A 57,671-nucleotide genomic window follows, 5' to 3' on the forward strand; every position below is an offset into this window, starting at 1 on the left:
CGGTATCTCCCGTAGGTCCAGCAGGTCCCATATCTCCAGTATCTCCCGTAGGTCCAGCAGGTCCCATGTCTCCGGTATCTCCCTTAGGTCCCGCAGGTCCCATGTCTGCGGTATCTCCCGTAGGTTCGATTACACAGGCCGTGTCAATAGCACTGAATGGTCCCAAATTACACCTGATCTGACCTGTACTGACCGGTTGGCAACGAAATTTGCCGTGATTACATCCACCACATCCGCGATTTCGAGAATTATTAAAATACACTATAACACATCCTTTCTCTGTTATTCTATTCAGGGAATAACAGAGTGGACGGGGTATCAACTATGTCTATTAAATAATTGTTAATCGAATCAAATTCATAATTGCCGCTTTAAAAAATGTGTATAGTTGTCCTTTGAAGATTTTTAAGTTTTTTAAAAGTTGAATTTCTCTTTAGTTAAGCTGCTTATTAAATTTCAGGTACCTTATAACCTTCGATAATCGCGTCCTTTAATCGTATAAAACTTCTGTAATTATTCCTCACTTTTTAAAAAATTGGCTTATCGAAGTTCGATAAGCCAATTTCATACATACTATATTATTTTGATAATGCGATTTTTATATGGGCTAAGTGGTGCTCCTCATGCCAAGCTAATTTTGCAACTTTTGTCGCAACTGTTATTTTACCGTTTTTCTGGTGAGTAAAAGCTCGCTCTAATTGCGATTCAGTTAAGTTATTTCCTAAAGATACGATGCGCTCATTTATACCTTCAAGCATTTTAATAGAACTTTCTACAGGGAGTTTTGTATCCGGTTGAATAGCCCACTTTTCTTGATCAAAATCTGGCACTGTTGGGTTCTCATCTGTTAAAGCCATCTTCAAACGTTGATACATGTTCAACTGAGAATCTGCAATGTGGTGAACAAGTTGACGAACTGTCCAGCTACCCTCACGATAGGTTCTGCTTAACTCCTCATCACTTAATGAGTCAACAGTTTCTCTTAACCGATTCGTGTAAGTTGCAGTTTCCTTTAGCCATTCTTGAATGTTTTCTAACGTTACCTTTTCTGGAACTTGTAACTCCCCAATTGGAAATCTTACATTCATTTTCATTCCCCTTTTCCCTATTTGTTATTTTCTCCACATTTTTATGACCACATGAATTATTTCATAATTCTCATTATAGTTTAACATACATATCTACTTTATTTTATTAAGTGTTAATCAAGAATTTAGCCCCATTGTGGAAGTTTAGCATTGTACGCTGGTTTGCTTTAGAACTGGTTATTTTTATGTATGTCTTTCAATCTCCATGTTCTTCAATTATCCGCATTGCAATACCCGCCAACTCGCCATGTTCAGTAAATCGTTCACTCAGCATATCCGTAAGAATATGTTCTAGGAAGTATTTTACACAGTTCATATCTTGAAACAGCAGTATTGTCCTTAATGCTTCTTCGTATATCTCTATGAACAATGGCTCTGGATTATCCTTTTGAATCTCACCAAATGCTTCATAAAGCAAATCTATTTTATCAGCAACAGATAATATGCGCCCTTCCAATGTCTCATCTTTACCTTCTTTAAGTCGCTCCAAATAAATGGCTTGAAACTCATATGGTAATTCCTTTTCTACAAACTTTCTTGTCATTTCTTCCTCTACTTCACTGAATAGTTGCTTCAACTCTTTCGAAGCATATTTTACAGGCGTCTTTATATCTCCTGTAAAAAGTTCCGCGTAATCATGGTTCAATGCCTTTTCATATAGGATTCTCCAATCCACTTTCTGTCCAGATTCCTCTTCGACTGTTCCAAGAAATTGAGCAATTTTCGTAACTTTAAATGAATGACTGGCGACAGAATGCTCTTGAAATTTAAACTTTCCTGGACAACGAATAATTTGTTCTAAATCAGATAAGCTTTTAAAATATTGATGTACACCCATCTTATTCATCACCTTTCTATACTTTTTGGGGCTATCGTATTAAAAACTAATCATACACACGATTATTTATGCCTTTTTAACAGTGCTATGTTTACTTTAAGCCTCGTCTATCATTACTTTCCCTTATTCTCACTAAGTTATGCAGGAAAAGGATTAACATCATACAACCAAGAATTTAATCGGTCAATTTAGTTACATTCACATGCTTCTATAGTCTTTTCTGCTACTTCTTAATAATAGGATGAACTGGGGCATCTGGGCTTTTTTTATGTTTATTGAGATGGAGTTGTTTGTCTTTGTGCGACGCAAGGATGCCAAAAATAAAATAGCCACAAAGTTATATAAAATAACCCTATGGCTCAAATACAATTATTATTAATCCTTTACCTTCTTAGCCGTATATCACATTCTGGCTTGTTTCTGACACAAAATCATTTCAATCATGCTCGTTTGTGAAATATCTTACATATCATTTGCAACCAGATTACTCTGGTAAGTTCAACTGCCAGGATATGCCAAACTGATCATTCAGCCATCCGAATTTTTTACTGAACCCATAGTTATTGAGAGGCATGAGTGCTGTGCCATTTTGCATCATTTTATCATAAAGGCTGTCAATTTCCTCTTCGGTATCACACGTAAGAAAGATAGAAAAAGATGGGGTAAACGTAAATTCATGGTCAACATGGCTGTCGATACACATGAACTCCTGCCCCTTTAACGAGAATACAGCTTGTACAACTGTACCTTCTTTTCCAGGTCCATCAGCCCCGTATCGAGTAATGCTTTTAATTTCTGAATCCTCGATGAGTGATATGTAGTAATTCATAGCCTCTTCTGCAATACCGCCTTGAAACATTATAAAAGGTGTTACCTTTTTCATATTTAACTTTCCCTTCTTCACATAGACTTTATTGTTGTTACCTTGTTTCAACTACCTGTTTACACCCCAAAATATAAGAGCGAATGTTAATGAAAACTCGAGTAACTTCTCATCTTGAATCAAACGACACCCGTTTGTTCATTAAACACGTTCGTTGACACAACTTTTAAGGTCTAAAATGTTTCTTAACCTGTATAGCTAATTTTTCCTGTCTCCAATAATTCCTGAAGCCCCATAAACATATAATTCCAACCATGTTCAGTGCTATCATGCGTTTCACCAAGAGCTTTTTCGATATCGGACTCTGTCCAATTCTCTTCTTGAGGCACATGGATCACTTGTGTGAACGTCATCTCACAGCCTTGCTGGAGTTCTTTTAGCTCAACTGTAATCGTATCTTCTAATTCGCTGAATTGTGGCATCTTAAAAGTGAACACGATTTTTTTCGGAGGATCAATTTCAAGGTACTCCCCAATCGCACGGTAATCTTGTCCTTCCCGATGGTCAACAATCTCCCAAGTACCGCCTACTTGAGGATTATTTTGCGTCACCTTATTCGTGCCTTCCAATGTAAAAAACCATTTTCTCATCATTTCTGGATTCAGCCATGCGTCAAAAACTCTTTCAGGTTTTACATTAAATTCTCTTTTCATTACTAATGATGTAGTTGAGATGTTGTTCATAAAATTCCCCTTCCGATGATTTAGTGCTCCTTCTTCTTGGCTTTCAATAACTCACTTTCCAGAATATCAAAACGATTACTCCAAAAACTCTCATAAAAACGGAGCCATTCAGTAGCCTGAGACAATGACTCTGCATTTAAGCTACAGATATGCGTCCTTCCCGTTACACTCCTCTCTACTAAATTTGCTCGTTCCAGAACCTTTATATGTTTAGATATAGCTGCTAAAGACATATCAAAAGGCTCTGCTAACTCTGAAACTGTCCTTGCTTTTTGAGCCATCATATGAACGATTTCTCTTCTTGTTGGATCAGCTAAAGCTTGAAATATTACATTTAATTGATTTTCATTATGGTTAACCATGTAGTTAAATATAACAAACTTCTCATTTATATTCAACCTTTTGGTTAAATGATAAATATAAAACATTCTACCTTATTCTATATTATTGCCCTTTTACTAAAGTGATATGCATTTCGGATCCCCCACAAATCTGAACCGTTTGTGAAATACAGGTTAAAACCCACACATCAACTGATATATTCAGCAAGATCGATGTAGCTCATTATAATTAGGATAACTTGAATACATCGGTCCTGTTTAATTTAACTATTTAGAAGCACCTCTTAAAAAGGCTAGTTGTTCGTGCAATAGAGTCCTACCCTACTTAGTATTTTTTTAATTAGCATGTCCGGCAAACTGTAACACCATTTGAAAATGACTTCTCTTTTGGATTCATTTTCGAGAAGTGTATCAGTGCATCCAACTACAAGAAATGATAATATGTATGATGAGTAAAAGATCTTGCAATAGATAAATATTGTTTTTTTTGTTGCAACAGGAGGATATAAAATGAGTAACGAAGATAATTTTTGGCTTGATTTACCGAAGCCGTTTTTTATATTAGCACCAATGGAAGATGTCACAGACGTTGTGTTTCGCCACGTCATTAGTGAAGCGGCAGCACCCGATGTATTTTTCACAGAATTCACTAATACAGAAAGTTATTGTCACCCTCAAGGAAGAGACAGTGTACGTGGGCGGTTAACGTTCACAGAAGATGAACAACCGATTGTCGCTCATATTTGGGGCAATAAACCTGAGTTTTTTAAACAGATGAGTATTGATATGAAAAAACTCGGGTTTAGAGGTATCGATTTAAACATGGGATGTCCAGTACAAAACGTCGCAGCCAATGGCAAAGGTTCTGGGTTAATACGGCATCCTGAAGTTGCAGCAGAAATTATTCAAGCAGCAAAAGCAGGTGGCTTACCAGTTAGTGTTAAAACAAGATTGGGTTACACATTTGTGGACGAGTGGCGCGAGTGGTTAGGACATATATTGAAACAAGATATTGCGAATCTTTCCATTCACCTTCGTACAAAAAAAGAGATGAGTAAAGTAGATGCACACTGGGAACTAATCCCTGAAATCAAAAAACTGCGAGATGAAATCGCTCCAAATACGTTACTAACCATTAACGGAGATATTCCTGACCGTGCAACAGGGTTAAAATTAGTAGAACAATACGGCGTTGACGGTGTCATGATTGGCCGCGGCGTTTTCACCAATCCATTTGCTTTTGAAAAAGAACCTAAAGAGCATAGTGTGAAAGAGTTTCTCAATTTATTACTTTTACAATTAGAACTTCACGATAAATATTCAACAGAAATCGAACCGCGTTCATTCAAGCAACTTCATCGTTTTTTCAAAATCTATGTTCGAGGATTTAGTGGCGCAGGCGAACTGAGAAACCAATTAATGAATACAAAATCAACGGATGAAGTCCGTCTTTTATTACAACCAGTTTTAGAATCAGAATTAGACTAAATACAGCACGGGACACGGAGATAGGTTCCGCGTCTCCCCCAAAATACTGGAGATCATAGAAATCTTCGCTAAAATCACTGCAATCATTTCAGAGCGTTCCCTCCGGAAGTACGGAGAAAGAGTCCGCCAACGATATTGAGAGGTAGGTGGATGACCACGACGATGCAAAAACTCTATTTTGAACCTGCATGGGACAAAACAATTGCCCCTACTGATCGCGAAAAGATTATGCATCATTTCCTACAACAAACGAAACAGCTACAAGACGGCGTCCTTCTGTCATTCTTATGGAATGCTCGCAATCATAAAGGTGAACAGCTGATTACGGTACTCATTCACAATTTTGAGGAAATAAATTTCCGCTTAGACAATACAGTCATTTCCTATAATGAACAAGGCAAACAACAAGCCAATGCTATGTTTAGCTTACCTTGTGAAATTGCCGGAAATACTTCTATGCCGTGGACGTTTATATTTTCAGAAACGAATGAAACAAATGGTTGTCCGCAGTATAAAATTGGGAATTAAGGTGAAAATAAAGAGTCCCTGCCAATCATACAGATGAAAATCGTATGGCCGGCAGGCACTCTTTTATTTACATTGAAGTTATTCTCATGCTCAGGTATAGAAAAGTAGATTAGACAAGCACCTTGTCTTGTTTAATTTGACGCGCAATTTTCTCTGTTAAGCGTGATGTTACTTTCGGTAATACCATTTTAAGAACAGGTGACAACACTGCACCTGATAAGCCACCCGCATTTACCTCAATTGTCCCCGTCATCGTTGTTTGCTCTGCTGTTTCCTCCGCAGTAAACTGTCCACTCCCAGTGAATTTATCCGTTAACCCTTTTATTTCAAAACGAATCGTCGATGGCGCGTGAAATTCAGTAATGTCTAATTCCATTTTTACCGTCTTTTTTAGGCCCTTGAAGTTCCCTTCAAATGTCCAAACCGACTTTTGTTCATCAATTTGTTCATGCTCCTTATAAGCTGGAACCATCGTTGCCCAGTTTTCAATGTGACTAACATATTCCCATACGTTTTCTACCGATGCTGAAATGTTTACGGAATGCGATGCGATTGCCATACGTTTCACTACTTTCGTTTCTATTTTCAATGTGGTTTACATTTAAGCCTCAAGGAATTTTGCTATCATTCTCGTAGACTTATTGTATATATTTGCCAACTTTTATTATACCGCAACTGCCCATTATGTACATGAGTGAAGGGTTTCACCACTACTCAAAAACGTAACCAGGCAAAACTAAAAGGCCTGAATCCGGTGCAATACCGAATCCAGACCTTACAAGCTGCCTAACAAAATAGCTGTTTATTTTATAAAATCGTGATGAATCAGTTGAATACCCTCTCTCTCAGGATCCTTCCCCTATCGACTTCTTTTCGCAAAAAGTTTTTTCTTTATGTTTAAGTAGTTTTTCATTTCAAAAATCAAATAAAACAGATTCGCCCGTATTTCAAATTCTTCTCTTGTCTTCGGCAACTCCATCTCGCCGATCAAGGCATTTAATTCCTCTAACTCATTTAATGAAATCTCTGTTGTATCTCCCGAATGAACGTTTCGACTTAAATTCTCCAAGAAGTCTGCAAACATTTCTTTCTGTTTGACGTCTAGGCTGAATGAAGAGAAAATAGCAACGATTTTCATCATATGCTTTAGGAGTTCCAGTTGATCCTCTCGCATTTCCAGATAATAATAATCTATGTTTCGTTTTTGCAACAAACGATTTTCTACATCTTGAATGGCAATGCTTTTCGATTGATTAATCAAATCTTCTACCTCAAGTATCTCTTTCCCATCCCAGTTTCGCATATTATCCCTTAAATGGGCAGAGAATTCAAAGAGAATAATTTCAAACTTTTGTTCAATCTCCTTCTTAAAGTTTTCAATATCTTGCTTGAAATTTGGCATGAAACTATTGACGAGAAGAGCAATTCCCATACCGATGAAAATAATATAGACCTCGTTCAGAAACAGGGACCAGGTAGCATCCTGTACCGTATAAACATGTAATACGACAACCATACTTGTGACAAAACCAGCCTGGATGTGAACTCTTACAAGGATTGGAATAAATAATAAAATAAATAAGGAAAAGACAATGGGATGATAACCTAATACTTCAAAAAACAAAGCACCAATCATCAAGGATAAGAGAGAGGCAAAGAATTTATCCTTCATTGTAATTAATGTCTTTTTCTTCGTTTTCTCGATACACATAATAACAATAATTCCTGCAAACGTTGCAAATTCCAAATCCAATAAACTCGCGATCCAAATTGCCAGCCCTGCTCCTACAGCAGTTTTTATCGTCCGATAGCCCATGCCAATCATGGAAGCACCACCTATTATTTTCTCAGTAAACCCTTACAGGTTACCTTTTTTAAAAATTCGCGTTCATTCACATATGTGTACAATCACTGAAACTATAACCGGTTGGCATCAGCTTCGATGTATATCAATAAACTTGTTGTGTATTCTAAAAATAGTTCGCCTATTCCTCGAAATTCATCTGCCTCTAGTTTACCATGTAGATAATGAATCGTGACATATATCCGACGCATTAAGATGGATACCCACACCTTCTGTCGTCTCGATGTAGAGGTCTTATCAAGAATGTCCGGGCGTAGGTATTTCCAATTTTACATAGTGCCTGCTTCTAAAAAAATCTAAATTATTTCGGAAAAATGAACTGCACTCCACTTATTAGACACCTTCTAGCAAGTGGAGTGCAGTTCATTTACGGTCCTTTTTTCAGTATTCTTCATACCTAACGCACTTCCCTTAGCTGAATTATACTACTCTCATAATTCCCTTGTTTTTTCTCCTGACTTAATAATAATTGTGACAGAATTTGCTTGACCACCTTCTATGTGATTTTCCATCTGCGACACATCGATATCTGTCTCAATAATCACTCGTTTACGTTCTTTCCCTTTTAACCTGACCTCATATGGAGCATCGTTATTCATAAGTGATACCATTCGTACATCCTCCTCGAATGGATAGCTTTCATAGAATTCAATATTGAATTGAGTATTTTTTCCACTATAATTTTTAAAAGGAAGTTCACATACTCCATGAAGGATTGTTTCATTTTTCATTTCAAAATTACAAACGCTATTATCACTTTGATAGGATATTGCGTAAATGCCAGTTGCAATCGTTTTTTGAAAAGTACTGGCTACCAAAAGAGGTGCAAAAACCGCTACGATAATAGCAATCAATACGAATCCAACATGATACTTCTTTAATGATTTCACTAGTAAAACGAGGCTTGCAATTAGTAACAATAACGAGATGATTCCAACATAATGGAATCCATTTACTGTTGTAATAGGTATATTTAAAGCCGAAACAACTGCTTCACCGTAAGGATTTTTATGTGGAAAGGGGAAGTTTAATGCCAATGAAATAAAAAAAGGAATAAATGCAATATATATGAGTTTCTTGTCTTTTATCAAAATAACCACTCCCAACTATGCTAAATTTCAATGCAAATGTAAAATGCCCTCTCTTTCAATAATATGATATCACACTCTTCAGTATATTTATAACACCCCTTTACCTCCAGTGAACTCTCAATTCTCAAGGAAGTTCCCTAAAAGCCAAGTACCCTGAAATATATGGTACATCTATTTATCCTAAGTTCGAGAATTTGCATATGGCTTCCGTCAGATACCTCCTCACTAAGGACACCCTTGCATTCTGCTAACAGTTCCTACTGCCAAGCCTGTAATGGACCAGCGTTTCCCCATGCCTATCACACAGAAAAACCTTGAAAGGCACTTTGCCAATCAAGGTTTTAAGCAATCACATTATATTGTAGGAATATCAACCACTTCGCCTGGGGATTTACTAATAAGTATATCAGGTAGGTTTGGGTTATTTTTTTTCAACTTATACTTTTGAATTTTTGTTAAATCAGGGTCAAAGGAAATATTCTGCGATTTAAATTCTAATTTTTTAAGTTTGTTATAAATCTTACTCAAGAAATCTTTCCATTTCTCTAATGGAGAACTTGAAACTTCATCTGAATTATCTAACAAACGGTAGCCGTCTGCATAATGAAACATTAGTAAACCCGTCCCTAAATCACAAGCCTCATTTTCTAAAATAACTGTTGGTACATCAAATCCACTATTCCAATTATAATTTACTACAAAAAAATGGAGTATTAGTGGGTTATCTACCTTGCTTAACTGACTGATTAAATTATTTTTATCCGTATTATAAAGCAACTCTTCAAGAAAATTAATATCTTTCTTATCCATGATATTATCCCTCCCACTATGCTTTTAGAAATTTAATTTTCCAATTGCTTTAGCTTTCTTTCCCAAAGTTCTATTGTTGCGCCTTGACTAGGATAAAGCGGTAATCCTTTCTCCTGTAATTTCTTTAGATTTTGTTGTAAATCATATACTTGTTTTTGTAGACTATCAACACTTTGATCAATATCCATTCTATTTAATGCTTTTTCTACCACTTGGTTATAGACAGAATGATATCCACTATGCCTAGACATTGTGCTTATATCATTATTAGGTATTCTTAGAATAGTGATCGGTACCTGTGCAACAAACAACAACGGACAATTCACGAGATTGTACGGAAACTCAAATTACATTAGATATTGAAGTAAATACCTAGTCCATGCTTATAAATATGTAATTGTAGTGAGTTGACGGAATAGTGTCATGCACAGGTACCTGAAATTAAAGATGAATTTATTGTAACGCTGTTAATGCCCCACTCTAAAATAAAAAATTGTTTATTCGGCACCCCACCCCATAAAAGAACCTTGAAAGGCGTATAGCCAATCAAGGTTCTTTTCACAAAATATAGCTTAAATATTAATGACTCTCTCTACTTGTATCCCCCTACTAACAACTGATAACCATGGCATCACTTGATCGGTAGTGAATATTTGGAAATGGATTAACTCTTTTTGGTTGTACTGTTTGAGTAGTTCACTATCTTTTAATAACTCATAGTTTTGAATTGTGTACCAACTCAAACTGTAAGAGCGTTTTTCTTCTTCTCGTACACTTAATAGATTTGTTGTTAAAGAAAAGTCTGCTTTTAAACAGTCCCTAAACCTTAATTTCAACAGTTCCTCTTCATCACTATTATTGTAATAATCAACGGTTAAAACTAAGTCTAACAAATCATTTTCCCAATTAATACACTCGACAATACTATCAGTAAAATCTAAAGTATTGTAAATTTCTTCAAATCCATTTGCTATCAACATTTGAGCACCTCTATTTCCTAAAATAAAAATGAGTCAACTCTCTTAATTCTTGTTTTTTTGCATTAGATGGGAAGTTTCCAGATTCATCAAGCCATCCCCCACCTTTATTTTGCACTTTAAAATATGGTTTTCCATCTGCTGGGTTCGGCATAATACGAAATATGTCACCATTCTCTGGATTGGTAAATTTTATTGCTTCTTCACTTTTAACGCTTCTTGGTGGGTCAACTACTTTTGACCATCCATTACTCTCTAAATTATTAATTAAATCTTCCGCATTATTTTTTTTGCCAAATCCTTATAACTTGTACTATCCTTTATTAGATTACCAGCACCCTTAGACTTGCTTTCAACTGTGGGAGTCTTCTTTACAGAAAGATCTCCTTTATATTTAGATGGCTTGGCTCCGGAGATGAAAGCGAGCTTGAAACCTTTTTGGACAATCGCATTCGGTTTTAGATAATCCACAAATGCAAGTTTTGTACCTTCAAAGTACCTATCTAGCTCGCGGACACCACCATCATCGAATTCATCCTCCACTTTGTTGACCACTACATATTGAATTGGCTTGCTTGTACCCAGCTGGTATTTTTTGACGATCAGACCATTTTCGTACACGTGGAATGTTAACAGGTTATAGTTTCCATAAGCATCTCTTTTAATTGTCTTGGTCTTTTTACCCTCGAGTGCCCGAAAGGTTCCCGGCGTGATCTCCGTGCCTATCAGATTTTCCTGATTGTTGGTCTCTACGCCTCCATTAACCGGAGAGGCCTGTTGTTCGATGGCCGTTTTCAATCTACTGTTCATTGATATCGCGGCCCACTGGTTCGCCGTGACAGAGGCAATTTCTTTTCCATTAACCCCTTTACTTCCAGTACCGTTTTCTTCATTGCCTTTTTGACGACCTTAGTAGCCTGTCAACTTTCCTTTTTAATGGTCGCCTTGGCTTTCTTGATGATTTTTTTATGGCCAGTATTGTTTTCTTCATTGTCTTTTTCAGTTTCTTGACCTGTTGACTATTTGTTAGATTATTCTTGAGTTTTAGTGTGCAAATATAAATCGAATGGTTATTAAAAAACCTTGAATGGCATATAGCCGTTCAAGGAATAAGTAGTATGTCCGTTAAATTTTTAATCAACTAATAAATCAAGATAATACATATCATTTTCTTCTATTTTCCTTAAAAATTCTGCAAGAGAAGTTGCAATTTGAATATCATAATAGTAAATTGGATTTTTATTATTATCATCCAATTCCATTGACATTAAAGCTGATTCACTACCTTCAAAAAATACTAATTTGTTATCCTCAAATTCATCATATATTTCTATGTCTGGAAAAAATTCAAAATCATTCATTCTCAATCGAAAGTCTTTCCTGAATATGGGTCCATAATACGATTAACATTATACTCTGATCCTTTAATAAACCCATAGCCAACTTCTAAATAAAAACTAACTAATTCATTCGGTAATTTTAAATGTAGTTTTTTTTCAACCTCACCTATTTCACTTTCAGTCACTGGATAAAAACTATTTTCTATGTTTACTTTAATAAAATCATAGCTCATCATTTTTTCCCTCCTTTAAACAATTCACTTCCTATTGAACCTTTTCCATGAATACCAGCTTGGTGCTCATTTGGAAATTTTGTTGGATGCATATTTCACCATCCATATTACCCACCCAAAAAATCCCAATTTATATGTATCTCATTTTGCTAGGCAAGTTCAATCTAAATCAAAGTTTTATTGTTTATGAATTAATCCAAAAGCGATTCAGAGAATTCATGTTTTAATTTACTTATTATCTTATTATCATTACTCAAGATAAAAAATAAGTCTCCATCTAAAATTCTAATTTCTAAATATGCTAATGGATGTTGCATATTATTGATTTCTTTGACTTCCACCCTTGGGCGAAAGTTATAATCATAGAGATTATTATTTAAAAAGCAAACGAAAATCCCGTTCCTAATCGATTGAGTATCGTCTAAAACTTCAAAGAGATTTGCTTCTTCCAAATAAACTATTTTTTCCCTTTCTACTTTTTCTCCAAACTTCCATGCAATTTCATCATTTTCATGAAGCCCAGAACCTGGATAATCACTCACATATCGAGGGACTATCTCTATATCCCCAACTCCCCAATATATTTCACGCATTTCTGTACTAATCATACTAAATAATTTCTTGATAAAATTACTGTTGTTATTGGCATCTGGAGTTTGCAATTTAATCATATTTCAACCAACTTTCATTTTAAAGGATGTTTGTATCCATACGGTGATCAATCTTATAATCACCTATAAGATATCTTTCATTCCATTGAACTTTGTGCCAATGTGGAACACTATGATTGTCAGGATAACCATAGTTTATAAAATCAATCAATCCCTTTTCTTTAGCATAATCATCGTAGCACTCAGTTTGTTTAACATTACCATATTCATCATACTTGTTAAGACTCTTCGTCCCAGCGTCCTACTAATTTAGGAAAATTTTGACCATATGCCTCATCTGATAAAAAAGGTTCCTTTGCAAAGTCATCTACATTACCTTTACCAATCGTCCCAATATCCTTAACCTTATCCACGGATTTCCGAACATCATTCACAGTATCAAGTGCTTTAGCAGGTTTAACGATAGTAAAAGCCGCAGCTTCTAATCTCTCATTTGCTGTCGCATCGGCGCTAAGTATAGTACCGATATCTTCCTTAAAGAAGTCAAACGCACCCATGGCATAAGGCGCAAGGCCATCCGGAGTTCCTGGTGCATTTCCACCTACGACTTTCCTCATACCCTCAAATGTTATTTCTTCATCATAAGGAGGTAATTTCTGAATACCACTTTTACGGTTCGGATCATCAAAGTTAGTAACTTTTTCGGACGGATCGGTTTCGAGTGTGTCAAGGGCAGCTTCCATTTGTTTTAGGTCAGTTGTGAAGTGGCCTTGGAACATCATAAAAAATTGAAGATAAATTTATTGTAACGCTGTTAATGCCCCTCTCTAAAATAAACAGAAACACCCTACAGAGAATGAACTCCATAGGGTATTTTTATCGTTCTTCAACTAGACTCAAATTTCATTTCTCGCAAAGAACTAATTATTTTAACCGCCTCACAACCCAGAACCTTACATTTAAGCGAACATAAATTTTCTTTAAGAATGCTACTTGTTATGGACAGATACATGATACTGTTTATATCCACGTTCACTAACATTTAATTCAAATTCTTTAAATACTCTTTAACCCGAATGCTTGGTATTACTTTTATTTTTTCTGGCAACTCGCTGAATTCCAATATCGGATCCATAATCTCAACTAATGCATCAATTTCATCTATACTAACTTCTTTCTTAAATACAAACTGTTCTTGTTTTTCAAACCCATTACTTTCATAATCACTACTAAACAAAGAAATTTTCCCATCATCGATTACTAGTTCTCCTATCGCAAAAGGTTCATATTCTTCGCCTTTATATATTATTTTATATTTCAACTCAAATAAAAGTTCTATCTCATCCAGGGTTACTTCTTTTATAAAGATATCATGATGGATATTTCCACCTAGATCAACTAATTCTTTAAATCCATTTTCATGCTCTTTGCTCCTTAATCTATATTTATCATTTCGAAGATTTACTGGATAATTCTTATTATTATATTTAGCATATTTACCCACAATAACCCCACCTTAATTAAATTCAACCCACGATTTTGTATCTCCATCAAAAATAAAGTTGAATACTGGTTCTCCTGCCTTACTGTCTCTAATATACATCATATCGCCTTCAACAAAATTTCTTGCTTCTTGATAATATTCGGGTAAAACAATCTCTTTACTACCCGTAAATCCTCGTCCTGTATATGGATATGAATCAGGGTTAGGATCCCACCTTGGTATTGACAATTGGTTGGGTTCTCCTAAATTATATTCAATTGTTCCATAATATCTATCTGGACTTCCAACAGATTCTGATATACCATCAACACCATTAGTTATTTTAAATGTTGTATTATTGTAATCTAAACGAGCACCTTCATAATTCTCCTCTAAACTTTTTAATTTTTCCGAATGCACCTTCACAGCACTGAACCCTCTAACACCGGTATAGCTTTCATTATAAAGATAATTGTATATGTCTCTTTGAGGTATTACCTTCGCCATCATAGTACCTTTTGGTGGAATACCTATTTGATTTCTTATATTATTTATTTTTTTTACTTCTTTATCTTTTAATAACCTATCGGGATGTAATAATTCTAAAAATCCATCAACAGTATAACCATTCTCTTTTAAAATAAATTGCATAGATTCACTAGTTTTAACCGTTTCAACTTTCGGCCTAGTATTGCCAGCCCCCTTATCAACATTACCCTGAGGAGGTTTAGTTGTCTCTTGAATCTTACTCGTCTCCTTAGCACCAACAGTCCTCACCGATTCTGTCGAGCCTATCCCTTTTACGCCTCCCACTACCAGAGTCGCAATCCCAAAGCTATTTTCCCAATGTTCCTTGGAAAAAGGCTCTTCCGGCAATAATCCGTCTTTTACCATTTCCGTAATACCCATCGTCATATAATTGGCAAAGTCAGATGGTGAATGCGTCATATTATTCGCTCTGCTTTTCGCCCCCGATATAAGCGCATCTGAAGCACCTATTGTTACATAATTCGCAAAATCATATGGAGAATCGAGTGCTTTACCGGTTCGTATTTTTACTCCGTCTACAAAGTCAGTTCCCATTTCCTTAAAGCTATTCAAAGATTTCACGAATGGATTGGGATTGCTAGTAGACGGGGGAGCGGGAACGGTGCAGACTTTTCCGCTATATATTTCGTAACTTCTCGTAGTTGGATCATTCGACCAGTCAATTGGTCCGGCATACGTCGCCATACCGGGAAGCGTTAAAATACTCGACCCATAAAGAGTACTCTGCCCATCCACTAATCCATAGCTAAACTCAATTGGATCTTCACCAGCTAACAGCGCTCCGAGCATCGTTGTAGGCTGACCATTTACACCCATCCTGACAGGAAGACCAGCCATAGCTGCGGTATGTTGCGCCAATTCCGTCTTTAGCGTATTTTTTGACGACAAGGCAGCCCATTGATTCGCTGAGAAATTAATGGCAGTAACCCCATCCGTAAACAGCCCTTCAATATCCGAAACCCATGTTTCCATCGTCAGAAGATCCTGCGCAATTGGCGCCAACGCAGTCGTCTGATTCGCATCGAATTCATGTAGTTGTGTGAGGGTATTATCTCGTTTAATTGTAGCAGTGTGAACGCCTTCCTGCACTTCGCTATCATTGAGATGTGGAAGGAAAACGATGTCTGCAACTTGATTCATGATCCTGTTCGCGTCATCCGTTAGACTCTCCGTCAACTGTGCTATGGTCTTCAGCCCTTGTTCGATTTCTACGTCGAGGAAATGCTCACGAATGAAACCTGTCGAATCTGGTTCGAGTCCATCAAGGGCGGCGTCCATCTGTTTTAGGACGTATGTGAAACGGTTCTGAAATAGCTTGAAAAACTGAAGGAACGGCAAGTGGCAGTCCGCGTAAAATGCACGGATTGCATTTCCCCCTTCGCCTTTCAACGAATCTTCCATCGCAACGACTCCTTGAACCGCTCGATCGATGGTTTCCATTTCTTTGCCTAGACGATCAAGCATCGTGATGTTCCGATGGAGTCCATCCTTTAATGGATGAACATCAAGCACCTTCACAAAGCATCGCCCCCCGATTGTCTGGCAACAATGACATTCACTTTCAACTGCTCCCAATCCCTATTAGTAGCCAATAATCCCCTGTCGATAAATATCCCACTCCCCGTTGCATCCAAAAATCTAATAAGTAAAAATACTTACTAATTATGTCATACGAATATGAGGAGGAATAAGTTTCCCATCTACGAAAAAAGGATCCAAAAGCCTTATTCTTTTTCGATACTTTCACAACTAAAGTTACAATGGCATAAGGCAAGGATTCTTAAAAATCGGTACCTATTATGTCCATACGACGAAAAAAGTAGTTGATATAGGCTGTGTTATTTCACATAGCGGTTTAATTGTTGATATAATTATTTTTTAGTTTAAAGTGTACATATTACGGGAATAATGGATACAGGGGATATTATTCTGAGGGGGAAGAGATTTGGAAAACGTAAGGATAGAAAAGGAAATTAAACAGTATATTAAAGATCATAAACCAGCTTTTGAAAACCAATTATTAGGTCAAGCTGTAAATGTAAGAGATAAAATTGACGATATCTTAAGATTCGGGGAAATTGACCTCATTAACAATGCACACAAACTAGTTAATTATGTCATTGATGGCGATAAACTTAAGGAACTTCAGTTATTTGCTAAACAAGAAGGAATAGCATGGGCTACACATTCCATAGCTTTATCTTTTAAACTGGAATGGGTACAAGCGATTCGCAGAACTCTTTGGAACTTCATACAAGAATATAACAAGGATGAGCAAAACTTCACGATTGATATGGTCTTCATATTGGAAAAACAATTTAATAGCCAAATAGATGACTTTTTAAATTCATTCTTTATTAGCTATTCAACATTTAAAGATTCACTGATTTTAGCTCAAAAGGAAATAGTTGCAAATTTATCTGTCCCTATTATTCCGATAACGCCAAACATATGTATACTTCCCTTAATTGGCGCAATGGACACATTTAGAACAACTATCCTAGAGGAAAAGGTTTTAGAGGAGATTAACAGACTTCATACTCAAACATTAATCATTGACTTATCTGGCATAGCAAGTATGGAAAGTAATGTAATTGAACATCTTATGAAAACTATTTACGGTACTTCCATGATGGGATGTCGCACAATCATTACCGGCTTGCGTCCAGATGTTGTTAGACAGTTGAATAGTTTAGGTATTAATTTTGATAAAGACACGAAAACCTTTGGTACTTTACAACAAGCATTAAATGAATTCTTACTAAAATAATGAAATTAGAAATCGCAGTACATACCTAGTCTACGCTTATATAATATGTAATCGTGGTGAATTACCAGTTTTTTTGTATGTGAATTCAGATGTGTGAATTGTTTTTCTTTGCTTGACCAAAGTATACTTCATTTAATTTGTCGTTAAAATCTTTATACGTAAAAAGAGACGATTTCATCTATTGGATAGATGAAATCGTCTCTTTAGGTATCTGCATGCGGCACAAACTTGGTAATTCACTGCTATTGTATAATATCACAATGAAAGTCAGAAAAATTGGAGACTACTGTTTTTCGTATGTTTATTTAGATCTGTGAATTGCTTGTCTTTGTTTGATGCACAGTTCCAACCTATTTAGTAGTTGTAAAATAGAATTCTCCTAGAATTTCCTGCGTTTGATAACGACCTGGTGTAAGCTCTTTTTCAATAAAAGAGTTAATCTCTGATTGTTCAAGATCGTACATGACTTCAATTTCTTTGGAAAATAGAAGTTTTTCTTTTTCAAGCAAGGTAGAAAGGGATGGTTGTTGTTTTGGTTGAAGCTCTTCCGTGTTTAGCACTTGTTTTAATCCGTCAACATAGTATTCAAACGGACGTCCACCAACAATTTTCACACCTTTATTGTCCTCATTCATCATGATAATAGTAGGGAATCCTCTGGCACCTAGGCTTCTAACTAGTTCAAAATCTTTGTTTAATAATTGTTGTCCAATTGGTTGTTCGGCTTCAATTACAACGGCTTCTCCATCAAGACCCAGTTTATTTACGATGTCAATCATAACGGATGGATCTGAAATATTTTGATTAAATGCGAAAAGTGCTTCTCTGGCACGGCGTAAATACTCAAATGCTGTAGCATCATTATGACTTTTTTGGATTATTTTAAATACACGAGAGGCCGGGTAAGAAGATTGAACAGGATTATCAATCATTAAAGTACCATCAATTGGCATTCTTGAATGTTCTCCAACTTCTCTCCAATGACCAGCAACGTCAGCTGGTTTATATATTCCGTTAGCAGGATCGATTGGTCCATCATGCCATTTTTCCAACAAACCGCCCATAACCGTGTGAAAATTAAAATAATCACCATATTGCTCTACAAAACGACGAAGTGTCGGTTCAATTGCCCAACAATGTGAACAAATTGGATCTGTCACATAATAAAGACTAACTTTTTTTTCTGGTTGATTAAAATCGATGATTTCAATTTCCTCTTCTCCAGCTACTCCGCATACACCAGTTTCTAAATCACAAATCATATTATTATTGTTCTTCAATTGATCATCCCTCATTTCTATAATATTACGATTACATACATACAAAACAAGATTCCACTCAACATTTAGATATTTTAACTCGGACGTAACGGCTATGTTATATTCCGGGTGATGAAAATAAACCGTTCACGGTTTTTTGATACTAAACTCCATTCTGCAATTTGTAAATTCACTCTTGCATCTCTTGTGCTCCCAGTAACTATACCGATTTTAATTAAACAACTCCCCCCTATTATGGATTACAATGCATGGTTATTAAACATCGCTTTGAAAGTTGATTATTTGCTTACAATTGAATCTTATAACATAATGAAAATTATCAACACCAATAGTTCGTTGGAAATGTCGTTTATACAACACATTGAAGAATTTGTTTAAAAAGTAGGAGGGAGATCAATATGACTCAACCAAAAACGGATCCTCGAATTCAACGTACCCGTAAATTAATCATGGATTCCTTTATGGAACTATCAAGTAAAAATGAATTTAAGGATATTACCGTTAAGGATATTACTGCTGAAGCTATGATTAATCGTGCCACATTCTATTATCATTTTGAAGATATATATGATTTATTGGAAAAGGTATTATCGGAAGTATTATTAGTTAATTTGGATTTTGACTACTATCAAAAAAACGAACTAAATGAAGAGACGCTGGTTAACATTTTCAAAGCAATTACAAATTTTCAAAAGTCATTATCCAGTCGTTGTCATAGAGGATACGAAGATACAATTGCCCGTATCATTAGAGAGCAGCTTGAAATCATTTTTTATAAAATGCTGTTAAATCAAAATAAAACTGAAGAGGATAAAGCTCTAAAAATTACTGCTGTCATATTAAGCTGGGGAATTTATGGAGCTTCTGTAGAGTGGAAAAGATATAGTAAGGAGATACCGCCAGAGGAATTTATCAAATCAGCCATTCCTTATATAATTTCTGGGATTGACTTTGGAGTTACGAAGAAACAGATGTAAATGTTGGTTGTTTCTGTTTATTAGTATCGGGAGTGTTTTTGTCTCGTGGAATAACAGGACTCAATATGCATAGGAGTTCTACTCTGATTATCTATATAATAAAGAGCGTATCCGTGATGGGAGTACGCTCCATTGTTGAAGTCGGCAATGACTCAATTATTTATCAAACGTTCCCTTGTTGCTACCAATAACTAGGATTTTTTTATTGCGTTTATATCATGCAAATTACCATTTACCGTAACCTCACCCGCAACGTCACCAATACTATCACTTTTCTTCTCTACAACATCATCAGCTTTTGTAATATTGGTGCCAGAGCCCTCTTCTATAAAAAAACCTAGATTAGCATTAGCCAATCTAGGTAACAATTTTCTTTTTTAATGCTCTAATCATCATTGTGTTAGTTGTTTTCTCACTTTTGTGTTTCTAAATCTGCTAATCTAACAGGAATAGGTAAACGACTCTCTTTATTGATACAGTTCATAACCATTTCGGTGCTTGTATCTAAATCAATCCAGTTTCCACAAGAAACAAAGATGGGTTTAACACTTTTTGTCGTCCTTAAGTGTCCTAAGCTGTATAACCTATAACCCTTGCTCTTCCTCTTCTACCTCAAGTTGTTCATTAAAATAATCAGCATAGGTCTCCCATTCATCTGGTTTTGAGGTAAAAGATTTTTTTTCTAATTCAGAAATTTCCACTGCATCAAACCAAATAACTGAAGGAGTATTTTTTGTATCCATGACTATTAGACTTTCTGATGGCTCAGCTAGAACGACAAATCTGGTTGGCAAATTTTCAGACTCTCTCAATCTAATCGTTTCATCGATGATATTTAAACTGTTACCTACCCTGGAAAAAGAATAATTACTAATACTACCCAAATATCCCCCACTAAAAAATGTTGATATTTCGCAAAAAGTTTCTGGCATTTCTATTTCTAACATTTTTTCTATTTCTATTAACTCTTCATTGTTAATTCCATCATCAGAATAAAGAGCTTCGTATCTTTTTTTCATTTCTAAATTTTTTTTATTCATAATACAATCCCTCTCTACAATTTATTTATTTATTTATTTTCTATTCTCAATATCCAATATTCTCTTGTATCTGCATTGAATTTTTTTCGCTCTATAGGAAAACTAGGATTAGGTTTAATTTTACCAAACTGGCTGTTAAGAACTTCATATGTTTGTTGAGTTCCTTTCGGCCGAGTAGCCGTCTATTTCGATTTCGAATCAAATACTTTGCCGTACCCAATTGGTAATGAGTGTTAGATAAGATATCTAGTTTTTTTTGAGTTTTGCCTATTGAACTGTTGACGACATCTTGGTAAATTGGCGAATAGATGGACTCCATCTTCTCTGTACTTACCACTTTACTTACTTGATTTAAATCGTTACCTTTTATGGCTAATTTTTCACCCGTACTTGCCCAGCCAGCAACGGGAATCATCGCTCCAAAAGAAAGGGCTGCATTTAATGCATCCCCCCTCGCCGCATAGATAACACCATTTACGCCATCTGCTGCTTCGCCAAAAACAGGTACAAGCCCTGCAATATCTAATCCAACCTGAAAATAATCTAGTAATTTGTTTTCTTTCGGTTTGTCGACTTTAACGATTTCTTCTACTTTATATTCAACTTTGGAAACAACTTCATAGAAAACTGTTTGTCCTACAACATACTCTTTAATGAGTAAACCATTTACATACTCATGATATTTTATATTTCCCTCTACATTTTCTTCAATAGTAGTTACTTTCTTTCCTTCAAGGGTTTAAAAAGTCGCTGCATTAATCATCGTACCGATCAGCTGTTCATGTTCCTTTACCCATAAGTCAGTGGGATATATGTACAAAAAGCCCCACACAGGAGATAAATCCTGATGTGAAGCTATTATACACTTAACTCCTGGACCTACATTTAAATTACCAGAGTAGCGAATTGTTTGAGTACCTGGTAACCGACACTTATATAAGCCTTGTAATTCATACATCTAGTCAGAATTTTAGATATTTGAATTTTATCTCTTCCCATTTTTATTATTTACATAATTTCGCACAAACTGTCTGTTTATCTCACTTTGAGGTAACAACCCTAAATGTTGATATTCAAAAACCATTTGTCGCTGCGTTGGAGATATAACCGAATTTATTACGTCTTCATAATCATAATTAATTTTTATCTTTCCAGGATACTTCAATATTAGTGTTAAATTCGTCCAAGGCTCTTGATCATTATCAATAAATATTTGTCTTAAATCATGAAATTTAGTTTGTAATTCTAATAACAAGCTATCATAGGTTTTTTCACTTACATTATATTTTGCAGGAATATCATGAGAATATATAAAATCTTCATTCTCGTAAGTATTGAAATAAAAGAACACTTCTCCAGAACCATCCAAAATTTCAGCATATAAGTAAATCTCATACCAATTACCATCAGGTATCATACCAAGGATATCCTCTGCTATCACGGGGTACATCTGATTCATCTGTTGTTCCATAAGTTTACTAACCCCCATTCTGATTTTGGACTGTTACCTTTTTTACCCTACCACCATCGATTGAATACTCGACTATAAAGTTATCCGGTCTAGCGGAACTACCAGTGTATTGAGGTTTTATTTTTACTTTCGCGCTACCTCCTTCTCTACCTAGAGCTGATGCCCACTCTTGTTCCATCTGATGCCATTTCCCAGCTGCTTCATTTATTTGGGAATTCATAGGCACCAAATTATCAATATCTCCGGTACCATTAAATTGACTACCAATTAAATGACCACCATCATCTCTCTCTGGATAATTACCTCGGATTCGGTCTGTTTCCCCCACATTACTTTGAGAGGATACACTTATGAAACAAATGAATTTGGTCGTATTGATGGTGTCGATGCTGAATTACGACTTGGCAAAGGAACGGGAAATCGTTAGTTGTTTTGTACTTTACATTCGTTTCTAATACCTTTCTATTACCAACTTTACCAATGTGCGCTCCATAAGGAACCTCAATTCTACTACCTTTAGCCGCACCTATACTAGAGATCTCTGTTTTTGCTGGTGGCATGTTGAATGTAAGTGCATTTGGCGTACGCAATTGGGAATGAGCGTTATATAGGTTATCTAGTTGATTTTGAGTTTTGGCTAATGGACTGTTGACGCATACCAGCCTGAGTTACTTTTTCTTCCATCACATAGTCATCTGAAAATGGATGATGTCCCATCCATTCTTCCAGATAAGAATAATTAATGTTGACTGAGTGAAACAGCATTTCCTTCTGATTGGTAAACTCATCGAAAGCACTATTTCAGCTTCGTCTATACCAGGGAAGTTAGATTCGGAACGAAGAGAACCATTTCACTGGTTTGGGTAAAAAGGAATATGGATTAGGTTTCCGTGTCGTTTCCCAGTCATCTCTGCAACATCAATACTACTTACTAATAATTGTCCTTCTTGTTCAATAATCCGAGAGTATAATTCATCATTTACATTAACCACGAATACTGCATCCCATTCTAACCCAAAAAGAACGCATACAGTTGGTAGCTGTACGCGCTCAATAGTTAGTATTAGAAAAATGTCGACATTCATCTAATTTTATTGCATAGGTTTGATTCTGTACGCTTCCTTATCGTTCTCACACGATTGGGAAGTTTTTTAATTTGTCTATGTCGTACAGATTGATTAGAAAGCCGAATTCCTCTCATGTATAGCTTAGTAGTGTCGCATGTTGTAATTCATCTAATTGGATGGCCACTGCATCTACTTTCTTCTTGCTGTACGCTCCAATTTAGATATCGAAGTCGATTAACTCTGACTTACCTGGTTCCAGTAGCTTTGTAATTTGCATAACTAGCTTGTTCATATGTGTGCCGCCTTTCCTTGCATATAAGTAGCGTCTGCCTGCCGTCTGTTCTGCTATTTGACTGAATGTTAGGAAGCTAAATTACTCGGCTTTATGGTTGTCATAGATTCATTTCTACAATAAATAGCAGTAGATATAAAATCTACTGGCTACTAACAAATATATATCTACTTAAATATTACCTTTTCTCCTGACTCAGTATATACAAAATACTTTGTATTATTTTCATTAAGTAAGGTGATATCTGTCCCTATTGTCATATCAAATATATTCATTATTGCTGGTTCTATCTCAATAATAGTTCCCCAATCACAAATTGACATATTTGATGCATCAGCAAGATATTCGTCTGTATCTATATCCGACAAAAATCTCCACCCATTATCAAGAGCATTTACTGGTTTTTCTTTCATACACCATTTCAATTTTCCTTTATTTTGTAAAATATTATTAGATACAACGCTACCACCTAATCCACTACTCTTTTTCAACTAATCACCTCCATGACTTTTTTCATATCATCAGTTCCACGTTCTTCAATTATATAAACTACGTTTCACTTCTGCCAATAACTCTATTAGCTCAGTTTTCTCTGGATTTTTCTCCACTATTTTTTTACATTTCTGTCCAAATAATTATAAAATGTTTTAAAATCCAAAAAAGCTATTTGTTCAATTTCAACCGCTGGGTAACCTAGTTCTATCAAAACATGTTTTTCATCTAAAGGTCTAGGTAATTGTGCCATATTATATTCATCTAAATCAGACTGGAAAAAGGCAAATACTATCTCTTGTCCATAACCTTCTCTTTCGGCAAAGCTTTTTAATGCTTTTTCTAGATATTTTCCATTTATGAAATTAAAATAAGTTAGCATTAATTTATCAATATCTGCTTTACTTTCCTTTACTTGATATTCTCCACTCATTTTCGTCCTCCAATCACATCATATTTTTAGTTAATCAATAATAGGAATAAGTTTGTTATTTCACCAGCCTCATTCAGATACCCTCTATATTTTAAACCGTTTGAAGCAGTTCCTTCAACAAGTCCTCCCATTTACTTTTCCGTTCTGCATTGCTTCCTGTCCCCATTGATAAATTTTGTCATCACTAATCTTAGATGGGTCGTAAACTGTTTTAGGTTCCTTGATATTTTTATATGATACTGGTTCGGGAACATTAGCAGCCATATCTTTTCTAGGTATTTTATACTCTACTTCATAAATTCCTTCAATTGATTGATGTGGTTTTTTAGACACAATTAAATCATCTGGATTGATGAAACCTTGACTTTTCAATGCTTTTTTAAATTCATCAATATTGTGACCACCAACAATACCTTTTTTAGTATTAACATTTTTAGAAGGTTTTTTGCATTTTCAACAAAATTCAATTTATTAGCCCCAACATCCACATTCTTTACTTCAACCTTAACATCGACTTCTCCACTTTTTATACTCGTAGGAATATCTGTTTTTGCTGGTGGCATATTGAATGTAAGGGCATTTGGCGTACCAGATTGGTAATTAGTGGCAGATAAAAGATCTAGTTTATTTTGAGTTTTGCCTAGTGAACTGTTGACGACATCTTGGTAAATTGGCGAATAGATGGACGCCATCTTCTCTGTACTTACCACATTTCTTACTTGATTTAAATCGTTTCTTTTGTTGAATTACCGTCGCGATGATTAAATTATTTATCTAACGTATCCTTTTTGCTACCAACAACTTGGATTCTTTTTATTGAATTTATTTCATGCAAGATAATCCTCCAGCCATAACATTCCTATACCTTCTTAATATTATATTGTTATCTTGGAGTGTTGGTAACTTCATCTACTTCTGTAACGACTTATGTTTAAAAGTTAATAACTACAATATAAAAAAGGGATGAAAGATATAAAAAAACTGGAAGAAAATACATCTTCCAGCTTAGTTTATGAGTTAATCATTGTTCACGCGACTCGTCTTATCTAAAACTGAGTTTCTTGTTATTCAATAGGACCCATGAATTCAGTGGCAATTAATATATGCTCTATTAGTTTCACTGTTTTTAGATTTTCAGCTTTTTCTGTTCCACCTAAACCTAATAAAGGGGCGTATCCAAAACACTCGTCATAGTTAGGGGCACTATATTTACTAGTCGCTTCAGGATAAGGCTGCCACATTAATTCATCGTTCATAAAGTCATCATCTTTCAAATCATCAAAAAAGAATTCAAATCCGGATGAAACAACATTAACATATCCTTTCCTAAAGTTTAATAAATTTACATACTTATCTTTTTCCCATACTATAATATCACCCATTGCGGTTGTAAAAATAGGAATCGCTTGCTCATACCTTAGGTAACTTCTCTCTAAAATATCTAAATAATCGTCTGGATTAATAACTTTTAAATAGTCATTTACGAAACTACCAAAACCATATTTTCCCCATGTTTCTATTAACTCTTCAGGAAGTTTATCCTTATACTTCAAAATAACATCTTCATCAACAGTTTCATGTTTAATAAAATCACTAAATATAGTTTCCACTTAAAAAGCCCCTTTATTGTGTTCTTCGCTTAATCATAAAATGTTGCTTTTATTTTCTATTAAATAACTCTTTCTCCTCCTCATAAATTCATCTTTTTAATATATATCCTTTTCAGAATCTTTATACTCTGTAATAAGAATGCCAACTTTAGATGTTTGATGGTTTCGTCCTTTAAAGTCCCTTCCATCAATACCATAGGCTGACCATCCTTCTTTCCCAATGTAAAAAGTCAGTATGTTCTTGTATGCGAACTTTTTAGCTACTAGATCTTCACTGATGAATATTAACTTATTTTGAGTTAGAAACTTACAGATTCTCTCTTGTGAATTATCCATTTTTACTCATCCTCTCATTTTTAAATGAAATGTTCTTTTATTGTTTGGTGGGAAAAGAGTAGCGGATTATAGTTTTGTCTGCCTGTTTATCACACAATTCGAATTAATTCTGAATCGTGTCTGAATTGCACAGTGCACGGGCAGCACTCACTATATTAGCCAATTCAACCGCACCTGTATAATTAATATTTGCTGCTAAATAGTGCCATTCATTACATTCATCATTTGAAATTATATTAACCTTTGTATTATTATCCAATATAAGTTAGCTATATCAAAATTTCTACTGATTAATGATTTCCCAAGTAAACTAATGCCATTTTATCAATAGAATTTACAACCTCTTCAATACGTTTTCCCTCAATTCTTAGCTTTCCCTAAAATAATTCAATATTTCCAAATTTTATAACACTCCAGCAATCAGCTTTATTAATATCCATTTATACTATCATCCCCTCATTCTTACTTATGACTTCGGTTAGTACTAGGTAATTCTGGTCGATAGTTTGCAAGATTTCATTGCCTTATGACCAGTATATTTCTTACCTTATCACCACGAACTTTTTCATTATCATGTGTAAATGTAAATCGAGTAGTAAATATGATCGTTTTATTTAATTGTCAATGCAACCTTTCTTATACGTCTGCTTATCAAATGGTCTTGATTTTTAAAAAAACCTTGAAAGGCATTTAGCCAATCAAGGTATCACTTTGTCCGTCAGTTAAAAAAAGGTTTATTAACTTACTTATTCATGTAAAGACTTGAAATGACTAGCAAGTGATACAATTTCTTCATCAAGGTTCGGAAACGCAATAATACTATCAAATACATTTATAAAATATTCTTTTCTATCCCCTTGAGAACCATTGATAACTCTATTCAACATCCAAACAGTATGTTGTGTAGGTTGCCTTTTAAGTGATTCAATAAGCTTTTCTTCATATCCATTTTTATAAAACTTTTCAACAAAATGAACAAGTGGCCCTGGTCTACCAAAATTTATATCTGGATATTTTTCCATCAACTTAAAAATGGGTTGAATAGCTTCAAAAGCATCTTCACTTTCTTCTATTTCTTCAACAATATCGTAAGTAACATCTATAAAATCTTCAGTATTAATTGATTTTTCCAACTTAGTCATTAATTGATTTAATTCATTATGCATATTATCATTCCTTATTTTAAAGTATTTTTCATATGATTTAACGCTTTATTATTAATATCGTTTACAATTTCTTTGGAAATACCAGCATCTCGCAAAATTTTGGAATTACTCATAATATTATCAAATCGTAATTGATTGACAGCGTCAATACCTCTTTGTGCTTTGTTTATAATCTTGTGTTGTTCACGCATTAATGCTATTACTGGATTGTTCCTTGATGCTTCAGTAGATAGTCTATTAGTGGCAAGATCATTTGCCTTCATATTTGCGTGTTGCCAAACTTCATGGCCTTCTAAATTTTCTCCAACAACTGACCTATCAACAAAATTCTTATAGGTAGTTACTTCGTTTTGCTTAATAGCTGCTTTACTCGTACCTTTAGCCCCAACATCCACATTCTTTATTTCAACCTTAACATCGACATCTCCACCTTTGATCCTCGTAGGAATATCTGTTTTTGCGAATGGCATATTGAATGCAAGGGCATTTGGCGTACCCAATTGGTAATGAGTGTTAGATAAGATATCTAGTTTATTTCGAGTTTTTCCTAGTGAACTGTTGACGACATCTTGGTAAATTGGCGACTAGATGGACGCCATCTTCTCTGTACTTACCACATTTCTTACTTGATATAAATCATTTCCTTTTACGGCGAATTTTCCACCCGTACTTGCCCAGCCAGCAACGGGAATCATCGCTCCAAAGGAAAGGGCCGCATTTAATGTATCCCCTCTCGCCGCATAGATAACACCATTTACGCCATCTGCTGCTTCACCAACAACAGGTACAAGCCCTACAATATCTAATCCAACCTGAAAAAAATCTAGTAATTTGTTTTCTTTCGGTTTGTCGACTTTAAGGATCTCTTCTACTTTATATTCAACTTTGGAAACAACTTCATAGAAAACTGTTTTGCCTACAACATACTCTTTAATGAGTAAACCATTTTCATACTCATGATATTTTATATTTTCCTCTAAGTTTTCTTCGATAGTCGTAACTTTCTTTCCTTCCAGGGTTTGAAAATCGCCGCAGTAATCATCGTACCGATTAGCTGTTTTTGTTCCTTTACCCATAAGTCACTAGGATTTAAGTACACTTTTGGGAACAGTTCCGTTCTAATTTCACTTCTAAACGTCAGAACATTCCATTGGCTCGGGACGAAGTTTATGTCCCTGACCCCTGCTTGGAACAGTCCCTCCATATCCGTAAGCCACGTGTTCATCGTCTGCAAATCTTCTTCAATGGGATGTAGTGCGGAAGTCTGCGTTGCATCAAATTCATAAAGTTGTGAGATGGTATCATCACTTTTTCTCTTAGAACGAAGGACTCCCTCCTGCACTCCGCTATCATCCAAGTGGGGCAGTCCGACAATATCACTCACCTGATCCATGATACTGTTTGCCTCATCCGTCAAACTAACCTTTCTCATACGTCTAACTTCTATATTAGGCTTGTTTTAAATAAAAAACCTTGAAAGGCATTAAGCCAATCAAGGTTAAGTAACTATTAAGCATTTACTGAAACAAATGCAGTTTCATCACTTGGAAAGTCATCTGGGAATGCATTGCTTACTAATTCTTTCGTTATAATTTGATATAAAAACTCTACCATTGTAAGTGAATAAATATGATTCTCAGGTGACCTCGACTCATACACTACAATTTTCCACTCGTCAGGCTCTCCATCGGTTAACCAGTATAATTCGTCACCATTATCTGTGTATCCCCAAGGAAGTAAGCCCCCATTTGAAGGATAAACATCATGTTTATAATACTGCGGAAAAATTTTCTTAGATTGAATATAAGCATCCGTCATTTCCTTCTGCCTACCAAGATAATTTACATTATCATCATTTACAAATGGAGTTAATATCCACAAAAAATTGTCAATACCACCTGTACCATAAGTTTCAATAAATTTCACATAATCTGAAGGCAATTCCGTACCAAGTGTATCAAAAAAAATCCGCCATTGTTCTTTATCTCCAGTTTTTTGTGGAAATTCTGGGGGAGGAAGAATGTTAATTAGTTTATCCAAATATATACACTCCTATTTTTTATTTAATATTGTTACATCTAAAGAAAAGCCATTTGTTCCCCTTGCTTTTAATGTAACACCTTTTGACATTAAAGTATTGCCTTCATAATTTACATTAATCCTATAAAAAAACTTGAATGAGCTGTAAGCCATTCAAGGTCAATCTTAGCATCAATTACATTTGGTGAGTTATAGTACAATATCTTGATAACCTACTTCTTCTATAATTTAATGATCGTCAAACTTCTTTACCAGTTAAATTATCAACAAATCTAATTTTTCCATTTTCAGAAACTAATTGTAAGTCACTACCCATTGGTAGTTCGTATATTCCCAGAATGGCCGGTTCAATATTTGCTACAGTATTAAAATCACATACTACTAAATTACCAGGATTATTAATGTAATCATCATCATCAATTTCCGAAAAAAATCTCCAACCATTATCCACTGCATTTATAGATTTCTCTCTCAATATCCATTTCAATTTTCCTGTTTCATTTATTATATTTTTTGAAACAATACTGGCCCCAGCTTTTTTAATAAATTCAACAGATTCTTTTTGATTCATTTTTCCATCCTTTCAATTAAACTTGATCTATATGGGAATTTTCTAGCGTATTCAATAGCTGAAAATCCTGTACTATCTTTAGACGTTAAATCTAAGTTTGGTTGTGAAAACCACAAATTATATAACTTTTCTAATTCTTCATCTGATTTATTCAATCGAATTATATAAATTAATGCAACTTGACTCTTTCCATCTTTCTCATTAATATTAACACCTTTTTCGATAAGTCTTTTACATAATCTATAAGTTTCTTCAATGTCATTTTTTCGTTGCCCTAGTAAAACATGCAACGCGGTCTCATCTTCACTATTTTTACATAATACATCAATATTTTTATCTAATATGAAATTACTGATTTCATAGCGTGAAGGTAAGTCAGTATTTGACAACGAAAAGAAAATCAAACTTTTCCCATCAAATACATTTTTTTCATCACCATCTTTGTATACTTTCATAAATTCACTTGTATTTTTTAATTTTGCAATTAAATCAATTTTTATTGTCAGCACCCCTCTTAATTATTCTATTTTATGACTCCTATTAGTACTAGGTAATTTTGGACGATAGTTATCAGGATTATTAAACCAATCACGTAACTCTTTTGGTGTTAACTCTCCATTTAAATATCTCTTATGCATATCAGAATATTTGTGTTCTGGAAGATGCCCCATGTCCCAAACATCTTTTCTAGGTTGACCAGGTTCCCACTCAATTATTTTTTCTGGATAGAGTGGATCTCTCACCAATCCATCTGGACCTTTTGCATTCTCAAAAGTTACTTCTGGTACTCTCTTTCTAAATGATGGTCTATTTTTAGGATCTAAATAAGGTCTATTATCTATAACTTCAGTGATGACTCCTTCACCTTTAATAGTAACAGATCCATCTTTCGTTATGATTTTTGGGTACCTACTTTATCCGTACCCTTAGCTCCATCTATGACATTATCTGCAGCTTTGCTCGCATTCTGGGCATCCCCTATTGCCTTACTTCCTTTCACGGCAAATTTCCCACCGGTACTAGCCATACCCACAACGGGAAACATCGCAGAAAAAGAAAGGGCCGCATTTAATGTATCCCCTCTCGCCGCATAGATAACACCATTTATGCCATCTGCTGCTTCACCAAAAACAGGTACAAGCCCTGCAATATCTAATCCAACCTGAAAATAATCTAGTAATTTGTTTTCTTTCGGTTTGTCGACTTTAACGGTCTCTTCTTCCTTATATTCAACTTTGGAAACAACTTCATAGAAAACTGTTTGGCCTACAACATACTCTTTAATGAGTAAACCATTTTCATACTCATGATATTTTATATTTCCCTCTACATTTTCTTCATATAATACACTTATATTTTGAATAAGAATGTTTAGGTAATGGCTTTCAATTTACGGTTGAAAGTGATTCAATATGTGTACATTACGATACAGCCATTTCCATCTTTGGTGATTGCTTGGGGTCACATTTTATTCCCAACTAGACTCACAGAGGTTCTGAAAGAGTTATTCCCTAAAAGATATTCACGCCATAGTAAAAGAATTACGGGTGGGTTTCTGTTTATTAGTCTCGGGAGTGTTTTTGTCTCGTGGAATAACAGGACTCAAAATGCATAGGAGTTCTACTCTGTTTATATATAGAAAAAAGAACGTATCCGTGATGAGAGTACGCTCATAATTGAATTACCGTCGCAATGATTCAATTATTTATCTAACGCATCCTTGTTACTACCAACAACTAGGATGCTTTTTATTGCGCTTATATTGAGCATATTTATTTCTATCAGCTTTTTTCAATACTTCCAAGTTCATCAGTAGTATATTTGTAGTTATTATTGCTTACATACTTAGCATTTGAGAGTAGTTGTTTCTTACCAAGAATTTAGTTCCTATACTGACACTTGTTGGACAGTTAGATGATATAGATAAAAAAACACCCTGAGAATACTGGATTCCCAAGGGTATTGATAAGTTTTAATTTGATATAATCTATTGTTTTGGCAATATTTTGGTGTCATTTCTAGTTGAGGATGTGCTAATGCTTATTTATGCCCTATGCAAAATGGGTTAGATCTTAACTGTTTGCCACGCCTTCTTTTCAGAGTGTGTTTGTCCACCTTTTTCAGAATTTCAAAGTCATCTTAACGAGCCTCTGATTCTATAAATTTATTAAGCTATATTTAATACTTATGCTTCGTACAAGTTATTGAGGAAAAATGTGAAGTTTTCTGAAATTAAGTTAACGTACTCATCTTTTAACTCATTATCTTCTTCAAAGTAATCCATATCACAAAAATACACTTTATCCTGCTCACTAATTGTTAAACAAATCAAGCTATCAGCAGGATCTACACCAATTGGAATTAAATTAGAAGGGACTATCTTGTTTGTACAATATTTCTCATAAAAACTCTCTAGATTTGAATCTGTTTCTTTCGATATAGGTAGAAACAACATTACTGAGGACGTAATGGTTCCATCTGCTGTCTTAAATCTTCTTTTCACTGGTTTACCACCGTTATTGAGAAGCAAAAACTTCTTATAATTTTCTGGGAGATTTACACCATATTCATTCTCGAATGCCTCAATATCTTGCCTTACTAATCGTTTAAATGAAAATTCAAAATTTAATTCCAATTATATCACTTCCTACTCCATTAAATATTTTCTAACGCATATAATCTCTCTAATAAGTCAGTAAATGAATCACACACTGAAGTTATTGTTGTTTCTTCACAGTCATAAAAAATAATTTTTGGTGATTTTTCATTGTAGCGATAGTCAAAACATAATAAATTACCAAAAGGATCTTTAGCAAAAGGAATTAATTTCTGAGATGAGAACTCATAAAACATTTTAATGTTTAAGTCTTTATTAGTAAAACTAATTAGATTATTGAAGACAGCTTCAATCCTTCCATCATCGCAATCAAAAATATTAGGTTCTGGGAAACCACCATTATTTTCTATTATGCACTGTTTATAGTCATCAGGTAGATTAAACCCAAATGAATTTTCAACTTCACCAATTTTCATTTCATCTAGCGGTTCTTCTGTAAAAATCCATTTAATTAATCCCATGAAATCATCTCCAAAATCTGCTTTTTAATTTCCCCTTTTCTACCAGCTTCACCTCCACCCCATATTGCTCTTCCACCAGTATGACTAGCCGATTGGTGTTCAAAATAGTCAACTATTTGTATTTTTCCTGGCTGTTGGTTGTGATGCCATGTTAAAGTTTGAGGTACTTTACCTGCTTCCAAAAATTCTATTTCTTGCTTTGTGAATTTTGTTGCCAATTCTGGATTTTCTTTTATTTCTTTGTATAACGATTTAGATAAATATTCAAATTGTACTGCGTCAGTTTCTAGATAAAGTTTCTCTGGTAAAGAAATTTCATGTTTTGCACTAAATATTGGAAAACCCTTTTTATCATATGCTACATTATACTCTTTTTCATTCTTTTTAGATATGAACGTATAAGTCGTTGTTCCATCCTCATTACGAACTTTGCTTGTGAAATTTCTAGGTTTATTAGGCTTTCTAGTATACGGAGGTTGATTCCTTACTGCTTCAACCATTGCATTCTCAAATTTTTCTTTATTAATTGTCTGAGTCTTCTTAGTATTACCCGTACCCTTAGCCCCAACATCTGCATTCTTTATTTCAACCTTAACATCGACATCTCCACTTTTTATACTCGTAGGAATATCTGTTTTTGCGAATGGCATATTGAATGTAAGGGCATTTGGCGTACCCATTTGGTAATGAGTGTTAGTTAAGATATCTAGTTTATTTTGAGTTTTGCCTAGTGAACTGTTGACGACATCTTGGTAAATTGGCGAATAGATGGACTCCATCTTCTCTGTACTTACCACTTTACTTACTTGATTTAAATCGTTACCTTTTAAGGCTAATTTTCCACCCGTACTTGCCCAGCCAGCAACGGGAATCATCGCTCCAAAAGAAAGAGTCGCATTTAATGCATCCCCTCTCGCCGCATAGATAACACCATTTACGCCATCTGCTGCTTCACCAAAAACAGGTACAAGCCCTGCAATATCTAATCCAACCTGAAAATAATCTAGTAATTTGTTTTCTTTCGGTTTGTCGACTTTAACGATTTCTTCTTCCTTATATTCAACTTTAGAAACAATTTCATAGAAAACTATTTGGCTTCAACATACTCTTTAATGAGTAAACCATTATTCAATGGTGTTTACGATATGTTGTAAATTTTGATATCGTTTATCTTCGGCAGGTAAAACCGCTTTATTTTCTGTAGGCATGGATATTTTCCCACTACGCCTACCAACTGTATTCATATCCATATCGTTATGTGGATTCAATAATTACCATTCACGATATTTCAATTGTCTTTTGTTATCTTTGTGATTGATCCAGTAGTGCTCAATCTTTTGAACATCTAATCGGAATAGTTTATTCATCGCTTCACACCTTTTTATCTATTCACAGTCTTCCTTTTAACCAATCCAACTTTATCCTAATAAGACTACTCCTGATCGATCGCTATATGATCTTCTACAAAGAATCAAGAAGACAATGGAATCTACAAAAAGATGACTCCGGTGGAATACCGAAGTCATCTAATAGTTGCTTAAGTAGCAGGTTACTTTTATTATACTGTCCGAAATTTATGGCACAGTTCATCAGCTCCTGCACTAAAAATAGTAGACACTAAATATTTTATACTTTTAGCAAAAAATACTCTATTTATTTATAAACATTTTCTGAGTTAACATATCCTTCATTAACTTTTTATCTCGTTCTGAGAAATCTCTAAAAAACAAGAAATTATTCTATAGCTTTCTTAGCTATAGGAAGCAACTCCTTTAGCTCTTCTTCAGTAAATAATTTTTGATTATCAGGAACTTGGATAAGTAATTCTGGAAAACTTCGGACAAAAGCTTTATTTCTTTCTAATTCCTCATTTTTACTAGGTGGCCACTGCCCTGTTTCTGCATAAACCTTTACTTCATAGGCATCTTCAGCAGATTTAAATGCTTTTTCCATGACTTCTTTTGAAATAGGATAAAAGACGGGTTCGTCGTAAGGTCCTTGAGCCCATGAAATCTGGAAATTCCCTTCATTTTTAATAATAGCGAAACCATCACCTCGATGAATTTTCTCCATAATTCTACCTCCTTATTTATATTTGTTAGTATACACTAGAAAAAAAGTGAAAATGGTTTAGGTTTCCGTATCATTTCCCAGTCATCTCTGCAACATCAATACTACTTACTAATAATTGTCCTCCTTGTTCAATCAAAAAAACCGCATACAGTTAGTGACTGTACACGCTCTGAATAAATTATTGTCGACAACAATCTATATTTATTTTTCTGATACTTCCTTATCGTTGGTAGCAATTTGGGAGTTTTTTAATTGGCCTATATTATTTATTTTGATCCGAAAACCGAATTCCTCACGCTCAAATGTTAAAAGTCCAGCCTGTTCAAGTTCGTTCAATTGAATGGATGCAGCATCTACTTTTTTACGGGTATACGCTCCGATTAGTAGGTCAAAGTCGATTAACTCGGGTTTACCTTGTTCCAATAGATTACATAGGTTACTGATTAATTTGTCCATATTACCGCCTCCAATTATTGTCGTTTGGTTGTGCTGTTCATCCAGCGGGTTATGATGCTGTTCGTTCGCCAATGTCGTTGACATTTTCCTGTCTGTTTTTCATTTATCTATTAATGTACTTATTGGGGGTACATTAATAGAGGATTTACACAATATTAATGATAAATTATAAATTATACAGGTAGATAAAAATTTAATATAATAAAAATCTATGTTATATATACCCCCAATAAGTACACTATTAGATTTACACTTAATACGGTAATTCTTCCAATTTAAAATCCAACCTATTTACAGGTTTTCTCTGCGACTTCAACATCTCAAAGTATTCCTCCTTCTTCATGATTTTAATTTTATTATATGCTACGGGATCTTTACTGAAGGAATCATAATCATTTGTAATATAAGTGGTTGCTTTTCTATCTTTTGCCTTCATATTAATTGCAAAAAACTCCTGATTATGTTTGAAGTCCACCCATAAATGGTCTCGAATGATGACGAGTAAAGGTGGGACTTTCCCATCATTTGACCATTGTTGACTAATATGGCACTTGCTATACTTAAAGACAAAAAGGCGGAGTAATGGCGGTATTTTTACGTCTTTATGGGTTCCTGTTTGATTTGTCTCGGGAGCTTAATGACTCGCAACATAACAAGAACAAGTGTTCATTTGTGCTTTAAGTCATACATAAAGAAGAACGTGTCCAGTTGGTAGCTGGCACGCTCAAATATTAGCAGACGGGCATCTTGTAACTGTTGTAGTTGTTGTAGTTGGATCGCTACTGCATCTACTTTCTTTCTGTTGTACGCTCTAGGGATTAAGTCGTCAAAGTCGATTAGTTCCGCCTTACCTGGTTTCAATAGCATTGTAAGCTTGTTATGTGCCGCCTTTCCTTTCATATAAGTAGCGTCTGTCTGTCATTCCAATTAACGCTTGAGCTATATATGCCCTTTGTGTTCTTTCGTATTCTCCAATGATTCCATAATTTCATTAATATAAATTTTTTGAAATCTGTATATTTTGGTTTTTCAATATAGCCTGTGAAAAACTGGTCTAGCTTTCCCCCCAAAAAGAACGTACGCTTAATGTTGAATTAACGTCGGCAATGATTTAATTATTTATCTAACGCATTCTGTTTCTACCAACAACTAGGAAGTTTTTTATTGCGTTTATATCATGCAAGATAATCCTCATCGAGATGCCTAAATGGTTCAACCTTTATGAGCTATGAATTTCAGTAAAGCATTATCCAATCTCGTCCAAAGCTTTATATTCTTGCACAAAAAAAGCACTTGCTGCCTAATTACAATCAAGTGCTTAATGGTTAGCTATATGAAGTTATTCACTTACAAATTTCACCTTAAAACAACAATCTTGTTTAATTTCCTAAGTTTATGGTTTGTTCTACTTCTTAGGTTTAAAATGTCATCACGCCTAGTTATCGTTCTTAATTCAATATCTAAGTATTTATAGCTTATTTAAACTAAATTACTAATTAGTTCTACTTATATGGAACAGTACCAATAAATTTAATTTCTATATTTTCCGTTTCGTCTCCACTTTTCGCTTCATCGTATTGAAAATCATAGAGCACAATAACAGAATTAATCCAGTCTGCTAAATTATCACCATTTAATAACTCTTTTATATTCGGAATAATTACTTCGCTATAAGAAAAATCATTTAAAATGTCGTCTATATTTTTTTGGGGGTCTTCATAGAAACAAATTTCAATGTTATCTTCATCATAATAACCAAATTCAAAGTTTGTACCAAACTTTGAGTCTATTGAATCCCCATCTTCCGTATACTCTATATCAACATACTCTTCAATATTTTCAAACGATTTAGAAACGCCAAACCACACTGAAACCATACCACTATATTCCATAATTTCACTCCTCATTTTTTTAGATTACCTGGTAAACCCTCTATTCCACCCTTGTATCTATAATGAGACCACATCTGTAACCGTCTTGCAAATGTATCATAGTCAAGGGATGTGTCTATTATCTCTAATATTTCATTATGCGCTCTCTTAGAACCAGGAGCACGATGATGTCTACCTGGTGGATTAATAAACTCAACATCTTTTGTTGGCGTTCTCAATTCTTGGATTTGTTCAGCACTTATACCCCACCTTTTGAAAGTAGGTGCTCTTGCAATCATTAACCATTCATGTAATTTTCCAGGCGATCTCAATCTTGAAGAAATTACTTTTCTAACTTCCGGATTAGCCCACGCTATTTCTAATTCATCTATGGTTATATTATCATACCATTTTATAAACTCACCATCTCTGACACTTGGGATATCTTCAGGGTTAAAAATATTTGTACGAGAAGTGATTTCAACAAAATTATCTTGGATAACTTCTGATTTTCTTTGATTCGGAGTTTGTCTTTTTACTGTAGTTTCACCCGTACCCTTAGCCCCAACATCCGCATTCTTTATTTCAGTCTTAACATCGACATCTCCACTTTTGATACTCGTAGGGATATCCGTTTTTACTGGTGGCATTTTGAATGTAAGGGCATTTGGCGTACCCATTTGGTAATGAGTGTTAGATAAGATATCTAGTTTATTTTGAGTTTTGCCTAGTGAACTGTTGACGACATCTTGGTAAATTGGCGAATAGATGGACTCCATCTTCTCTGTACTTACCACTTTACTTACTTGATTTAAATCGTTACCTTTTAAGGCTAATTTTCCACCCGTACTTGCCCAGCCAGCAACGGGAATCATCGCTCCAAAAGAAAGAGTCGCATTTAATGCATCCCCTCTCGCCGCATAGATAACACCATTTACGCCGTCTGCTGCTTCACCAATAACAGGTACAAGCCCTACAATATCTAATCCAACCTGAAAAAAATCTAGTAATTTGTTTTCTTTCGGTTTGTCGACTTTAACGATCTCTTCTGCTTTATATTCAACTTTGGAAACAACTTCATAGAAAACTGTTTTGCCTGCAACATACTCTTTAATGAGTAAACCATTTTCATACTCATGATATTTTATATTTTCCTCTAAGTTTTCTTCGATAGTCGTAACTTTCTTTCCTTCCAGGGTTTGAAAAGTCGCTGCAGTAATCATCATACCGATTAGCTGTTGATGTTCCTTTACCCATACGTCACTAGGATTTAAGTACACTTTTGGGAACAGTTCCGTTCTAATTTCACTTCTAAACGTCAGAACATTCCATTGGCTCGGGACGAAGCTGATATCCTTTACCCCTGCTTGGAACAGTCCCTCCATATCCGTAAGCCACGTGTTCATCGTCTGCAAATCTTGTTCAATGGGATGTAGTGCGGAAGTCTGCGTTGCATCAAATTCATAAAGTTGTGAGATGGTATCATCACTTTTTCTCTTAGAACGAATGACTCCCTCCTGCACTCCGCTATCATCCAAGTGGGGCAGTCCGACAATATCACTCACCTGATCCATGATACTGTTTGCCTCATCCGTCAAACTAGCGGTGAGATGTCCAATAAGCGTAAGTCCCTGTTCTAGCTCTCCCTCTAGGAATTGTTCTAATATGTACCCAGATGAATCAGGTTCGAGTGAATGAAGTGCTGCCTCCATCTGGTGAAGCACTTGTTTGAACTGTTCGGAAAACAACTGGAAAAAATGAAGAAATGGTAAATGACATTCCTGGTAAAAGGAACGGATGGCATTACCTCCCGCTCCTTTAAATTGTTCCTCCATCTGAACTAGACCCTTCACTATATGGTGGATCGCTTCCATTTCACTGCTTAGCCTGTCCAACATAGTAAAGTTGCGCTGCAGCCCACCCTGAAATAAATCTACATCCAATATTTTCATAGGCATTGCCTCAGTTTGAATATAGCCACATCACAATATTTTTTAGTATACAATAATACCCCACAGGTGAACATTCTTCTCCCCCTCTAGTAATCTATGAACAGTTATTATATTCCATTTTTCGTGAGAGTGCAAAGGAAGGAGTTATAATATTACAAAAAAGGAATATGTTTTAGTTTTGTCTGCCTGTGCACCAGACAATTCTGAGTCGTGTCCGTATTGCACCGTACCGCCTCCCCCCATATATGAACTTGCTAAAGCCCAATTTATAGGGGTTAAACGGGTGTCACAAAGTGCTATTATCGTTATAAAATGTTGCTTTTATTTTCTATTAAATATCTCTTTCCCCTCCCCATAAATTCAGCTTTTTAATATATATCCTTTTCAGAGTCTTTATACTCAGTAATAAGAAATCCAACTTTAGATGTTTGATGGTTTCGACCTTTAAAGTCTCTTCCATCAATACCATAGGCTGACCATCCTTCTTTTCCAATGTAAAAAGTCAGTATGTTCTTGTATGCGAACTTTTTAGCTACTTGATCTTCACTGATGAATTTTAACTTATTCTGAGTTAGAAACTTACAGATTCTCTCTTGTGAATTATCCATTTTCACTCATCCTATCATTTTTAAATGAAATGTTCTTTTATTGTTTGGCGGGAAAAGAGTAGCGGATTATAGTTTTGTCTGCCTGTTCATCACACAATTCGAATTAATTCTGAATCTTGTCTGAATTACACCGTGCACAGGCAGCACTCACTAGGTACCGCAAAATCCCCTAAACAAAAGACGATCTCATCAAAAGATGAAATCGTCTTTGTTATATATTGTTGCCATAATGATGCCACACATCGCTTAAACGTTGCTGTGACAACAAGTATGGAGACGGTGGGAGTCGAACCCACGTCCAGAGGCTCTAACACTTAAGCATCTACGCGTGTAGATTGTCTATTTGGATTCGCGTGGCATTATGCCGGCAATCAGGGCGTCATGTACGCTATCTTGGAAGTCTCTTCCGGCTGCCTCAAGAGGCAACAGCCGTCGTATCCCACTAAAGGTTGAGCCCTACAAATGCCACATGGGCGATGGAAGTGTAAGGCAGATTCAACAGCTTACGCTGCGAATGCTAGGTTGTTGTTAGTTTTGCCTGTTATTATAAGGTGCCGTTTCTGACGGAGCCGGGCCCTCCGACGCGCAACTCAAGCTCAGACGACCCCTGTCGAATCCGTAACGCCCCCAAAGGGATGTCAGGATGGCCTTTTTCAAGGCTTCTGAACTACTTGAACACTAATCAGTATACCTCATTTTTACATAAACTTCAATACTTTTGTTTATCTCTAAGCGCACGATCTATTTCACGTTTTGCATCTTTTTTCTTGAGATCCTGGCGTTTATCGTAATCTTTCTTCCCTTTACCTACACCTATTAATACTTTTGCAAAACCGTCTTTTAAATACATCTTAATCGGAACAATTGAAGTTCCCTGTTCTTTCGTTTGTCCAATCAATTTGCTAATCTGTTTTTTATGGAGCAACAGTTTCCTCGACCTAACCGGATCATGATTAAACTGATTCCCGTGGTCATATGGACTAATATGCATATTGGTAATCCATGCTTCGTTATTGCGGATTCTTACAAAAGCGTCCCTCAGTTGGACTTTACTATTGCGAATTGCTTTGATTTCAGTACCTAGAAGGACAATACCTGCCTCAATCGTTTCTTCTATTGCAAAATCATGATTCGCCTTTTTATTAACAGCGACTACTTTCCCCTGGCCTTTCGCCATTTCTTTCACCCCTTAATCCATTACGCCCCGGCGTAATTGCGTCCCAATTTCGAATTGCGCTTGTGCCTGCAGGACGCAGGTAGGTAACCTTTCAAAACTTGTGACATCCCGCCGGAGGCTTAACTTGGGAGCGGCCTATACCGCTCCAATTTTATTTTTTCTTTTTAGGCTTAGGTTTACTGCCCGCTTTTTTAGCCGCGCCTTCATAAAACTTTTTCTTTTTGCTATATGTTCCGGTTTTCTTTTTATCTTTTGACTTGTCACCGGGTTTACTGTCACCGTCTCTTTTCTTTGCATGGATGACTTTCGGCGATTCCTTACGTGTACGACGGACATTTTGTTTCATCCCAACGATTTCAAAATCAATTGCCGATTCCTCCGGTTTTACGGAAATCACTTTCACAGTTACTTCATCGCCAAGCCTAAATTGCTTACCAGAGTGTTCCCCAATCATCATCATTTGTCTATCGTCAAATCGGTAATAATCATCCGTCATATGACTGACATGGACAAGTCCTTCGATTGTGTTCTCTAGTTCGACAAACAAACCGAAGTTTGTCACCGACGAGATAACTCCTTCAAATTCTTCTCCAATTTTATCGAGCATGAACTGAGCTTTTTTCAATGACTCTGTATCGCGTTCAGCTTCGACCGCACGACGTTCCCGTTCAGATGTATGCTCAGCGATATCGGATAATATCGCGCTCCAATGCGCAAGCGTCTGTGCCGAAACATCTTTTTCGATTAGATATGTCCTGATCAAGCGATGAACAATCAAATCTGGGAAGCGACGGATGGGTGCCGTGAAATGGGTATAAAATTCTGTGGATAATCCAAAGTGTCCCAGACTTTGATCTAAATACTTCGCCTGTTGCATCGAACGAAGAAGCATTGTAGAAATAACCGTTTCTTCTGGAAGACCCTCAATCGATTCAACGATTTCCTGCAATGCTTTTGGATGGACCTTATTCCCCGTTCCTTTTACAACAACGCCAAAGTTAGTTAGAAATTCGAAAAAGCGTTGTAATTTCTCAGCCTTTGGATCTTCGTGAATTCGGTAAATGAAAGGTACTTTAAGCCAGTGGAAATGTTCCGCGATCGTTTCGTTCGCAGCAAGCATGAATTCTTCAATAAGGCGTTCTGATACAGTACGCTCCATAATGACAACATCGGTTGGCCATCCTTTTTCATCAACAAGGATTTTCGATTCCTTGAAATTGAAATCAATGGCTCCACGATCTTCTCTCTTCTGTTTCAAAATACCCGCGAGGTCAGCCATATGGTTAATCATTGGAACGACATGTGCATATTGAGCTGAAAGTTCTTCATCTTTTTCTTCGATGATTTTATAGACTTCTTGATAGGTCATACGTTCTTTGGAGCGGATCACACTCTCAAATATTTCGTGTTCGACGACTTTCCCATTACGATTTATCGTCATTGCGCAAGACAAAGTAAGCCTATCAACGCCTGGGTTCAATGAACAAATTCCGTTCGATAATCTATGCGGCAACATCGGAATAACTCTATCCGTCAAGTAAACGCTTGTTCCACGGTCGTAAGCATCATCGCCCATTGGAGAGTTTTCCGTCACATAATAGCTGACATCCGAAATATGAACAGATAATATATAGTTACCATTGTCATTTTTCACAACTGAAATGGCATCATCAAGGTCTTTCGCATCCGCACCATCAATTGTAATTGCGAGTTCTTCACGAAGATCACGACGTTTAAACAAATCTTCTTCCTGAACTTCATCAGGGATTTTATTTGCCTGGTCTAGTACTGCTTGTGGAAAATCAATTTCAATTCCATGCTTATGGATAATGGACAAGATGTCCACGCCAGGATCATTTCTGTGTCCAAGGATTTGTGTCACCATACCTGTTGCTGATTTCCCGTCAACTGGCCAGTCAGTTATTTCAACAACGACTTTGTGGCCGTCAACTGCATCGAGTGAATCACCTTTTCCAATGAATACATCCATAGGCAGTTTTTTATCGTCGGGAACAACGAAACCGAAGCCTTTATTGTCCTGGTACATGCCTACAACTTTAGTAGTTTTACGTTCCACGACACGCGTAATTACCCCTTCACGTCTTCCATCTGATGCGGCATTAGCGACACGTACGAGAACAGTATCTCCGTTCATAGCGCCATTCACTTCATGTGGCGGGATGAAAACATCGTCCATTCCTTCAGTTTCCGGCGCAAAAAAACCGAAGCCTTTTGCATGTCCGATGAATTTACCACGTAATAGGTTCATGCCTTCTGGCACACCATAACGATTCGATCTCGAGCGAATGATTAGCCCTTTTTGTTCAAGATGCACGAGCATTTTTACAAGTTCTTTGAATTCTGCAGCTTGTTCAAATCCCATAACTTCTTGTATTTCCTGCACAGTTAGTGGCTTATAAGTTTCTTCTTTCATTAGAGACAGCAATTTTTCTTGCATGTCTTTTTCTAAACTATCCAATTGCGTCACTCCTTCTAAGTCTATAGCATGGTCATAAGTCTTATTGTTCACACATTCCAGTTTAATGATTCCAGAAATTCAAAAATATCTTCATGAAGTTTCATTTTTTCCGGTCCGAGTGTAATAACATGCCCCGATTTTTCATACCATTTGATTTGTTTTTCATTTGATTCTGTAGTCTTATAAATGACATTTGCGGAATCAGGATCAATCACTTCATCGAGTGTTCCTTGGACGACGAATAGCGGGGAATAGATGTGATCGATATTGTCCCGCACCTCGTAGACAAGCTCGCGAAGATCTTTGAGTGAAGGCATTGTTTCGCCACGTAAGTCCTCAATATCAAGTTCAATTTCTTCTTCGCTTTTTCCTTCATATTTCTTATATTCACGTGCATATTTAATAACACCCTCATACATTACATCCGTCGTTCTCATCGACATTGGCGCGCACATCGTAATAATGCCTTTCACTGGTTTGTTATACCCTAATTTCAGTGAAAATACGCCACCTAGGGATAATCCAGCTACTGCGATTTCATCGTAACCCGCTTCTTGCAATTGACGGTAGCCTGAAAGAACATCTTCCCACCATTCTTCAGGACCAGTATGTATTAACTCTTCTGGCGGTACGCCATGGCCTTTATAATGAGGCGCAAGTGTTGTATATCCTTTTTTCTCAAGAAATCGTCCTAGCATTCGGACATCTGCTGAAGTACCTGTAAATCCGTGAAGAAGTAAGACTGCACGTTTCCCTCTCTCGAAAAAAAATGGTTTAGGTTGTGCAATTCTCAATTCAATCATCCTTTCTTCGAAAAGCGCAAGGCGTCTGGAATCTTGACAACGACGCCAGTAGCGAAACTTATACTTTCTTATTTTTTATAAAAAATGCCTGACCAGTCGGAAGGTCAGGCGATAGTGGTCTATTTATAGTTTAACATGCAAAAGATTATACTTTCATAATGACGATTGCCAATACGATAAACAAAACGGCAAGTACAACAGTAACCCTTTGAAGTACAAGGTCAAGTCCACGCGCTTTTTGTTTTCCGAATAGCTGTTCCGCTCCACCAGAGATGGCTCCTGATAGACCTGCGCTTTTCCCAGATTGCAATAATACGACTACGATCAATGATAGTGCTACGATTACGAGCAGTGTCATCAGCAAAGCATGCATTTTGTTCCACCTCCCGATTCGAACTTCACAACAGTTTTATTTTACCAAAGACGGGCAGTGGATACAACCTATTGTACTACTTTTAAGTCATAAGTCTATACAACGTAAGGTTTCGTTTGCCACATAATCTTAAATAACTCGTTGCTTTATAGATCCTATTCATTCACATCAACACAAAACCCCGCACGAGGCGGGGCTATGTGAACACCTATTATTTTTTAAGGTTATAAAACGTCTTCTCACCTAGATAAACAGCAGTATCATCTAGCTGATCTTCAATACGTAATAATTGGTTGTATTTTGCAACACGGTCCGTACGTGAAGGTGCGCCAGTTTTAATTTGACCTGCGTTTGTCGCAACTGCGATATCAGCGATTGTCGTATCTTCTGATTCACCCGAACGGTGAGAAATGATTGCTGTATAGCCTGCACGCTTCGCCATTTCAATTGCATCGAACGTTTCAGTCAATGTACCGATTTGGTTCACTTTAATAAGGATTGAGTTACCAATACCTTCTTGAATGCCTCGTTCAAGCTTTTCTGTATTCGTTACGAATAAGTCATCTCCGACAAGTTGAACTTCTTTACCTAAGCGTTCAGTCAATAGTTTATGACCCGCCCAGTCGTTTTCATCCAAACCGTCTTCGATAGAGATAATCGGATATTTACTGCAAAGTTCTTCGTACCAGTTCACCATTTCTTCAGACGTTCTAACGACGCCTTCTCCAGCGAGATTATATGTGCCGTCGTCTTTGTTGAAGAATTCGGAAGCCGCTACGTCCATCGCAAGAAGGACATCTTCACCCGGCGCGTAGCCAGCTTTTTCGATTGCTTCAAGGATGATTGACAATGCCTCTTCGTTGGATGACAAGTTCGGAGCAAAGCCGCCTTCATCGCCAACTGATGTATTTAACCCTTTACCTTTTAAGACTTCTTTCAGGCTATGGAAAATTTCAGTTCCCATGCGCAGACCTTCGTGGAACGATTCTGCACCGACTGGCATAACCATGAATTCTTGAATGTCGATGTTGTTATCGGCATGCTCACCACCGTTAAGAATATTCATCATCGGTACCGGTAATTGTCTAGCATTGATGCCGCCTAGGTACTGGTAAAGTGGAATGTCTAGATAATCTGCAGCTGCATGCGCAACAGCAATTGATACACCTAGAATCGCATTTGCACCTAACTTCCCTTTATTTTCAGTTCCATCAAGTTCTATGAGTGCATGATCTATCGTTACTTGATCAAGTACCGAGTATGAATCTTCCAATTCCTCTGAAATGACTTCATTCACATGATCAACCGCTTGCAGGACACCTTTGCCAAAGTAGCGTTCTGGATCACCATCACGTAATTCCACTGCTTCATACTCACCAGTAGATGCGCCAGATGGAACGATGGCACGACCGAATGCACCGCTTTGTGTAAATACTTCAACTTCTACTGTTGGATTCCCACGTGAATCAAGTACTTCTCTAGCTTGAATAAGTGTAATGATTGGCATGTATTTCTCCCCTTTTAAAATAATGGTGTGCCGGTCATTTCTGCCGGTTGTTCTATTTGTAACAATTTTAGCATTGTTGGAGCCAGGTCTGCGAGTATTCCACCTTCCCGCAAAGAAACTCCTGATTTCGTAATAATCACTGGAACAGGATTCGTCGTGTGTGCCGTCATCGGTGCGCCGTCCTGCGTAATCACTTCATCGGCGTTGCCATGATCAGCCGTGATGATAGCAGAACCGCCTTTTGCGTGAATTGCATCGATAACTTTACCTAGGCAAAAATCCACTGTTTCAATCGCCTTAATCGTCGGTTCCAACATTCCACTGTGCCCTACCATATCCGGATTTGCGAAGTTAAGAATAATCGCATCGAAGCGATCTGCTTCAATTCCTTCAATCAAGGATTCAGTTACTTGAAAAGCACTCATCTCAGGTTGCAAGTCATATGTTGCAACTTTAGGCGAGGCTATCAAAATTCGTTCTTCTCCTTCGAACTTATCTTCCCGTCCACCGCTCATGAAAAAGGTAACATGTGGATACTTTTCTGTTTCTGCAATCCGAAGTTGAGTTAAGCTGTTTCGAGAAATAACTTCGCCAAGCGTATTTTCTAAGTTTTCACTATTATAGACGACATCTGCTGTGATGTCGTCACTATAATGTGTAAATGTGACAAACTTCAAATCTTTATACATTTTAACTCCTGTTTCAAATTCTCCGAATGTAGAATCCGTTAACGCACGTGATAATTGAATGGCACGATCTGGTCGGAAGTTAAAGAATACAACTGCATCTCCATCTTCTATCGTCGCAACTGGCTGGCCAAGTTCTTCAATAATGAAAGGGACTACGAATTCATCATGAACGCCCCGTTCATATGATGCCAGTACGCCGGCAGTTGGCGTAACTGCTGTCAAGGCATTACCTTCTACAATCGCCTGGTAGACCTTTTCCAATCGCTCCCAGCGCTTATCACGATCCATTGCGTAGTAGCGCCCTGAAATGCTCGCAAATTTACCTATGCCGAGTTCTTGCATAACTGTTTCAGTTTTCTCAATGTAAGAAAGGGCAGATTGTGGACTCACATCTCGGCCGTCAAGGAAAGCATGGACGAAGACTTTTTCAATTCCATTCATCTTTGCAAGTCGAAGAAGTGCAAACAAATGCTCATAATGACTATGGACTCCGCCGTCTGATAATAATCCCATCAAGTGAAGTGCAGAGCCATGTTTCTTAGCATGTTCTACTGCCCGTAAAAGTGTCTCATTGTCGAAAAAGTTTGCTTCTCTAATTGATTTATTTATACGTGTTAGATTTTGATAAACAACTCGGCCGGCACCAATATTTAGATGGCCTACTTCAGAATTACCCATCTGCCCTTCAGGTAGACCTACCGCTTCTCCACTAGCTGTCAGCGTTTCATGTGGGAAGTTGTTCCAGAGAATATCGTAATTCGGCTTATTAGCCAGTGCAACGGCATTGCCTATCTTGTCGTCTCTAAGGCCAAAGCCATCCATTATGATTAAAGCTACCGGACTTTTACGCATTTGCCCCAGCCTCTAACAGTTTCAAGAATGAATTAGGGTCCAAACTAGCACCGCCGACAAGAGCGCCATCAATATGTTCCATTGCTAAAAGTTCTACAATGTTATCAGGCTTAACACTGCCGCCGTACTGAATACGAATTTGATCTGCAACTTGTTTCGTAAACAGCTCTCCGATTGTCGAGCGAATTACGCCACACACCTCATTCGCATCTAACGCAGTAGCCGTTTTTCCGGTTCCGATAGCCCAGATTGGTTCATAGGCAATAACCGCTGTTGCAGCTAAATCAGAACTGATTCCTTCGAAAGCTTTCTGCACTTGTAAAGCAACGATATCGTTGGTTTTGCCACTTTCACGTTCTTCAAGTGATTCTCCTACGCAGACGATTGGCGTTAGCTTGTACTCGAATGCAGCATGAACTTTTTTGTTTACAGTGTCATTTGTTTCGTTGAAGTACTGACGACGTTCAGAATGGCCGAGGATGGCATAATTTACGCCAATCGCCGAAAGCATCGCAGGGCTTACTTCTCCCGTGTATGCTCCTTCTTTCGTATCGTGCATTGTTTGTGCGCCTATACCGAGCACCGATTCTTTTGTAATCTGTGCAAGTTCAGAGAGATATAAAGCAGGTGGACAGATAACTGCTTCCACTCTTTCTGAAACGGGTATCTTTCCTTTCACTACTTCAACGAAGTCTCTCGCTTCGTCTGCATTCTTATACATTTTCCAGTTCCCTGCAATAATTCGTTTTCGCAAAATGTTTCCCTCCGTTTAGTAATCGTTCAGTGCAGTGACCCCTGGCAAGTCTTTCCCTTCCATAAATTCAAGAGATGCACCCCCGCCAGTGGAAATATGATCCATTTTTTCTGCAACGCCAAACTTTTCGACAGCGGCAGCAGAATCGCCTCCACCAATGACCGTGTAGGCTTTTGTTTCAGCCATCGCTTCAGCAACTTGTTTGGTTCCCCCAGCGAATGGCTCCATTTCAAACACACCCATCGGTCCGTTCCAGATAATTAGACTTGAATCTTTAATAACATCCGAATACAATGCCGCTGTTTCCGATCCGATATCGAGTCCCATCCATCCTTCTGGTATGGCGTCAATTTTCACCGTTTTCGTATTCGCATCTTTCGAAAAAGCATCAGCGATTACAGCGTCAATCGGTAAATATAAGTTAACGCCTTTTTCTTTAGCCTTTTGAATAAATGATTCCGCCAAGTCGACTTTATCCTCTTCAAGCAATGAATTTCCTGTTTCATAGCCTTGTGCTTTCGTAAATGTATACGACAGTCCCCCGCCAATTAACAAGTTATCCACTATATCTAAAAGATGATCGATGACGTCAATTTTGTCCTTCACTTTAGCTCCACCGATAATCGCTGTAAACGGACGCTCAGGCTCCGACAAAGCTTTGCCCAGAATATCCAGTTCTTTTTCAAGTAATAGTCCAGAAACAGCTGGAATATACGCTGCGATTCCGGCCGTAGATGCATGAGCACGATGTGCAGCACCGAAAGCGTCGTTGACGAAGTAATCAGCTAATCCTGCAAATTCCTTTGCAAGTTTTGCATCATTTTTCTCTTCTCCCGCATGGAACCTGACATTTTCAAGCAGAACGATATCGCCGTTTTTCATTGTTGAAATGGCTTTCTCCACTTCGCTTCCAATGGACGAATCGAGTTTTGTAACCGGCTTACTCATCAGTTCAGCAAGTTTGACCCCTGCAGCGGTAAGCCGCATGTCTTCATTCACTTCGCCTTTTGGACGTCCTAAATGACTTGCAAGAATGACTTTTGCGCCTTGTCCGACCAAATATTCAATCGTTGGGATTGCTGCACGGATTCTCGTATCATCCGTAATCTTCCCATCCTCCATAGGCACATTGAAATCTACCCGGCAAAAAACCCGTTTCCCTTCAAACTGCATATCCTTCATCGTCTTTTTCGACACCATGAAAAACGCCACCTTCAAGTTAAATTTAAAAAGGAGGAACGGGGTAACCCCGTTCCTCTTACCCAACTATATTATAAGCCGTCTACTGATGTATGGCTATATTTAACCTTTTACAAGCCTTTTTCGTACATGTAGAGAGCCAAATCAATACAACGTGCAGAGTAAGCTGTTTCGTTGTCGTACCAAGAAATTACTTTAATCATGTTTTTCTCGAGCACCATTGTTGAGAGACCATCTACAGTCGAAGAGGAAGGATTTCCATTATAGTCTTTTGAAACTAATGGCAGTTCATTGTAGACTAAGAAACCTTTCAATTCATTCTCAGCTGCATGTTTGAAGGCATTGTTCACATCTTCCACTGTCACATCTGTCCCGAGTTCTGCAACGAAATCGACAAGTGAAACGTTCGGCGTTGGTACACGCACAGCCATGCCATCAAGTTTTCCTTTTAACTCTGGAATTACGATTGTCACTGCAGATGCCGCACCAGTTGTTGTCGGAATCATTGATTCGGCAGCTGCACGAGCACGTCTGAAATCCTCATGTGGTAGGTCTAGAATGCGCTGATCATTCGTATAAGAATGAATTGTAGTCATCAAACCGCGTTTTACGATGAATTGATCATTTAGAACTTTCACGACTGGAGCTAGACAATTTGTCGTACAAGATGCATTTGATACGATATCGTCTAATTCTGGATTGTATGTTTCATGGTTAACACCCATAACGAGTGTTGTTAGTTCACCTTTAGCTGGGGCAGAAAGAATGACTTTTTTTGCTCCTGCTTCTAAGTGTTTGCTCAATTTTTCCTTGTCGCGGAAGACGCCAGTCGAATCAATAACAACATCGACTCCAAGCTCTCCCCACGGTAGTAGTGCTGGGTCTCTCTCTTCGTAGACTCTAACTTTTTTACCGTTTACAACAAGCGTATTCTCTTCTGAACTGACTTCAGCGTCGAAAATGCCATGCACGGAGTCATATTTCAATAGATGTGCGAGCATTGCTGCGTCAGTCAAATCGTTTACTGCTACGATTTCAATATCTTTTTGTTTCATGGCCTCACGAAATACAACCCGTCCAATTCTTCCAAATCCATTAATCGCAATTTTCAATGTCATAGGATATTCCTCCAGTATATTTAATGTATTTAACCGTTAACTTTAACTACAAAAACCCTGTTTAAACCTGTTCCCTGAATAGAACCAACTTAGTCATGTACCGGTTTATTTATCAGCAAGTATCTTCAGCATTTCAGTTGCTGCGCCTTCATCTGTAACTAAATTTGTCTGCTTCGGAGCACTAGCCATATAAGCTAGGATAGCTTCTGCTTTACTGCTACCTCCTGCAACCGAAATAAGAAGTGGAACCTTCGTTAGATGTTTAGTCTGAATACCAACAGTCCTTAGTCTATGAACAGCGTTCCCATCCTGGTCGAAATAATAACCGAATGCTTCTCCTTTTGCGCCGAGGTTAAGCATTATTTGTTGTTCTTCCTCTGGCGATTTCCGCATAGTTGCCATTGTTTGCGCGTCACCGATTCCATGCATTACACAGTCTGTTGTTTCATAAAGTTCAAGCATTTTCAAAACAGAAGGTTCTTTTCTGAACACTTCATGCGCTTCCTCACTTAACGACTCGGGGTAATAAAATGTACTGTATGTACCCCCAGATGCTGAGGCGAAAGTTGCCGCTATGACATTTGCCTGCATGCCAATGTCATCCCCCACTCCGCCCCGAGCAGCTATAAACAACAAATCAGCGGCATTGTCGAGCTTTTCTATATAAGGAGGGATCGACGCAATCGTACTTCCTCCAGTAACAGCAACTATTTTGCCCTTACCAATCTTTGTGGAAAATAGCTTCGCCGCTTCCATACCGAGTAAATTTTTCGATGAAGTATCTATATCAGAATTACCCGAAACAACTTTGACTGATTGGATGCCTAATGCTTCTACTAACTTTTTCGCAAGCAAAGCAGATCCCGACCAGTCTTCCATAGACAATTCAAGTGCTTGTAGAATATCTACACCTTCTGTTGTGATTGCCGCGCCGTCTTTCGCAATTACAATTAGATTTTGTCCTCTAAGAATATCCAGCATTGTTCGTATTTCCCGTTCTGATAAACCAACCACTTGTCCGAGAGCTCGTCTGCCAATTGGACCGGCCATCTTCACAAATTTTAATATGCGGTATCTTTCCTGCATTAGCTCCATCATTTCTGGGACGAGCTTTCTTTGCGCTTCCGTAAATAAATCCAATGATCAAACCCCTTCCAACAGTGTTGGTCATTATTTGTCCCACGTAGTCATAAAACGTCCCACAATGGGCAAAAAAATACTTCTGTCTGTATTATAGCTTTTTTACTCCGCTACATCAAATATTTCACATTATTTTAGAACAAGTTAATGATATCTACATATCCAATTGAACCGTGTAGAACGGGTACGCTTTCTATTTCAATGACCGGAATCATTAACATATACAATTCATGGCTTTCATCATCTTGTTCAATATCGATGGTCGTCCATGTTAATTGATAATCTTCACTGACAAGCTTCATCATCATTTCCGTCTCATCGCAAAGATGACACCCTGGTTTGGTATAAAACTTCACATGCATCCAAAACACCTCATTACTTCTATAGTCTATTCAGTATAAGTGAAAAAGGGCTTCATGCACAAATTGTTGTCTGTGCTTGAAACCCTTCATTCCTTTTACCAACTTCGACCTGCTCCTCCGCCACCGCCGGAACCACCGCCGCCGAAGCCTCCAAAACCGCCGCCCGAACCGCCTCCGCCGCCTCCCCCAAATGAACCAGGGAAGAAGATTGGTCCTCCACCTCGACGACCGCCAGAGCCACCTCCACCGCGACCTCCCTTATTCCTCATGATACGAAAAATAATATAAATCACTATGAAAAGCAATATGGGAAACGGGACACCAAAACCTGAATCACCCGAACCTGCACTTAGAGTTGAAACTTCAGCAACTGCCCCGTCCCATCCATACTCAGCTGCTATTTCATTATAATAGGATTTATAAGCCTCCATGATTGCTAAGTCGGGTTGCTGTTCATTCAAATAGGGAACTGCCACTTCGTCCATGATACGTCCGACTTTCCCATCTGGAAGCGCGCCTTCCAATCCATATCCCACTGATAGGTAAAAATGGCGGTTACCGTCTGAATTTTTTTCAGTTGTAACAACGAGCAAAGCCCCATTATTTTTTTCACTATCGCCTAATTGAAATTCTCTTAGCTTCTCCACTGCATACTCTTCGACAGGTTCATCCCCAATGCTCGGGAGGATTAATACTGCGAGTTCCGCTGTTGTCGCATTATATAATTGGATGCCTAATTGCTCAAGCTCCGCTGCCTGATCAGCAGATAGCACATTCGCTGAATCTTGTATGACCGGAACAGCGGCATCAGCCGATAATGCCGCAAAGTTTAGCGATGTGAATACAATTAGACATGCCGTCGCCAGTAAGCGGACAGCTTTATGAATCATTCCGAGTCATCTCCAAAATCGACTTCAGGTGCTTCATTTGCAGCCGCATCGGCTTTAAAGTATTCTTTTTCATCATATCCAAAGATGGATGCGACAATTTTTCCTGGGAACCTTTTTACTTGTCTATTGTAATTGGATACTACATCATTGTAATCTTTACGTGCCACGCCAAGTCTGTTTTCAGTTCCTGATAATTCATCCATCAGTTGTCTGAAGTTTTCATTGGCTTTCAAGTCAGGGTAGTTTTCCACGACGACTAGAAGACGGCTGATGGCACCGGATAATTCTGTATCGGCTGCTGCCTGGTCTTCCGGCCCTCGTGCACCTGCAAGTTTTTCACGAGATTCGGCTATATCACTGATAATTTCTTTTTCATGGCTTGCGAATCCTTTAACCGTATTGACCAAGTTCGGAATCAAATCAAGTCTCCGTTGTAATTGGTTATCGACTTGTGCATATGCCGAGTCCACATCTTCTTCAAGATTGACGAATTTGTTGTAACTTGGAACCAGTATCATAGCGAGTATTGCAAGTATAATTCCAATTACCACAATCGGACCTAAAATCTTCTTCATTTTTTCACTCCTATTCATTATTTACTCTTATTTACCCTGTTCCATAACGTATTGAAACTTTTTCCTACACTCCTATATACTCCATCTCCCTACGAAAAGATTCACCTAATATTGAAAAGCCGCAAAAAAGTATACGTACGCTTTTACTAAGCATACGTATACTTTTTTTGGATATTATAATTGTGTACAGTTTTTATCAACTATGTAAAGGAAACTTCTGCATCTCCTCGTTGCATAAAAGAGAGATTAGCAAGACCACTCAATGAGGTTGAAGCCATCTCTCATTTTTAAAAAAAGTTAGATTTACATTACGATTCTGGCCGCGGTTTCGTGGGATCTTCTTTCGGCGGTGGAACACTAGTTAACTCAGCTAATTTCATTAAATAATACGTTTCTTCACGCGCCATATGGTCGGCCATTAAAGGCGTGAGCGTTCCGAGCGTTTCCTTTTTAAGCTCCATCTCTTCTAATTCTTTAAGGAAGTTTTTAAATATCTTCATTTCTAAGTTAACGTCATTGTGGAACCTTTCTAATGCAGGGAACTTCATCACATTCGCGCGTAAGAAACCAGCCATTTCAATTGCTTTCAAATAAAAGGCATCCCAGTCTTTTTTGAAATTACGACTTTTATTTTTGAGCTGTGCCTCAACTGTGTCCAAATTTGAGTCTAGCGCCCCTGCGTGACCCGCAGCATCCAGTAACCATAAGAGATCGTGATGGAGCGGGTGAACAGCTGGTGGCATCTGTCCTCTTTCAAGACATGAAAACAATCGAATGGCTTCCTCTACTTCATTGACCATATGGTTGATAAAGGACGGAGATAAAGAAATTTTTATATTTCCAATTAAATGTTCTTGAATCAAAAACAACTTAAATGTACGAATCTCTTCACTGGCTATCTTTGATTGTATTAAGACTGCTTGTAGTAATCGTACATCTAAAGACTGTCTTGAATTGTTAAGCAGTTCGTCAAATTGTGTAATATAGTGACTGGCTGTCTTAATTTTATCGATTTCAGTTGGTGCCAATGAATTTTGAATGAAACGAGCGTGATCTCCCAATATTTGAAGCCAAAAGTGAAGTTCAAACACTGCTTCTTCTTCAATTGTTCTCGGCAAAAAATCCCCTCCATTTATCTTTACTTTCATTTGTATGAGGCAGTAGGTTTTATTATGAAAACCACGAAACTAATTCCAATTCACCATATCATTCTTGGAACAACCCAAAAGAACCTTGTCATTTTGAATAAATTTTCTTAAGTAACACATAATAAAAGTAGGAAATAAAAATAAAGGGAGTGCTTTTGTGGGAATAATGGATGGAAACCCGAAAAATGAGCCGATGCATTATGGAGAAGTAGTTGGAACGTGGGCCTATCTTGGCGCAAATAATGGGCTAATTAGTGGTTATGAATTATTTATTAATCACGCAGGTGATAAAGACCTCATTAAACTTCTACATGAGGCCATCAAAATGATGAAAAATGAAAACGATGACCTGTTAAAGTTATTGAAAGTCAATGGAGTCACCCCACCCCCTTCGTTACCTCAACGTCCTAATGCAAGTGCCGAGGAAATTCCAGTGGGCGCAAAGTTTTCGGATTTAGAAATCAGTGCGACTGTTTCCATTAATGTTGGACAAGGACTTGTATCATGCAGTGAAGTTATGGGGCAATGCCTTCGAGAAGACATCGCAGTAATGTTTGGTAAATACCATACAGAAAGAGCTTTTTTCGGTGCAAAGATGCTGCGTCTAAATAAGGAGAAGGGTTGGCTTGTCTATCCACCACTTCATAAAAGTAAAGCTGAATAAATGAAACCCAAATTCAAAAAGGCGATGGTCATTGGACCATTGCCTTTTTGTTATACATTTACACGTCTATCGATTAGCCATTTATACGCATAAAATGCTGTCGAGACGGGCTTGTAAACTGCACTTTTCACCGGACTATTTCCGGCCCGCTTTCGGCGAATTAATCATGGCAATTTCACCGAGAGGGCAAGTGTTGTGATTAAGCGCCTGTCGCGTTCCTACAATAGTTAAGTGAAAACTGCAGTTGCTTGAGAAGATAAGAATAGATGAGCTTCTATAGAGAATGCAAGTGCCCGAAGATGCAATTTCGGGCACTATAGCACGTTGTAAATTGCATTCTCTGCTAACTTTTCAAGAAAGTAACGCTTCCTTATAATGTAAATAGAGACAACATAGTAGAAGGTACGAGCGGTCAAAATTGTATCTTTGACCGCCTCTCTCCTATAAGTTGCGATTTACTCTTTCGTCCCGAAAAGCTTCGGTACTACTTGTACCAGTGTCTTTGGAGAGCGACGAATGAACAACCACCATACGATTACCGAAAAAAATAATTAGGGATGCGACGAATTCGCATCCCTAATTATTAAGACATCTCGATAACGGTATAGAAGTCATTCAATTTAAAGCGATTTAAAAGCAACTATACAAATAGCACTTAGTGTTTGATCAAATTATTTTCTAGTTATTTTGTTAATCAATAGGTAATAAACTTACACGCATTTCTCCGTTTTAAAAAACCTTTTTACGATCGCGTTCATCTTTTAACATTTCAACAGCTTCTCTGAATCGTAAGGAGTGAATGTTTTCTCTCTCCCTTAAAAATGCCAATGAATCATTGATGAGTGGATCATCTGAAACGTCAATCAGCCATTGATAGGTTGCTCGAGCTTTTTCTTCCGCTGCAATATCTTCATACAAATCGGCAATTGGATCGCCTTTCGCTTGGATATACGTTGCGGTAAACGGTACACCGCCCGCATTTTCATAGAAGAGAGCATGTCCGTGGTTAACAAAATGCGCGCCTAGTCCAGCTTCGACAAGTTGTTCAGGTGTAGCATCTTTCGTTAATTTATACATCATTGTCGCAAGCATTTCTAAATGTGAGAATTCTTCCGTTGCGATGTCATTCAAAAGACCTATCACCTTACCTGGAACCGTATAACGTTGATTCATATATCGGAGCGCAGCCGCAAGTTCCCCGTCTGCACCTCCGTATTGCTCCATCACGTACTTCGCAAGTGTTGGATTACACGTACCTACCTCAACCGGATACAACAGTTTTTTCTCATAGACCCACATAGCTAATCTCCCTTCTCATCGTTGCCATGGCCATGGTTCTTGATTCCAGCGCCAGCCGATTTCAATAGCCTGTTTGGATGGAATAGATGTCAGAGATAAGGGTCCGTATTTATTTTCATATTGGCACCGAACTTTAGCAGCTTCCTTAATTGCTTCCCGCCACTGATCTAGCGCTTCAGCGTCATCTGGATGGGTATCAGTGTACAACGTTAATTCGACGACGACAAAGTCTGCCTGCTGCACCATCAACA

Annotated in this window: 68 protein-coding genes, 1 other RNA gene and 5 pseudogenes (1 of these 74 running past the window's edge); 5 read left to right on the forward strand and 69 right to left on the reverse strand. The window is 37.1% G+C overall.

Going from position 1 to position 57,671, the window contains the following annotated elements; all coding sequences use genetic code 11:
* The 6 genes and pseudogenes from AC25Y5_RS13850 to AC25Y5_RS13875 form a co-directional block, all read right to left on the reverse strand.
* Nucleotides 1-262 (reverse strand): annotated as a pseudogene (locus AC25Y5_RS13850) (hypothetical protein); the annotation flags it as partial.
* Between the two features lie 316 nt (nt 263-578).
* Nucleotides 579-1,088 carry a YfiT family bacillithiol transferase gene (locus AC25Y5_RS13855; RefSeq protein WP_488140807.1) on the reverse strand — a complete coding sequence of 170 codons (510 nt, stop codon included), beginning with the start codon at nt 1,086-1,088 and terminating at the stop codon, nt 579-581.
* 196 nt (nt 1,089-1,284) lie between these two features.
* Complete coding sequence (locus AC25Y5_RS13860; protein WP_488140808.1) at nt 1,285-1,926, reverse strand: YfbR-like 5'-deoxynucleotidase; 642 nt, start codon at nt 1,924-1,926, stop codon at nt 1,285-1,287.
* Between the two features lie 484 nt (nt 1,927-2,410).
* On the reverse strand, nt 2,411-2,809 hold the full coding sequence (locus AC25Y5_RS13865; RefSeq protein ID WP_488140809.1) for a VOC family protein: 399 nt from the start codon (nt 2,807-2,809) through the stop codon (nt 2,411-2,413).
* 185 nt (nt 2,810-2,994) lie between these two features.
* Nucleotides 2,995-3,492 carry an SRPBCC family protein gene (locus AC25Y5_RS13870; RefSeq protein ID WP_488140810.1) on the reverse strand — a complete coding sequence of 166 codons (498 nt, stop codon included), beginning with the start codon at nt 3,490-3,492 and terminating at the stop codon, nt 2,995-2,997.
* Nucleotides 3,493-3,512: 20 nt separating this feature from the next.
* The gene (locus AC25Y5_RS13875; protein WP_488140811.1) at nt 3,513-3,920 is read right to left on the reverse strand and encodes an ArsR/SmtB family transcription factor; all 408 of its coding nucleotides are present in this window, start codon (nt 3,918-3,920) and stop codon (nt 3,513-3,515) included.
* Between the two features lie 423 nt (nt 3,921-4,343).
* Between AC25Y5_RS13875 and AC25Y5_RS13880 the strand changes: the two genes are divergently transcribed.
* Both AC25Y5_RS13880 and AC25Y5_RS13885 read left to right on the forward strand, forming a co-directional pair.
* Nucleotides 4,344-5,321, forward strand: coding sequence for a tRNA dihydrouridine synthase (locus tag AC25Y5_RS13880; protein ID WP_482102304.1), 978 nt, complete (start codon nt 4,344-4,346; stop codon nt 5,319-5,321).
* A gap of 150 nt (nt 5,322-5,471) precedes the next feature.
* A complete protein-coding gene (locus AC25Y5_RS13885; RefSeq protein ID WP_488140812.1) occupies nt 5,472-5,849 on the forward strand; it encodes an SLAP domain-containing protein in 378 nt (125 codons plus the stop codon).
* Nucleotides 5,850-5,958: 109 nt separating this feature from the next.
* Here the strand turns inward: AC25Y5_RS13885 and AC25Y5_RS13890 are convergent, their stop codons facing one another.
* The 13 genes and pseudogenes from AC25Y5_RS13890 to AC25Y5_RS13950 form a co-directional block, all read right to left on the reverse strand.
* Nucleotides 5,959-6,438 (reverse strand): SRPBCC family protein, encoded by a 480-nt coding sequence (locus tag AC25Y5_RS13890; RefSeq protein WP_488140813.1) that lies wholly within the window; start codon nt 6,436-6,438, stop codon nt 5,959-5,961.
* A gap of 270 nt (nt 6,439-6,708) precedes the next feature.
* Complete coding sequence (locus AC25Y5_RS13895) at nt 6,709-7,674, reverse strand: aromatic acid exporter family protein (RefSeq protein WP_488140814.1); 966 nt, start codon at nt 7,672-7,674, stop codon at nt 6,709-6,711.
* 470 nt (nt 7,675-8,144) lie between these two features.
* The gene (locus AC25Y5_RS13900) at nt 8,145-8,804 is read right to left on the reverse strand and encodes a hypothetical protein (RefSeq protein WP_488140815.1); all 660 of its coding nucleotides are present in this window, start codon (nt 8,802-8,804) and stop codon (nt 8,145-8,147) included.
* Nucleotides 8,805-9,158: 354 nt separating this feature from the next.
* Nucleotides 9,159-9,614 (reverse strand): DUF4274 domain-containing protein, encoded by a 456-nt coding sequence (locus AC25Y5_RS13905; RefSeq protein WP_488140816.1) that lies wholly within the window; start codon nt 9,612-9,614, stop codon nt 9,159-9,161.
* A 32-nt stretch (nt 9,615-9,646) separates the two neighbouring features.
* Nucleotides 9,647-9,865 carry an AHH domain-containing protein gene (locus AC25Y5_RS13910; RefSeq protein WP_488140817.1) on the reverse strand — a complete coding sequence of 73 codons (219 nt, stop codon included), beginning with the start codon at nt 9,863-9,865 and terminating at the stop codon, nt 9,647-9,649.
* Between the two features lie 321 nt (nt 9,866-10,186).
* Nucleotides 10,187-10,594: a hypothetical protein gene (locus tag AC25Y5_RS13915; RefSeq protein WP_488140818.1), complete on the reverse strand. Its 408-nt coding sequence runs from the start codon at nt 10,592-10,594 to the stop codon at nt 10,187-10,189.
* Nucleotides 10,595-10,858: 264 nt separating this feature from the next.
* Nucleotides 10,859-11,401, reverse strand: a complete 543-nt coding sequence (locus AC25Y5_RS13920) for a hypothetical protein (RefSeq protein WP_488140819.1) — start codon at nt 11,399-11,401, stop codon at nt 10,859-10,861.
* A gap of 323 nt (nt 11,402-11,724) precedes the next feature.
* Nucleotides 11,725-12,164, reverse strand: a pseudogene (locus tag AC25Y5_RS13925) (SMI1/KNR4 family protein).
* Nucleotides 12,164-12,259: pseudogene (locus AC25Y5_RS13930) on the reverse strand (hypothetical protein); the annotation flags it as partial. The pseudogenes AC25Y5_RS13930 and AC25Y5_RS13925, both read right to left, overlap by 1 nt.
* Before the next feature lie 96 nt (nt 12,260-12,355).
* Entirely contained in the window at nt 12,356-12,835 is a 480-nt protein-coding gene (locus AC25Y5_RS13935; protein ID WP_488140820.1) for a hypothetical protein, read from the reverse strand.
* A gap of 218 nt (nt 12,836-13,053) precedes the next feature.
* On the reverse strand, nt 13,054-13,518 hold the full coding sequence (locus AC25Y5_RS13940; protein ID WP_488140821.1) for a hypothetical protein: 465 nt from the start codon (nt 13,516-13,518) through the stop codon (nt 13,054-13,056).
* Between the two features lie 299 nt (nt 13,519-13,817).
* Nucleotides 13,818-14,279 (reverse strand): hypothetical protein, encoded by a 462-nt coding sequence (locus AC25Y5_RS13945; protein ID WP_488140822.1) that lies wholly within the window; start codon nt 14,277-14,279, stop codon nt 13,818-13,820.
* Nucleotides 14,280-14,291: 12 nt separating this feature from the next.
* Nucleotides 14,292-16,325 (reverse strand): ribonuclease YeeF family protein, encoded by a 2,034-nt coding sequence (locus tag AC25Y5_RS13950; RefSeq protein ID WP_488140823.1) that lies wholly within the window; start codon nt 16,323-16,325, stop codon nt 14,292-14,294.
* Nucleotides 16,326-16,752: 427 nt separating this feature from the next.
* Between AC25Y5_RS13950 and AC25Y5_RS13955 the strand changes: the two genes are divergently transcribed.
* A complete protein-coding gene (locus AC25Y5_RS13955) occupies nt 16,753-17,577 on the forward strand; it encodes an STAS domain-containing protein (protein ID WP_488140824.1) in 825 nt (274 codons plus the stop codon).
* Between the two features lie 350 nt (nt 17,578-17,927).
* Here AC25Y5_RS13955 and AC25Y5_RS13960 read toward each other — a convergent pair whose 3' ends face one another.
* Entirely contained in the window at nt 17,928-18,839 is a 912-nt protein-coding gene (locus AC25Y5_RS13960; protein ID WP_488140879.1) for a DsbA family protein, read from the reverse strand.
* A 416-nt stretch (nt 18,840-19,255) separates the two neighbouring features.
* Here AC25Y5_RS13960 and AC25Y5_RS13965 point away from each other — a divergent pair, with 416 nt between their 5' ends.
* Nucleotides 19,256-19,834 carry a TetR/AcrR family transcriptional regulator gene (locus AC25Y5_RS13965; RefSeq protein ID WP_488140825.1) on the forward strand — a complete coding sequence of 193 codons (579 nt, stop codon included), beginning with the start codon at nt 19,256-19,258 and terminating at the stop codon, nt 19,832-19,834.
* 191 nt (nt 19,835-20,025) lie between these two features.
* On the opposite strand, the gene AC25Y5_RS13970 is transcribed toward AC25Y5_RS13965, so the two are convergent.
* From AC25Y5_RS13970 to AC25Y5_RS14200, 47 genes and pseudogenes are all read right to left on the reverse strand, one after another.
* Nucleotides 20,026-20,190: a hypothetical protein gene (locus AC25Y5_RS13970; protein ID WP_488140826.1), complete on the reverse strand. Its 165-nt coding sequence runs from the start codon at nt 20,188-20,190 to the stop codon at nt 20,026-20,028.
* Between the two features lie 56 nt (nt 20,191-20,246).
* Nucleotides 20,247-20,399 (reverse strand): annotated as a pseudogene (locus tag AC25Y5_RS13975) (endonuclease V); the annotation flags it as partial.
* Nucleotides 20,400-20,418: 19 nt separating this feature from the next.
* Nucleotides 20,419-20,874: an SMI1/KNR4 family protein gene (locus AC25Y5_RS13980; protein WP_488140827.1), complete on the reverse strand. Its 456-nt coding sequence runs from the start codon at nt 20,872-20,874 to the stop codon at nt 20,419-20,421.
* Nucleotides 20,875-20,965: 91 nt separating this feature from the next.
* Nucleotides 20,966-21,289 (reverse strand): hypothetical protein, encoded by a 324-nt coding sequence (locus tag AC25Y5_RS13985; protein WP_488140828.1) that lies wholly within the window; start codon nt 21,287-21,289, stop codon nt 20,966-20,968.
* Between the two features lie 570 nt (nt 21,290-21,859).
* The gene (locus AC25Y5_RS13990) at nt 21,860-22,345 is read right to left on the reverse strand and encodes an antitoxin YezG family protein (RefSeq protein ID WP_488140829.1); all 486 of its coding nucleotides are present in this window, start codon (nt 22,343-22,345) and stop codon (nt 21,860-21,862) included.
* Nucleotides 22,346-22,352: 7 nt separating this feature from the next.
* Nucleotides 22,353-22,673 carry a DNA/RNA non-specific endonuclease gene (locus AC25Y5_RS13995; RefSeq protein ID WP_488140830.1) on the reverse strand — a complete coding sequence of 107 codons (321 nt, stop codon included), beginning with the start codon at nt 22,671-22,673 and terminating at the stop codon, nt 22,353-22,355.
* A 284-nt stretch (nt 22,674-22,957) separates the two neighbouring features.
* Nucleotides 22,958-23,110 carry a hypothetical protein gene (locus AC25Y5_RS14000; protein WP_488140831.1) on the reverse strand — a complete coding sequence of 51 codons (153 nt, stop codon included), beginning with the start codon at nt 23,108-23,110 and terminating at the stop codon, nt 22,958-22,960.
* A 761-nt stretch (nt 23,111-23,871) separates the two neighbouring features.
* Nucleotides 23,872-24,195: an immunity protein Imm33 domain-containing protein gene (locus AC25Y5_RS14005; protein ID WP_482106234.1), complete on the reverse strand. Its 324-nt coding sequence runs from the start codon at nt 24,193-24,195 to the stop codon at nt 23,872-23,874.
* A 116-nt stretch (nt 24,196-24,311) separates the two neighbouring features.
* Nucleotides 24,312-24,629: a ribonuclease toxin immunity protein CdiI gene (gene cdiI / locus AC25Y5_RS14010; protein WP_482106233.1), complete on the reverse strand. Its 318-nt coding sequence runs from the start codon at nt 24,627-24,629 to the stop codon at nt 24,312-24,314.
* A 114-nt stretch (nt 24,630-24,743) separates the two neighbouring features.
* A complete protein-coding gene (locus tag AC25Y5_RS14015; RefSeq protein WP_488140832.1) occupies nt 24,744-25,001 on the reverse strand; it encodes a CdiA family toxin C-terminal domain-containing protein in 258 nt (85 codons plus the stop codon).
* Nucleotides 24,998-25,339, reverse strand: coding sequence for a hypothetical protein (locus AC25Y5_RS14020; RefSeq protein ID WP_488140833.1), 342 nt, complete (start codon nt 25,337-25,339; stop codon nt 24,998-25,000). The genes AC25Y5_RS14015 and AC25Y5_RS14020 overlap by 4 nt, the downstream gene beginning before the upstream one ends.
* Nucleotides 25,340-25,693: 354 nt before the next feature.
* The gene (locus tag AC25Y5_RS14025; protein ID WP_488140834.1) at nt 25,694-26,239 is read right to left on the reverse strand and encodes a T6SS immunity protein Tdi1 domain-containing protein; all 546 of its coding nucleotides are present in this window, start codon (nt 26,237-26,239) and stop codon (nt 25,694-25,696) included.
* 96 nt (nt 26,240-26,335) lie between these two features.
* Nucleotides 26,336-26,575: a hypothetical protein gene (locus AC25Y5_RS14030; protein ID WP_488140835.1), complete on the reverse strand. Its 240-nt coding sequence runs from the start codon at nt 26,573-26,575 to the stop codon at nt 26,336-26,338.
* Between the two features lie 157 nt (nt 26,576-26,732).
* Nucleotides 26,733-27,015: pseudogene (locus AC25Y5_RS14035) on the reverse strand (ankyrin repeat domain-containing protein); the annotation flags it as partial.
* 306 nt (nt 27,016-27,321) lie between these two features.
* On the reverse strand, nt 27,322-27,741 hold the full coding sequence (locus tag AC25Y5_RS14040) for a hypothetical protein (RefSeq protein WP_488140836.1): 420 nt from the start codon (nt 27,739-27,741) through the stop codon (nt 27,322-27,324).
* Nucleotides 27,742-27,752: 11 nt separating this feature from the next.
* Complete coding sequence (locus tag AC25Y5_RS14045; protein WP_488140837.1) at nt 27,753-28,241, reverse strand: hypothetical protein; 489 nt, start codon at nt 28,239-28,241, stop codon at nt 27,753-27,755.
* A gap of 84 nt (nt 28,242-28,325) precedes the next feature.
* Nucleotides 28,326-28,817, reverse strand: a complete 492-nt coding sequence (locus tag AC25Y5_RS14050) for a hypothetical protein (RefSeq protein WP_488140838.1) — start codon at nt 28,815-28,817, stop codon at nt 28,326-28,328.
* Nucleotides 28,718-29,173 (reverse strand): T7SS effector LXG polymorphic toxin, encoded by a 456-nt coding sequence (locus AC25Y5_RS14055; RefSeq protein ID WP_488140839.1) that lies wholly within the window; start codon nt 29,171-29,173, stop codon nt 28,718-28,720. The genes AC25Y5_RS14050 and AC25Y5_RS14055 overlap by 100 nt, the downstream gene beginning before the upstream one ends.
* Before the next feature lie 77 nt (nt 29,174-29,250).
* Nucleotides 29,251-29,781 (reverse strand): SMI1/KNR4 family protein, encoded by a 531-nt coding sequence (locus tag AC25Y5_RS14060; protein ID WP_488140840.1) that lies wholly within the window; start codon nt 29,779-29,781, stop codon nt 29,251-29,253.
* A 238-nt stretch (nt 29,782-30,019) separates the two neighbouring features.
* A complete protein-coding gene (locus tag AC25Y5_RS14065; RefSeq protein WP_488140841.1) occupies nt 30,020-30,352 on the reverse strand; it encodes a DUF2185 domain-containing protein in 333 nt (110 codons plus the stop codon).
* The gene (locus tag AC25Y5_RS14070) at nt 30,349-30,861 is read right to left on the reverse strand and encodes an ankyrin repeat domain-containing protein (protein ID WP_488140842.1); all 513 of its coding nucleotides are present in this window, start codon (nt 30,859-30,861) and stop codon (nt 30,349-30,351) included. The genes AC25Y5_RS14065 and AC25Y5_RS14070 overlap by 4 nt, the downstream gene beginning before the upstream one ends.
* A 9-nt stretch (nt 30,862-30,870) precedes the next feature.
* Nucleotides 30,871-31,095: an HNH/ENDO VII family nuclease gene (locus tag AC25Y5_RS14075; protein ID WP_488140880.1), complete on the reverse strand. Its 225-nt coding sequence runs from the start codon at nt 31,093-31,095 to the stop codon at nt 30,871-30,873.
* 1,442 nt (nt 31,096-32,537) lie between these two features.
* Nucleotides 32,538-32,987 (reverse strand): SMI1/KNR4 family protein, encoded by a 450-nt coding sequence (locus tag AC25Y5_RS14080; protein ID WP_488140843.1) that lies wholly within the window; start codon nt 32,985-32,987, stop codon nt 32,538-32,540.
* Nucleotides 32,988-33,007: 20 nt separating this feature from the next.
* Nucleotides 33,008-33,430 carry an SMI1/KNR4 family protein gene (locus AC25Y5_RS14085; protein ID WP_488140844.1) on the reverse strand — a complete coding sequence of 141 codons (423 nt, stop codon included), beginning with the start codon at nt 33,428-33,430 and terminating at the stop codon, nt 33,008-33,010.
* Entirely contained in the window at nt 33,421-34,305 is an 885-nt protein-coding gene (locus AC25Y5_RS14090) for an HNH endonuclease (RefSeq protein ID WP_488140845.1), read from the reverse strand. The genes AC25Y5_RS14085 and AC25Y5_RS14090 overlap by 10 nt, the downstream gene beginning before the upstream one ends.
* Before the next feature lie 859 nt (nt 34,306-35,164).
* A complete protein-coding gene (locus AC25Y5_RS14095; RefSeq protein WP_488140846.1) occupies nt 35,165-35,503 on the reverse strand; it encodes a hypothetical protein in 339 nt (112 codons plus the stop codon).
* Nucleotides 35,504-35,704: 201 nt separating this feature from the next.
* A complete protein-coding gene (locus AC25Y5_RS14100) occupies nt 35,705-36,043 on the reverse strand; it encodes a hypothetical protein (protein WP_488140847.1) in 339 nt (112 codons plus the stop codon).
* A gap of 169 nt (nt 36,044-36,212) precedes the next feature.
* Nucleotides 36,213-36,395, reverse strand: a complete 183-nt coding sequence (locus AC25Y5_RS14105) for a hypothetical protein (protein WP_488140848.1) — start codon at nt 36,393-36,395, stop codon at nt 36,213-36,215.
* A 230-nt stretch (nt 36,396-36,625) separates the two neighbouring features.
* Nucleotides 36,626-36,859: a hypothetical protein gene (locus AC25Y5_RS14110; RefSeq protein ID WP_488140849.1), complete on the reverse strand. Its 234-nt coding sequence runs from the start codon at nt 36,857-36,859 to the stop codon at nt 36,626-36,628.
* A 602-nt stretch (nt 36,860-37,461) separates the two neighbouring features.
* The gene (locus AC25Y5_RS14115; protein WP_488140850.1) at nt 37,462-37,851 is read right to left on the reverse strand and encodes an immunity 22 family protein; all 390 of its coding nucleotides are present in this window, start codon (nt 37,849-37,851) and stop codon (nt 37,462-37,464) included.
* Between the two features lie 11 nt (nt 37,852-37,862).
* Nucleotides 37,863-39,782, reverse strand: a complete 1,920-nt coding sequence (locus tag AC25Y5_RS14120) for a T7SS effector LXG polymorphic toxin (RefSeq protein ID WP_488140851.1) — start codon at nt 39,780-39,782, stop codon at nt 37,863-37,865.
* Nucleotides 39,783-40,150: 368 nt separating this feature from the next.
* Nucleotides 40,151-40,390: a hypothetical protein gene (locus AC25Y5_RS14125; protein WP_482102321.1), complete on the reverse strand. Its 240-nt coding sequence runs from the start codon at nt 40,388-40,390 to the stop codon at nt 40,151-40,153.
* Between the two features lie 268 nt (nt 40,391-40,658).
* Nucleotides 40,659-41,019: a transfer-messenger RNA gene (gene ssrA / locus AC25Y5_RS14130) on the reverse strand.
* A gap of 80 nt (nt 41,020-41,099) precedes the next feature.
* Nucleotides 41,100-41,567 carry an SsrA-binding protein SmpB gene (gene smpB, locus AC25Y5_RS14135; RefSeq protein ID WP_482102322.1) on the reverse strand — a complete coding sequence of 156 codons (468 nt, stop codon included), beginning with the start codon at nt 41,565-41,567 and terminating at the stop codon, nt 41,100-41,102.
* Nucleotides 41,568-41,718: 151 nt separating this feature from the next.
* Nucleotides 41,719-44,025, reverse strand: a complete 2,307-nt coding sequence (gene rnr / locus AC25Y5_RS14140; RefSeq protein WP_488140881.1) for a ribonuclease R — start codon at nt 44,023-44,025, stop codon at nt 41,719-41,721.
* 68 nt (nt 44,026-44,093) lie between these two features.
* Complete coding sequence (locus AC25Y5_RS14145; protein ID WP_488140852.1) at nt 44,094-44,840, reverse strand: alpha/beta hydrolase; 747 nt, start codon at nt 44,838-44,840, stop codon at nt 44,094-44,096.
* Between the two features lie 154 nt (nt 44,841-44,994).
* On the reverse strand, nt 44,995-45,222 hold the full coding sequence (gene secG, locus AC25Y5_RS14150; RefSeq protein WP_482102324.1) for a preprotein translocase subunit SecG: 228 nt from the start codon (nt 45,220-45,222) through the stop codon (nt 44,995-44,997).
* A 211-nt stretch (nt 45,223-45,433) separates the two neighbouring features.
* Nucleotides 45,434-46,729 carry a phosphopyruvate hydratase gene (gene eno / locus AC25Y5_RS14155; protein WP_488140853.1) on the reverse strand — a complete coding sequence of 432 codons (1,296 nt, stop codon included), beginning with the start codon at nt 46,727-46,729 and terminating at the stop codon, nt 45,434-45,436.
* 14 nt (nt 46,730-46,743) lie between these two features.
* Complete coding sequence (gpmI, locus tag AC25Y5_RS14160; protein WP_488140854.1) at nt 46,744-48,270, reverse strand: 2,3-bisphosphoglycerate-independent phosphoglycerate mutase; 1,527 nt, start codon at nt 48,268-48,270, stop codon at nt 46,744-46,746.
* Nucleotides 48,263-49,024, reverse strand: a complete 762-nt coding sequence (gene tpiA / locus AC25Y5_RS14165) for a triose-phosphate isomerase (protein WP_488140855.1) — start codon at nt 49,022-49,024, stop codon at nt 48,263-48,265. The genes gpmI and tpiA overlap by 8 nt, the downstream gene beginning before the upstream one ends.
* Nucleotides 49,025-49,039: 15 nt before the next feature.
* Nucleotides 49,040-50,221, reverse strand: a complete 1,182-nt coding sequence (locus tag AC25Y5_RS14170) for a phosphoglycerate kinase (RefSeq protein WP_488140882.1) — start codon at nt 50,219-50,221, stop codon at nt 49,040-49,042.
* A 113-nt stretch (nt 50,222-50,334) separates the two neighbouring features.
* Complete coding sequence (gap, locus tag AC25Y5_RS14175; RefSeq protein ID WP_488140856.1) at nt 50,335-51,342, reverse strand: type I glyceraldehyde-3-phosphate dehydrogenase; 1,008 nt, start codon at nt 51,340-51,342, stop codon at nt 50,335-50,337.
* A gap of 105 nt (nt 51,343-51,447) precedes the next feature.
* On the reverse strand, nt 51,448-52,482 hold the full coding sequence (locus AC25Y5_RS14180) for a sugar-binding transcriptional regulator (RefSeq protein WP_488140857.1): 1,035 nt from the start codon (nt 52,480-52,482) through the stop codon (nt 51,448-51,450).
* Nucleotides 52,483-52,616: 134 nt separating this feature from the next.
* Entirely contained in the window at nt 52,617-52,844 is a 228-nt protein-coding gene (locus AC25Y5_RS14185; protein WP_488140858.1) for a glutaredoxin family protein, read from the reverse strand.
* 95 nt (nt 52,845-52,939) lie between these two features.
* Entirely contained in the window at nt 52,940-53,734 is a 795-nt protein-coding gene (locus AC25Y5_RS14190; protein WP_488140859.1) for a TPM domain-containing protein, read from the reverse strand.
* Entirely contained in the window at nt 53,731-54,309 is a 579-nt protein-coding gene (locus AC25Y5_RS14195) for a LemA family protein (protein ID WP_482106213.1), read from the reverse strand. Before AC25Y5_RS14195 ends, AC25Y5_RS14190 begins: the two co-directional genes overlap by 4 nt.
* Before the next feature lie 308 nt (nt 54,310-54,617).
* Nucleotides 54,618-55,427 (reverse strand): DUF2935 domain-containing protein, encoded by an 810-nt coding sequence (locus AC25Y5_RS14200; RefSeq protein ID WP_488140860.1) that lies wholly within the window; start codon nt 55,425-55,427, stop codon nt 54,618-54,620.
* Between the two features lie 187 nt (nt 55,428-55,614).
* Between AC25Y5_RS14200 and AC25Y5_RS14205 the strand changes: the two genes are divergently transcribed.
* Nucleotides 55,615-56,121 carry a DUF3231 family protein gene (locus AC25Y5_RS14205; protein WP_488140861.1) on the forward strand — a complete coding sequence of 169 codons (507 nt, stop codon included), beginning with the start codon at nt 55,615-55,617 and terminating at the stop codon, nt 56,119-56,121.
* Between the two features lie 729 nt (nt 56,122-56,850).
* On the opposite strand, the gene AC25Y5_RS14210 is transcribed toward AC25Y5_RS14205, so the two are convergent.
* Together AC25Y5_RS14210 and AC25Y5_RS14215 are read right to left on the reverse strand one after the other, a co-directional pair.
* Nucleotides 56,851-57,420 (reverse strand): manganese catalase family protein, encoded by a 570-nt coding sequence (locus AC25Y5_RS14210; RefSeq protein WP_482102336.1) that lies wholly within the window; start codon nt 57,418-57,420, stop codon nt 56,851-56,853.
* A 15-nt stretch (nt 57,421-57,435) separates the two neighbouring features.
* Nucleotides 57,436-57,671 carry the 3' portion of a spore coat protein CotJB gene (locus AC25Y5_RS14215; protein ID WP_488140862.1) on the reverse strand. The gene runs 4 nt beyond the window's last position, so the window shows 236 of its 240 coding nt (coding positions 5-240); the start codon falls outside the window, past its right edge — the gene reads right to left on this strand; the stop codon is at nt 57,436-57,438.

It is taken from the genome of Sporosarcina sp. Y1011, from assembly GCF_057669885.1.

Coding starts and splice junctions, on each gene's coding strand:
- AC25Y5_RS13855 (WP_488140807.1), bottom strand. CDS start 1,088: ATGAATGTAAGATTTCCAATTGGGGAGTTACAAGTTCCAGAAAAGGTA.
- AC25Y5_RS13860 (WP_488140808.1), bottom strand. CDS start 1,926: ATGGGTGTACATCAATATTTTAAAAGCTTATCTGATTTAGAACAAATT.
- AC25Y5_RS13865 (WP_488140809.1), bottom strand. CDS start 2,809: ATGAAAAAGGTAACACCTTTTATAATGTTTCAAGGCGGTATTGCAGAA.
- AC25Y5_RS13870 (WP_488140810.1), bottom strand. CDS start 3,492: ATGAACAACATCTCAACTACATCATTAGTAATGAAAAGAGAATTTAAT.
- AC25Y5_RS13875 (WP_488140811.1), bottom strand. CDS start 3,920: ATGTTTTATATTTATCATTTAACCAAAAGGTTGAATATAAATGAGAAG.
- AC25Y5_RS13880 (WP_482102304.1), top strand. CDS start 4,344: ATGAGTAACGAAGATAATTTTTGGCTTGATTTACCGAAGCCGTTTTTT.
- AC25Y5_RS13885 (WP_488140812.1), top strand. CDS start 5,472: ATGACCACGACGATGCAAAAACTCTATTTTGAACCTGCATGGGACAAA.
- AC25Y5_RS13895 (WP_488140814.1), bottom strand. CDS start 7,674: ATGATTGGCATGGGCTATCGGACGATAAAAACTGCTGTAGGAGCAGGG.
- AC25Y5_RS13905 (WP_488140816.1), bottom strand. CDS start 9,614: ATGGATAAGAAAGATATTAATTTTCTTGAAGAGTTGCTTTATAATACG.
- AC25Y5_RS13910 (WP_488140817.1), bottom strand. CDS start 9,865: ATGTCTAGGCATAGTGGATATCATTCTGTCTATAACCAAGTGGTAGAA.
- AC25Y5_RS13915 (WP_488140818.1), bottom strand. CDS start 10,594: ATGTTGATAGCAAATGGATTTGAAGAAATTTACAATACTTTAGATTTT.
- AC25Y5_RS13920 (WP_488140819.1), bottom strand. CDS start 11,401: ATGAACAGTAGATTGAAAACGGCCATCGAACAACAGGCCTCTCCGGTT.
- AC25Y5_RS13935 (WP_488140820.1), bottom strand. CDS start 12,835: ATGATTAAATTGCAAACTCCAGATGCCAATAACAACAGTAATTTTATC.
- AC25Y5_RS13940 (WP_488140821.1), bottom strand. CDS start 13,518: ATGGAAGCTGCCCTTGACACACTCGAAACCGATCCGTCCGAAAAAGTT.
- AC25Y5_RS13960 (WP_488140879.1), bottom strand. CDS start 18,839: ATGATTTGTGATTTAGAAACTGGTGTATGCGGAGTAGCTGGAGAAGAG.
- AC25Y5_RS13965 (WP_488140825.1), top strand. CDS start 19,256: ATGACTCAACCAAAAACGGATCCTCGAATTCAACGTACCCGTAAATTA.
- AC25Y5_RS13980 (WP_488140827.1), bottom strand. CDS start 20,874: ATGAATAAAAAAAATTTAGAAATGAAAAAAAGATACGAAGCTCTTTAT.
- AC25Y5_RS13985 (WP_488140828.1), bottom strand. CDS start 21,289: ATGATTCCCGTTGCTGGCTGGGCAAGTACGGGTGAAAAATTAGCCATA.
- AC25Y5_RS13990 (WP_488140829.1), bottom strand. CDS start 22,345: ATGGAACAACAGATGAATCAGATGTACCCCGTGATAGCAGAGGATATC.
- AC25Y5_RS14000 (WP_488140831.1), bottom strand. CDS start 23,110: ATGCTGTTTCACTCAGTCAACATTAATTATTCTTATCTGGAAGAATGG.
- cdiI (WP_482106233.1), bottom strand. CDS start 24,629: ATGAGTGGAGAATATCAAGTAAAGGAAAGTAAAGCAGATATTGATAAA.
- AC25Y5_RS14030 (WP_488140835.1), bottom strand. CDS start 26,575: ATGGATAATTCACAAGAGAGAATCTGTAAGTTTCTAACTCAAAATAAG.
- AC25Y5_RS14040 (WP_488140836.1), bottom strand. CDS start 27,741: ATGCATAATGAATTAAATCAATTAATGACTAAGTTGGAAAAATCAATT.
- AC25Y5_RS14050 (WP_488140838.1), bottom strand. CDS start 28,817: ATGGGTAAAGGAACAAAAACAGCTAATCGGTACGATGATTACTGCGGC.
- AC25Y5_RS14055 (WP_488140839.1), bottom strand. CDS start 29,173: ATGAGAAAGGTTAGTTTGACGGATGAGGCAAACAGTATCATGGATCAG.
- AC25Y5_RS14065 (WP_488140841.1), bottom strand. CDS start 30,352: ATGAATCAAAAAGAATCTGTTGAATTTATTAAAAAAGCTGGGGCCAGT.
- AC25Y5_RS14085 (WP_488140844.1), bottom strand. CDS start 33,430: ATGGGATTAATTAAATGGATTTTTACAGAAGAACCGCTAGATGAAATG.
- AC25Y5_RS14090 (WP_488140845.1), bottom strand. CDS start 34,305: ATGATTCCCGTTGCTGGCTGGGCAAGTACGGGTGGAAAATTAGCCTTA.
- AC25Y5_RS14095 (WP_488140846.1), bottom strand. CDS start 35,503: ATGGAGAAAATTCATCGAGGTGATGGTTTCGCTATTATTAAAAATGAA.
- AC25Y5_RS14100 (WP_488140847.1), bottom strand. CDS start 36,043: ATGTCAACGACATTGGCGAACGAACAGCATCATAACCCGCTGGATGAA.
- AC25Y5_RS14105 (WP_488140848.1), bottom strand. CDS start 36,395: ATGAAGGCAAAAGATAGAAAAGCAACCACTTATATTACAAATGATTAT.
- AC25Y5_RS14110 (WP_488140849.1), bottom strand. CDS start 36,859: ATGAAAGGAAAGGCGGCACATAACAAGCTTACAATGCTATTGAAACCA.
- AC25Y5_RS14115 (WP_488140850.1), bottom strand. CDS start 37,851: ATGGAATATAGTGGTATGGTTTCAGTGTGGTTTGGCGTTTCTAAATCG.
- AC25Y5_RS14120 (WP_488140851.1), bottom strand. CDS start 39,782: ATGAAAATATTGGATGTAGATTTATTTCAGGGTGGGCTGCAGCGCAAC.
- AC25Y5_RS14125 (WP_482102321.1), bottom strand. CDS start 40,390: ATGGATAATTCACAAGAGAGAATCTGTAAGTTTCTAACTCAGAATAAG.
- smpB (WP_482102322.1), bottom strand. CDS start 41,567: ATGGCGAAAGGCCAGGGGAAAGTAGTCGCTGTTAATAAAAAGGCGAAT.
- rnr (WP_488140881.1), bottom strand. CDS start 44,025: ATGCAAGAAAAATTGCTGTCTCTAATGAAAGAAGAAACTTATAAGCCA.
- secG (WP_482102324.1), bottom strand. CDS start 45,222: ATGCATGCTTTGCTGATGACACTGCTCGTAATCGTAGCACTATCATTG.
- eno (WP_488140853.1), bottom strand. CDS start 46,729: ATGCCAATCATTACACTTATTCAAGCTAGAGAAGTACTTGATTCACGT.
- gpmI (WP_488140854.1), bottom strand. CDS start 48,270: ATGCGTAAAAGTCCGGTAGCTTTAATCATAATGGATGGCTTTGGCCTT.
- gap (WP_488140856.1), bottom strand. CDS start 51,342: ATGACATTGAAAATTGCGATTAATGGATTTGGAAGAATTGGACGGGTT.
- AC25Y5_RS14185 (WP_488140858.1), bottom strand. CDS start 52,844: ATGCATGTGAAGTTTTATACCAAACCAGGGTGTCATCTTTGCGATGAG.
- AC25Y5_RS14190 (WP_488140859.1), bottom strand. CDS start 53,734: ATGATTCATAAAGCTGTCCGCTTACTGGCGACGGCATGTCTAATTGTA.
- AC25Y5_RS14195 (WP_482106213.1), bottom strand. CDS start 54,309: ATGAAGAAGATTTTAGGTCCGATTGTGGTAATTGGAATTATACTTGCA.
- AC25Y5_RS14210 (WP_482102336.1), bottom strand. CDS start 57,420: ATGTGGGTCTATGAGAAAAAACTGTTGTATCCGGTTGAGGTAGGTACG.